This is a genomic window from Winogradskyella ouciana, assembly GCF_965284585.1.
In the GTDB taxonomy this organism is placed as follows: Bacteria; Bacteroidota; Bacteroidia; order Flavobacteriales; family Flavobacteriaceae; genus Winogradskyella; species Winogradskyella ouciana.
In genome coordinates this window covers 2,364,529-2,422,199 of record NZ_OZ260095.1, presented here as the reverse complement: position 1 = coordinate 2,422,199, position 57,671 = coordinate 2,364,529, and the positions used below count along the sequence as shown (strand labels likewise).

Annotated in this window: 53 protein-coding genes, 4 tRNA genes and 3 rRNA genes (2 of these 60 only partly in view); 34 read left to right on the top strand and 26 right to left on the bottom strand. The window is 35.8% G+C overall.

Translation table 11 applies throughout. The annotated features are described in order from the left end of the window. Window positions 1-1,520 carry the 5' portion of an aryl-sulfate sulfotransferase gene (locus ACQ65V_RS10775; RefSeq protein WP_430467888.1) on the bottom strand. 76 nt of this gene lie to the left of the window's left edge, so 1,520 of the gene's 1,596 nt are visible here — the first part of the coding sequence; it begins with the start codon at window positions 1,518-1,520; its stop codon lies off the left edge, out of view. A gap of 179 nt (window positions 1,521-1,699) precedes the next feature. On the opposite strand from ACQ65V_RS10775, the gene ACQ65V_RS10770 reads away from it, so the two are divergent. Beyond that, window positions 1,700-2,308 (top strand): IMPACT family protein, encoded by a 609-nt coding sequence (locus ACQ65V_RS10770; RefSeq protein ID WP_430467887.1) that lies wholly within the window; start codon window positions 1,700-1,702, stop codon window positions 2,306-2,308. Here the strand turns inward: ACQ65V_RS10770 and ACQ65V_RS10765 are convergent. Next, a complete protein-coding gene (locus ACQ65V_RS10765) occupies window positions 2,303-2,710 on the bottom strand; it encodes an acyl-CoA thioesterase (protein WP_430467886.1) in 408 nt (135 codons plus the stop codon). The genes ACQ65V_RS10770 and ACQ65V_RS10765 overlap by 6 nt on opposite strands. A gap of 198 nt (window positions 2,711-2,908) precedes the next feature. On the opposite strand from ACQ65V_RS10765, the gene dnaA reads away from it, so the two are divergent. The 4 genes from dnaA to ACQ65V_RS10745 all read left to right on the top strand — a co-directional run bounded on the left by dnaA (window position 2,909) and on the right by ACQ65V_RS10745 (window position 6,999). Next, window positions 2,909-4,336 carry a chromosomal replication initiator protein DnaA gene (gene dnaA / locus ACQ65V_RS10760; protein ID WP_155087171.1) on the top strand — a complete coding sequence of 476 codons (1,428 nt, stop codon included), beginning with the start codon at window positions 2,909-2,911 and terminating at the stop codon, window positions 4,334-4,336. Between the two features lie 14 nt (window positions 4,337-4,350). Continuing rightward, window positions 4,351-4,806, top strand: a complete 456-nt coding sequence (locus ACQ65V_RS10755) for a low molecular weight protein-tyrosine-phosphatase (RefSeq protein WP_430467885.1) — start codon at window positions 4,351-4,353, stop codon at window positions 4,804-4,806. Between the two features lie 73 nt (window positions 4,807-4,879). Continuing rightward, window positions 4,880-6,283, top strand: a complete 1,404-nt coding sequence (locus ACQ65V_RS10750) for a PQQ-dependent sugar dehydrogenase (protein ID WP_430467884.1) — start codon at window positions 4,880-4,882, stop codon at window positions 6,281-6,283. Then, window positions 6,283-6,999, top strand: a complete 717-nt coding sequence (locus ACQ65V_RS10745) for an SAM-dependent methyltransferase (RefSeq protein ID WP_155087168.1) — start codon at window positions 6,283-6,285, stop codon at window positions 6,997-6,999. The genes ACQ65V_RS10750 and ACQ65V_RS10745 overlap by 1 nt, the downstream gene beginning before the upstream one ends. Here ACQ65V_RS10745 and ACQ65V_RS10740 read toward each other — a convergent pair. From ACQ65V_RS10740 to dapF, 5 genes are all read right to left on the bottom strand, one after another. Further along, complete coding sequence (locus ACQ65V_RS10740) at window positions 6,996-7,652, bottom strand: peptidoglycan-binding protein LysM (protein ID WP_155087167.1); 657 nt, start codon at window positions 7,650-7,652, stop codon at window positions 6,996-6,998. The genes ACQ65V_RS10745 and ACQ65V_RS10740 overlap by 4 nt on opposite strands. 117 nt (window positions 7,653-7,769) lie before the next feature. Further along, a complete protein-coding gene (locus tag ACQ65V_RS10735) occupies window positions 7,770-8,675 on the bottom strand; it encodes a DUF2279 domain-containing protein (RefSeq protein ID WP_430467883.1) in 906 nt (301 codons plus the stop codon). Window positions 8,676-8,677: 2 nt separating this feature from the next. After that, window positions 8,678-9,721 carry an endolytic transglycosylase MltG gene (mltG, locus tag ACQ65V_RS10730; protein WP_430467882.1) on the bottom strand — a complete coding sequence of 348 codons (1,044 nt, stop codon included), beginning with the start codon at window positions 9,719-9,721 and terminating at the stop codon, window positions 8,678-8,680. 3 nt (window positions 9,722-9,724) lie between these two features. Continuing rightward, window positions 9,725-10,249, bottom strand: coding sequence for a GNAT family N-acetyltransferase (locus ACQ65V_RS10725; RefSeq protein ID WP_273292610.1), 525 nt, complete (start codon window positions 10,247-10,249; stop codon window positions 9,725-9,727). Beyond that, complete coding sequence (dapF, locus tag ACQ65V_RS10720; protein WP_430467881.1) at window positions 10,243-11,022, bottom strand: diaminopimelate epimerase; 780 nt, start codon at window positions 11,020-11,022, stop codon at window positions 10,243-10,245. Before dapF ends, ACQ65V_RS10725 begins: the two co-directional genes overlap by 7 nt. Window positions 11,023-11,174: 152 nt before the next feature. On the opposite strand from dapF, the gene ACQ65V_RS10715 reads away from it, so the two are divergent. The 13 genes from ACQ65V_RS10715 to ACQ65V_RS10655 all read left to right on the top strand — a co-directional run bounded on the left by ACQ65V_RS10715 (window position 11,175) and on the right by ACQ65V_RS10655 (window position 27,385). Next, complete coding sequence (locus ACQ65V_RS10715; RefSeq protein WP_430467880.1) at window positions 11,175-12,587, top strand: S1C family serine protease; 1,413 nt, start codon at window positions 11,175-11,177, stop codon at window positions 12,585-12,587. Window positions 12,588-12,726: 139 nt separating this feature from the next. Continuing rightward, window positions 12,727-14,175, top strand: coding sequence for a glyceraldehyde-3-phosphate dehydrogenase (locus ACQ65V_RS10710; RefSeq protein WP_412561177.1), 1,449 nt, complete (start codon window positions 12,727-12,729; stop codon window positions 14,173-14,175). Window positions 14,176-14,327: 152 nt separating this feature from the next. Next, window positions 14,328-14,846: a hypothetical protein gene (locus ACQ65V_RS10705; protein ID WP_430467879.1), complete on the top strand. Its 519-nt coding sequence runs from the start codon at window positions 14,328-14,330 to the stop codon at window positions 14,844-14,846. Window positions 14,847-14,851: 5 nt separating this feature from the next. Beyond that, the gene (locus ACQ65V_RS10700; protein WP_430467878.1) at window positions 14,852-15,595 is read left to right on the top strand and encodes an LVIVD repeat-containing protein; all 744 of its coding nucleotides are present in this window, start codon (window positions 14,852-14,854) and stop codon (window positions 15,593-15,595) included. Window positions 15,596-15,728: 133 nt separating this feature from the next. After that, a complete protein-coding gene (locus ACQ65V_RS10695) occupies window positions 15,729-16,355 on the top strand; it encodes a tRNA (guanine-N1)-methyltransferase (RefSeq protein ID WP_430467877.1) in 627 nt (208 codons plus the stop codon). Between the two features lie 188 nt (window positions 16,356-16,543). Then, window positions 16,544-18,535: a T9SS type A sorting domain-containing protein gene (locus ACQ65V_RS10690; RefSeq protein ID WP_430467876.1), complete on the top strand. Its 1,992-nt coding sequence runs from the start codon at window positions 16,544-16,546 to the stop codon at window positions 18,533-18,535. Between the two features lie 72 nt (window positions 18,536-18,607). Next, window positions 18,608-19,285 (top strand): tRNA (guanosine(37)-N1)-methyltransferase TrmD, encoded by a 678-nt coding sequence (trmD, locus tag ACQ65V_RS10685; RefSeq protein ID WP_430467875.1) that lies wholly within the window; start codon window positions 18,608-18,610, stop codon window positions 19,283-19,285. A 232-nt stretch (window positions 19,286-19,517) separates the two neighbouring features. Next, window positions 19,518-19,868, top strand: a complete 351-nt coding sequence (rplS, locus tag ACQ65V_RS10680; protein WP_155087154.1) for a 50S ribosomal protein L19 — start codon at window positions 19,518-19,520, stop codon at window positions 19,866-19,868. Window positions 19,869-20,741: 873 nt separating this feature from the next. Further along, window positions 20,742-22,961, top strand: coding sequence for an NADP-dependent isocitrate dehydrogenase (locus tag ACQ65V_RS10675; protein WP_430467874.1), 2,220 nt, complete (start codon window positions 20,742-20,744; stop codon window positions 22,959-22,961). Window positions 22,962-23,022: 61 nt separating this feature from the next. After that, window positions 23,023-25,398, top strand: coding sequence for a TonB-dependent receptor (locus ACQ65V_RS10670; protein ID WP_273293071.1), 2,376 nt, complete (start codon window positions 23,023-23,025; stop codon window positions 25,396-25,398). A gap of 3 nt (window positions 25,399-25,401) precedes the next feature. Next, window positions 25,402-26,217: a DUF4249 domain-containing protein gene (locus ACQ65V_RS10665; RefSeq protein WP_430467873.1), complete on the top strand. Its 816-nt coding sequence runs from the start codon at window positions 25,402-25,404 to the stop codon at window positions 26,215-26,217. A gap of 123 nt (window positions 26,218-26,340) precedes the next feature. Beyond that, window positions 26,341-27,150: an N-acetylmuramic acid 6-phosphate etherase gene (murQ, locus tag ACQ65V_RS10660; protein WP_430467872.1), complete on the top strand. Its 810-nt coding sequence runs from the start codon at window positions 26,341-26,343 to the stop codon at window positions 27,148-27,150. Window position 27,151: 1 nt separating this feature from the next. After that, window positions 27,152-27,385 carry a DUF6095 family protein gene (locus ACQ65V_RS10655; protein ID WP_430467871.1) on the top strand — a complete coding sequence of 78 codons (234 nt, stop codon included), beginning with the start codon at window positions 27,152-27,154 and terminating at the stop codon, window positions 27,383-27,385. An 85-nt stretch (window positions 27,386-27,470) separates the two neighbouring features. Here the strand turns inward: ACQ65V_RS10655 and rrf are convergent. The 5 genes from rrf to ACQ65V_RS10630 form a co-directional block, all read right to left on the bottom strand. After that, window positions 27,471-27,579 (bottom strand): 5S ribosomal RNA (gene rrf, locus ACQ65V_RS10650). A 195-nt stretch (window positions 27,580-27,774) separates the two neighbouring features. Then, window positions 27,775-30,596 (bottom strand): 23S ribosomal RNA (locus ACQ65V_RS10645). Window positions 30,597-30,734: 138 nt separating this feature from the next. After that, window positions 30,735-30,811 (bottom strand) — tRNA-Ala (locus tag ACQ65V_RS10640). 76 nt (window positions 30,812-30,887) lie between these two features. Next, window positions 30,888-30,961, bottom strand: a tRNA-Ile gene (locus tag ACQ65V_RS10635). Window positions 30,962-31,055: 94 nt separating this feature from the next. Further along, window positions 31,056-32,581: ribosomal RNA gene (locus tag ACQ65V_RS10630) — 16S ribosomal RNA — on the bottom strand. The 16S, 23S and 5S rRNA genes sit together here with 2 tRNA genes alongside, the layout of an rRNA operon. Before the next feature lie 664 nt (window positions 32,582-33,245). Here ACQ65V_RS10630 and thrS point away from each other — a divergent pair. The 4 genes from thrS (at window position 33,246) to rplT (ending at window position 36,480) form a co-directional block, all read left to right on the top strand. Then, on the top strand, window positions 33,246-35,186 hold the full coding sequence (gene thrS / locus ACQ65V_RS10625; protein ID WP_430467870.1) for a threonine--tRNA ligase: 1,941 nt from the start codon (window positions 33,246-33,248) through the stop codon (window positions 35,184-35,186). A 33-nt stretch (window positions 35,187-35,219) separates the two neighbouring features. Further along, on the top strand, window positions 35,220-35,771 hold the full coding sequence (gene infC / locus ACQ65V_RS10620; RefSeq protein WP_162306979.1) for a translation initiation factor IF-3: 552 nt from the start codon (window positions 35,220-35,222) through the stop codon (window positions 35,769-35,771). Window positions 35,772-35,835: 64 nt separating this feature from the next. After that, on the top strand, window positions 35,836-36,033 hold the full coding sequence (gene rpmI, locus ACQ65V_RS10615) for a 50S ribosomal protein L35 (protein WP_155089831.1): 198 nt from the start codon (window positions 35,836-35,838) through the stop codon (window positions 36,031-36,033). Between the two features lie 102 nt (window positions 36,034-36,135). Next, a complete protein-coding gene (rplT, locus tag ACQ65V_RS10610) occupies window positions 36,136-36,480 on the top strand; it encodes a 50S ribosomal protein L20 (RefSeq protein WP_155089830.1) in 345 nt (114 codons plus the stop codon). Between the two features lie 79 nt (window positions 36,481-36,559). Here the strand turns inward: rplT and ACQ65V_RS10605 are convergent, their stop codons facing one another. The 11 genes from ACQ65V_RS10605 to tgt all read right to left on the bottom strand — a co-directional run bounded on the left by ACQ65V_RS10605 (window position 36,560) and on the right by tgt (window position 47,264). Beyond that, a complete protein-coding gene (locus tag ACQ65V_RS10605; protein ID WP_273291184.1) occupies window positions 36,560-36,982 on the bottom strand; it encodes a secondary thiamine-phosphate synthase enzyme YjbQ in 423 nt (140 codons plus the stop codon). A gap of 7 nt (window positions 36,983-36,989) precedes the next feature. After that, window positions 36,990-37,268: an EF-hand domain-containing protein gene (locus ACQ65V_RS10600; RefSeq protein WP_155089828.1), complete on the bottom strand. Its 279-nt coding sequence runs from the start codon at window positions 37,266-37,268 to the stop codon at window positions 36,990-36,992. A 49-nt stretch (window positions 37,269-37,317) separates the two neighbouring features. Continuing rightward, complete coding sequence (locus ACQ65V_RS10595; RefSeq protein WP_155089846.1) at window positions 37,318-38,502, bottom strand: asparagine synthetase B; 1,185 nt, start codon at window positions 38,500-38,502, stop codon at window positions 37,318-37,320. A 146-nt stretch (window positions 38,503-38,648) separates the two neighbouring features. Further along, window positions 38,649-39,374, bottom strand: coding sequence for a sulfotransferase family protein (locus ACQ65V_RS10590; protein WP_430467869.1), 726 nt, complete (start codon window positions 39,372-39,374; stop codon window positions 38,649-38,651). After that, a complete protein-coding gene (locus tag ACQ65V_RS10585; protein ID WP_430467868.1) occupies window positions 39,367-40,284 on the bottom strand; it encodes an aminotransferase class IV in 918 nt (305 codons plus the stop codon). The genes ACQ65V_RS10590 and ACQ65V_RS10585 overlap by 8 nt, the downstream gene beginning before the upstream one ends. A gap of 64 nt (window positions 40,285-40,348) precedes the next feature. Further along, window positions 40,349-41,383 (bottom strand): AI-2E family transporter, encoded by a 1,035-nt coding sequence (locus ACQ65V_RS10580; RefSeq protein ID WP_273291193.1) that lies wholly within the window; start codon window positions 41,381-41,383, stop codon window positions 40,349-40,351. A 71-nt stretch (window positions 41,384-41,454) separates the two neighbouring features. Continuing rightward, a complete protein-coding gene (dnaB, locus tag ACQ65V_RS10575; RefSeq protein ID WP_155089824.1) occupies window positions 41,455-42,987 on the bottom strand; it encodes a replicative DNA helicase in 1,533 nt (510 codons plus the stop codon). Between the two features lie 169 nt (window positions 42,988-43,156). Further along, entirely contained in the window at window positions 43,157-44,110 is a 954-nt protein-coding gene (locus ACQ65V_RS10570; RefSeq protein ID WP_430467867.1) for an acetyl-CoA carboxylase carboxyltransferase subunit alpha, read from the bottom strand. Between the two features lie 48 nt (window positions 44,111-44,158). Continuing rightward, window positions 44,159-45,067, bottom strand: coding sequence for a DMT family transporter (locus ACQ65V_RS10565; RefSeq protein WP_430467866.1), 909 nt, complete (start codon window positions 45,065-45,067; stop codon window positions 44,159-44,161). Further along, complete coding sequence (locus ACQ65V_RS10560) at window positions 45,054-46,076, bottom strand: LptF/LptG family permease (RefSeq protein WP_430468627.1); 1,023 nt, start codon at window positions 46,074-46,076, stop codon at window positions 45,054-45,056. Before ACQ65V_RS10560 ends, ACQ65V_RS10565 begins: the two co-directional genes overlap by 14 nt. A 57-nt stretch (window positions 46,077-46,133) precedes the next feature. Beyond that, window positions 46,134-47,264: a tRNA guanosine(34) transglycosylase Tgt gene (gene tgt / locus ACQ65V_RS10555; RefSeq protein ID WP_430467865.1), complete on the bottom strand. Its 1,131-nt coding sequence runs from the start codon at window positions 47,262-47,264 to the stop codon at window positions 46,134-46,136. 166 nt (window positions 47,265-47,430) lie between these two features. On the opposite strand from tgt, the gene ACQ65V_RS10550 reads away from it, so the two are divergent. Genes ACQ65V_RS10550 through ACQ65V_RS10535 form a run of 4 tightly spaced genes read left to right on the top strand, consistent with a single transcriptional unit; the run spans window position 47,431 to window position 50,567 of the window. Then, the gene (locus ACQ65V_RS10550) at window positions 47,431-48,276 is read left to right on the top strand and encodes a transketolase (protein WP_430467864.1); all 846 of its coding nucleotides are present in this window, start codon (window positions 47,431-47,433) and stop codon (window positions 48,274-48,276) included. Continuing rightward, complete coding sequence (locus ACQ65V_RS10545) at window positions 48,277-48,960, top strand: hypothetical protein (RefSeq protein WP_430467863.1); 684 nt, start codon at window positions 48,277-48,279, stop codon at window positions 48,958-48,960. Beyond that, window positions 48,960-49,913: a transketolase family protein gene (locus ACQ65V_RS10540; protein ID WP_430467862.1), complete on the top strand. Its 954-nt coding sequence runs from the start codon at window positions 48,960-48,962 to the stop codon at window positions 49,911-49,913. Before ACQ65V_RS10545 ends, ACQ65V_RS10540 begins: the two co-directional genes overlap by 1 nt. 54 nt (window positions 49,914-49,967) lie before the next feature. Then, window positions 49,968-50,567: an outer membrane beta-barrel protein gene (locus ACQ65V_RS10535; RefSeq protein ID WP_273291208.1), complete on the top strand. Its 600-nt coding sequence runs from the start codon at window positions 49,968-49,970 to the stop codon at window positions 50,565-50,567. Window positions 50,568-50,632: 65 nt separating this feature from the next. Here the strand turns inward: ACQ65V_RS10535 and ACQ65V_RS10530 are convergent, their stop codons facing one another. Further along, a complete protein-coding gene (locus tag ACQ65V_RS10530; protein WP_430467861.1) occupies window positions 50,633-51,574 on the bottom strand; it encodes an FKBP-type peptidyl-prolyl cis-trans isomerase in 942 nt (313 codons plus the stop codon). A 134-nt stretch (window positions 51,575-51,708) separates the two neighbouring features. On the opposite strand from ACQ65V_RS10530, the gene ACQ65V_RS10525 reads away from it, so the two are divergent. Together ACQ65V_RS10525 and ACQ65V_RS10520 are read left to right on the top strand one after the other, a co-directional pair. Beyond that, a complete protein-coding gene (locus ACQ65V_RS10525; RefSeq protein ID WP_430467860.1) occupies window positions 51,709-52,077 on the top strand; it encodes an RNA-binding S4 domain-containing protein in 369 nt (122 codons plus the stop codon). A gap of 36 nt (window positions 52,078-52,113) precedes the next feature. Continuing rightward, window positions 52,114-52,617: a phosphoribosyltransferase family protein gene (locus ACQ65V_RS10520; RefSeq protein ID WP_155089814.1), complete on the top strand. Its 504-nt coding sequence runs from the start codon at window positions 52,114-52,116 to the stop codon at window positions 52,615-52,617. Here the strand turns inward: ACQ65V_RS10520 and ACQ65V_RS10515 are convergent. Beyond that, the gene (locus ACQ65V_RS10515) at window positions 52,609-53,130 is read right to left on the bottom strand and encodes a shikimate kinase (RefSeq protein WP_430467859.1); all 522 of its coding nucleotides are present in this window, start codon (window positions 53,128-53,130) and stop codon (window positions 52,609-52,611) included. The two genes, ACQ65V_RS10520 and ACQ65V_RS10515, sit on opposite strands and share 9 nt — an antisense overlap. 130 nt (window positions 53,131-53,260) lie before the next feature. Between ACQ65V_RS10515 and ACQ65V_RS10510 the strand changes: the two genes are divergently transcribed. From ACQ65V_RS10510 to ACQ65V_RS10485, 6 genes are all read left to right on the top strand, one after another. After that, window positions 53,261-53,333: transfer RNA gene (locus tag ACQ65V_RS10510), tRNA-Lys, on the top strand. A gap of 55 nt (window positions 53,334-53,388) precedes the next feature. Continuing rightward, window positions 53,389-53,472: transfer RNA gene (locus tag ACQ65V_RS10505), tRNA-Leu, on the top strand. An 88-nt stretch (window positions 53,473-53,560) separates the two neighbouring features. Beyond that, on the top strand, window positions 53,561-54,460 hold the full coding sequence (locus tag ACQ65V_RS10500) for a MerR family transcriptional regulator (RefSeq protein ID WP_273291215.1): 900 nt from the start codon (window positions 53,561-53,563) through the stop codon (window positions 54,458-54,460). Between the two features lie 7 nt (window positions 54,461-54,467). Then, a complete protein-coding gene (locus tag ACQ65V_RS10495; protein WP_430467858.1) occupies window positions 54,468-55,928 on the top strand; it encodes a phytoene desaturase family protein in 1,461 nt (486 codons plus the stop codon). Window positions 55,929-55,948: 20 nt separating this feature from the next. Next, a complete protein-coding gene (locus ACQ65V_RS10490) occupies window positions 55,949-56,788 on the top strand; it encodes a phytoene/squalene synthase family protein (RefSeq protein ID WP_430467857.1) in 840 nt (279 codons plus the stop codon). A 20-nt stretch (window positions 56,789-56,808) separates the two neighbouring features. Then, window positions 56,809-57,255 (top strand): sterol desaturase family protein, encoded by a 447-nt coding sequence (locus tag ACQ65V_RS10485; RefSeq protein WP_155089810.1) that lies wholly within the window; start codon window positions 56,809-56,811, stop codon window positions 57,253-57,255. A 1-nt stretch (window position 57,256) separates the two neighbouring features. Here ACQ65V_RS10485 and ACQ65V_RS10480 read toward each other — a convergent pair whose 3' ends face one another. Continuing rightward, a protein-coding gene (locus tag ACQ65V_RS10480; protein ID WP_430467856.1) for a TlpA family protein disulfide reductase crosses the window boundary here: on the bottom strand, window positions 57,257-57,671 show its 3' portion. It continues 155 nt past the right edge of the window; only the last 415 of its 570 coding nucleotides appear in the window; its start codon lies beyond the right edge, outside the window; it ends in the stop codon at window positions 57,257-57,259.

The following is a 57,671-nucleotide window of genomic DNA, read 5'->3' as shown; positions in this document are numbered from 1 at the left end:
CTTTCTAAATTAATAAAGTCGGAATTCGTTTTGCCCAATACCATCTTACCGGTAATACTGTAAACTTCTATTTGGTCTAGAGGTTTACTGAAATCAAAATGCAGTATGCCATTTGTTGGATTAGGGTAAACGCTTAAGTCGTTGAAATAGGAGTCTTCAACTGACAGAAGATTGCTGCAATTCTCAGAAATAGAATTCACATTCTCTATGATACCTGTATTATTAAAGCTTAAGCCTGTAAAGCCAACATAATTTTCAGGGTAGCGATGTGCTCTAAACGCACTATTTCCATCTGGGTCCTCAAATTGATTTATATTAGATCCATCTGCAATTGGAATTATATATACCCAGACTACATTACCAGAACCATCAACTTCAGAAATCCTGCCCTTGTCGGTTTCATTGATAAGCGCATTCCCATTAGACATAATTTGCATACCACAACGCGATGAGCCTTGCATTACTTCACCCATTATTGTACCATCATAAGACCAGAAGTAGTCGTTTGGCAAAAACTCTCCTGCCGAAAGACTATATACACCATTAGTGTCATTTTGATCAATGATATGAATAGACGAAGCGGTTAAATCAGTGCCATAGCCATCATTACTAAATGCCGAGATTTTGCCTTCATGTGGTCCATCAGGAATCCATTTAGCATCATGCTGACTGCCTAGTTTACGATCGTTTATAGTACCTTTATCATATACTTCAGGATTTCCCCATCTCCAAAGAAAGTCACCACCCATGCCATATATACCACCAGAATGAGATGCCGCTTCTGCAGTTGTTGTACTATGGTCAATTATATAAATTTCGTGAGTATGTCTTGCAGAAATAATGATTTGATCCAAGTCTTCGTTATAATCTACCGAATTGGTATGTGTATAATCAACAGGATTATTATTATCATAATCCATATGTAACAGTTGTGGGTTATTGGCAACAGAGCCGAAATTAGGTTTGCTACTATCAAACTCTTGCACCATGTGATCGAAAAACTTCCACTCCCACACTATGTTGGCCGAGTTGGTGCCAACGGGTTGTATTTCCACAATTTTATCCAATGCAAAAATAGCTTCCTGAAAAGATGTGTCCTTACCCTGTGCTATCATTTCTGCATTCGTATAAGTATCTCTAACTAATACTAGAAAGTTCCCATTTGGTAAGGGCTCAATATCATGATGGATACTAAAACCTAAATCATTAAAAAAATCAATACTCCACAGAATATTGTTATTCCAATCTCTTATATCTGCATTAAATCTATTAGACTGCAGGATATTCCCATTTTCTAGAATATAAAAATTAGTACTTATTTGGCCTGAGAAATCCCATTGTTTTACAGCTTCACCACAATTATTTATGAGAAACACTCTATCATCAGAAAGTGCATTAAATAATGTATAACCATTTGATTTTTCTAGATTAACGTCATCAAACACTAATCCAACAGTCTCCTGCGTATATGCAAGTTGAACAAGCCCAATCAATAGGGCTACAAAAGTAATCTTTTTCATAGGGCGCTTTTTAAACAAATATAACTAACCTTTATAAGAATTGAAAACTCTGGCCTAATTATAAGATGCATGTTTTCTTAGACGCTGACATCACAATTTCCTAACAAGGATATTATTATATATAATTATAGCTCACATATGTTTTTCTTTTATTCAATTATTATATTCGCAATACTTTTATGCAAAATGACGACGTATATTTTACCATAGCAAAACCTGCTGAGGGAGACATTTATAAAGACAGAAACAGTAAGTTCCTTGGGTTTGCTTTTCCCGTTAGTAGTGAAGACCAGGTAAAATCTCACCTTGAAAACTTAAAAAAAGAGCACTATGCAGCTAGACATTGGTGCTACGCGTATCAAATAGGCACTGAAACGGTAAAATACAGGACAAATGACGATGGTGAACCAAATAACTCAGCTGGTATGCCAATTTACGGTCAAATACAATCATTTAATGTTACCAATATTCTTATAGTAGTAATAAGATATTATGGAGGAGTAAAACTTGGTGTTGGTGGTTTAATAAATGCTTACAGAACAGGGGCGCAATTGGCATTAGACTCTGCAAAAATTATTCAAAAAACTATTAAGACAACTTATCAGTTAAAATTTGAGTATAAAAATCTTAGTAAAGTAATGCGGTTGATAAAAGAAAATCAAGTTGAAATAAACAAGCAGAATTTAGAGCTTAGCTGTTTGTTGGAAATATCTGTCAGAAAAAATGACAGTTTAAAGGTTTTTGAACTTTTTAATCAGTTTTTTGGCGTAGAGATACGTGAATTATAACGAATAATTTTGCAGTTTGTCTAAAAGATATTTTGGACAACGCGTCGGTCGGTTTCGTTTCATATCTATAAACGCCAATATAGTAGATCCAGTTGCCAGTAATTCATCAGATTCACTTCTTAATTCATACTCAAATTCTATTGAGGCCGAAGGCATTTTTTTTAACTTAGTTTTTACTTTAAGCATGTCGTCATAACGTGCTGAATTTTTGTAATTTATAGATAGTGAAATTACAGGCAACATAATACCATCAGCCTCCATGCCACTGTAACTCAGCCCAAATTGCCGTAACCACTCGGTTCTACCCACTTCAAAATAAACAGCGTAATTGGCATGATATACAACACCCATCTGGTCTGTCTCGCCATAGCGCACTCTAATACTTGTTTCGTTAAAATTCAATTATATGCTTGTGTTTAGGAAAAAATTTGTAATTTTCAAATGTTTTAAACATGAGGAAAAATTTCTTAAAATTCAACAGATATTGATTTTTTTTTTAAGAATTTTGTTCACATATTTGTCGTGTTCAAAACTGCAAGAGAATCCTAGTTCTCTTTTTTTTTGCTAATCTAACTAACAACAAATAATTTAACTTAACGAATGGAGATCACAGCGGAATCTGTATGGAGTAATTGTCTCGCCTTTATAAAAGATAATATACAACCACAAGCTTATAAAACGTGGTTTGAACCTATACAAGCTGTAAAACTTTCTGGAAATGCGTTGAGCATTCAAGTCCCTAGTAAATTTTTCTACGAATGGTTAGAAGAACATTACGTTAAAATTTTAAAAGTATCGCTTACTAAAGAACTAGGTGAAGACGCAAAACTGGTTTACGTCATAAAGATGGAAAACACTTATGGCAACAAGCAACCGTTTACAGAAAAGATCCCTAGCTCAAACAGAAGTGCTGTAAAATCTCAAGATGTTGATGTCCCTTTTGATAACAAAAGTCCTGAGTTAAAAAACCCTTTCGTAATTCCTGGAATTAGAAATGTAAAAATTGAATCTCAATTAAATCCTAGTTATACGTTTGAAAATTTCCTAGAAGGAGATTCTAATCGTTTGGCAAGAAATGCAGGAATTGCAGTAGCCAACAAACCAGGAGGCACTTCTTTTAACCCGTTGTTAATTTTTGGTGGTGTCGGTTTAGGAAAAACACATTTAGCGCATGCTATTGGCGTGGACATCAAGGACAAATATCCTGAGAAAACGGTTCTATATATTTCTGCTGAGAAATTCACACAACAATATATAGATTCAGTAAAAAAGAATAATAGAAATGATTTTATCCATTTCTATCAAATTATAGATGTGCTCATAATTGATGACGTACAATTCTTATCTGGTAAAACTGGTACCCAAGATGTGTTCTTCCATATCTTCAATCACTTACACCAAAATGGAAAGCAAGTTGTTTTAACTAGTGATAAAGCACCTGTGGATATGCAGGATATTGAGCAGCGCTTATTATCTCGTTTTAAATGGGGACTTTCTGCCGAATTACAAACACCAGATTTTGAGACTAGAGTTTCTATTCTTAAAAACAAACTTTATCGGGATGGTGTGGAAATGCCAGAAGAAATTGTTGAGTATGTTGCGAAGCACATCAAAACCAACGTAAGAGAGCTTGAAGGCGCTATCATTTCATTGATTGCGCAATCTTCTTTCAACAAAAAGGAAATTACAATAAACCTTGCCAAGGATATCGTAGAGAAGTTTGTAAAAAACACCAAACGCGAAGTGTCCATAGATTATATTCAGAAAGTAGTTTCTGATTACTTCCAAATGGACGTAAGTACTTTGCAATCTAAAACACGTAAACGTCACATCGTACAGGCTCGTCAATTAGCGATGTTCTTTGCTAAGAAATATACTAAAGCCTCATTGGCTAGTATAGGCTCACAAATTGGTCAGCGCGACCACGCTACAGTACTTCATGCCTGCAAAACAGTAGATAACTTATCTTCAACTGACAAACAATTTAGAAAGTATGTTGAAGATTTGGCTAAAAAATTAGCGCTCTAAACCCAAATAGAATAATGACTCGTATACTTGTGGTGTGTCTCGGCAATATATGTCGGTCGCCCTTAGCACATGGTATCGTAGAATCAAAGCTTCCTAAAGACAGTTTTTATGTTGATTCAGCTGGCACGGCAGCATATCACATAGGCAATAGCCCAGATCATCGCTCAATCAAGGTTGCCAAAACACATGGCGTTGACATAAGTGGACAGAGTGCAAGGCAATTTAGGGTTTCAGATTTTGATACCTTCGATTATATTTACGCTATGGACGCTTCTAATTATAACAACATTATCAGTCTCGCCAGAAATAATGATGACATTGGTAAGGTGAAACTGTTCCTAGAGGAGAATAATTCAGTTTCCGATAAAAATGTTCCTGATCCTTATTATGGAGACATAAGCGATTTTGAGTATGTTTTTGATCTTTTAGAAGCCACTTCAAAAATACTTTCAGCTAAATTAAAAGAATAATCAACTGTAACGGAATTCTTACCTCTGCTCTATTTTTTGTATCTTAGTGTCACAACTTTCTTAAAAAAATGATATGAAAAACATTACCATACTTATATGTTGCCTATGCTTCGCCTTAGGCAATGCGCAAGATTTAGAATTGGAATTATTCGCATCTGGACTAGACAGACCTGTTAATCTTAAACATGCTGGAGACGATAGATTGTTTGCTGCTGAGCAAGACGGGATCATTAAAATCATTAATGCTGATGGTTCTGTAAACACTACACCGTTTTTAGATATTGAGGCGCGTGTAGAAAGTGGAGGGAGTGAAGAGGGACTTTTAGGTTTGGCCTTTCATCCTAATTATGCCACAAACGGTTATTTTTTTGTTAATTACACCAGAGACGTAGTTGGACAGACTGATAATGAAACTGTGGTGTCCCGATTTACCCGTAGTAGTACGGATCCATCACAAGCAGATCCTAATTCTGAATTGATAATCCTCACATATACACAACCATTCACAAATCATAATGGTGGTGAATTGCAGTTTGGCCCAGATGGTTACCTGTACATTTCAAGTGGAGATGGAGGTTCTGGAGGCGATCCACAAGATAACGGTCAAGATTTAGGAACTTTACTAGGTAAATTATTACGTATAGACGTTAATAATTCAACTATGTCTAACCCATACGCAATCCCTACAGACAATCCATTTGTTGGTACTGCTGGTGCTAGAGGAGAAATATGGGCCTATGGGTTACGTAACCCATGGAAATTTTCCTTTGACCGTCTGAATGACGATATATGGATTGCTGATGTAGGGCAAAGCGCAAGGGAAGAAATAAACAATGCTCCATCAACTTCAGCAGGCCTCAATTATGGCTGGAGATGTTATGAAGGCAATAACACCTACAACACATCTGGTTGTCCACCTATGAGCTCTTTAACATTTCCTGTAGCCGAATATGCACATTCTGGCGGTAGGTGCTCAATTACCGGAGGATACAGATACAGAGGATCAGAATTTCCTGGTTTTAATGGATTGTATTTCTTCGCAGATGTTTGCACCCAAGAAATAGGTTATATAGAATTTGAAAACGGAACATGGAACTCAACTTTTGAAGGGTTTTCAGGAAGTTTGGTCGCTTTTGGGGAAGACATCAATGGAGAACTTTATATATGCTCTCTTGGAGGGGACATTAGTAAACTGGTGGATAACTCACTTAGCACGGAAGATTTTGATTTGAACAATGTTGCTGTTTATCCCAACCCGGCAGAAAATGAGATCACGATTGATTTTTCATCAGTGAATGCTACCATAAAAAGTGAAATGACAATCTTTGATTTGCAAGGTAAGATTATAAATAGTAAAAATAAAAGTTCTGATGCGGTTCAAAAAATCAACACATCGCAATTGTCGCAAGGTCTATATTTATTGCAAATCCGTGCTGAGAACGGAGAACAAATAACCCATAAACTTGTTATACAGTAATGAGTAAGACAGTTGGTAAGCTATATCTCATTCCAACACGTTTAGGTGACAATCCGCCACTAGAGGTGTTACCTATTTCAATAAAAAAAGTAATCGAAGATATAGATTACTACATCGTAGAAAATGAAAAAACAGCAAGGCGTTTTATAAAACGTATATCACCAGGTAAATCCCAGCCTAAATTAAAACTAAGCATACTCAATAAATACACTACGGAAGCTGAGCGCAACACTTTTTTAAATCCATGTTTAGATGGTGAGTCCATAGGGCTGCTCTCCGAAGCTGGTTGTCCTGCCATTGCAGATCCTGGGTCTGACATTGTAAGTTTGGCACATCAAATGAATATAAGAGTGGTGCCTTTAGTTGGTCCGTCTTCAATTATAATGGCACTTATGGCTTCTGGGATGAATGGTCAAAGTTTTTGTTTTAATGGGTATTTACCAATAGATAAAGGTGAGCGGAAGTCTAAACTAAAATCTTTAGAACGATTATCATCCGAACATAATCAAGCACAGATTTTCATTGAGACACCATACAGAAACATGAAAATGCTTGATGATTTGTCTAGTGTACTTCAACCTCAAACCAGAGTTTGCGTTGCTTGCGATTTAACCCTACCTACTGAATTTATAAAGACAATGTCTGCCAAAGATTGGAAACACAACAAAGAAGATCTACATAAGAGACCAGCTATTTTTATTATACAAAAAGATTAAAGTCTGGCTTTAGCTTTTTTATTTGGCTTAATTATAGAAGTATCGTAACCAGAAAACTTTTTCATATAGTATTTAAGGGTTGAACCATAGGCATCAGCAACATTATTGCCACCATAGCTTCTAAGAAACTTTTTAACACTACCTGGTCCTGCAAGATGAGCAGCAGCCAAAATACCAGATTCGGTCACTTTTACACCAGCAATAAATTTTCCATCAAAACGCTTAATATCTTTTCTTAAAATCCATTTATTACGCGCCGCATTAGCAATAAATGCTTTTTCTTGCAATTCTGGATTGTATAAAAATTGATTTGGGTTGTAGATTCCAATAAGTTTCAACGTTTCGGAACCAAACTGATACTTACCCAAATAACCTAATGTATTTACTGTAAAGTAATTACCTCTAGACTCTTTAAAAGCCAATGCTTCTTTAAAGCCTTCAAAAGATTTACCCAAGTGAGGTGAGAATATATTTGACTTAGATTCCTTTGAAAAATCTGCCATTGCCAATTCTGCAGAAATATTATAATCTAGCTCTAACCCTTCTGTAGAATACAACTCTGTATTAAGAGTAGAATCTGGATATAATCCCATTGCAACTAATAAACAAATTGCAAATGGTAATAAAAATTTTTTAATGCTATTCTTTGTCATAACAGCTAATTTTAAACTAGCAAAACTTTCCCCAAAAGGTCTTACTAAATTCGCGTGCAAATATACGACATTTATTTAAATACTGAAAATCAACCGATTAACAGTTATTAATACTTGTTAAAAGTAGAAATAATACATCTTTAGGCGACCTTCACTATTTAACTCAATTGCTGGAAAAGGAATCTTAATTACGTTAAAAACGTCGAAAATGGTTTTTAAGACGTTGGAATTTGTCTTAATTCGGGTTAGGTCTATATCTAAACTCAGGTAGTATTGACGTGTTCTATTTTGGTTTAAAAACAAAGGATCATTAGGATCACCGGTTAACATTCCATCTGCGCCATAACCAAAAGCTAAATTTAACCAATTTGGAATATAATCTGTTTTAAAAAAGGAATTGAGATTGGCACTCAACCAATAAGTCTGACCATTATAGTCTTTTAAAAATTCTTCAAACAAACCATTACCTAATTTATCTGGTCGTTGTTTGGCAAAATCCGTACGATGGAATGAATATTTTAATAGTATCCTTTGTTCCTTCCAAAGTAATTCTTGTCCAACGTAAAGCCCAGTACCAGTAACATTTGCAGCCATATCCGTCCATGAAAAACCCCATTCTTCAGAAAAGCCATCCATAACCTCTACCGCTGTTAAAAAACCCAAACCTAAAGTTGAACCAAATAACAACTGATCTTTTTTGCTAATACCAGCCCAATTGAGTGTATTAGCCCCTATTCTGCCTAATTGATATGATGAAAACACATGACCAAATTTGTCCATCTGCAACCATTCGCCACTGTCATTAATGGTTTTAAAGCTAGAACGAGGATAATCTGCATACCACAATTGGTCTAAGCCTATGAGAGCTAAAGTCGCCAAAGAACTTTCAGAAATGATAACAGCATTGCGTCTTGGCTTGTTTAAAGTATCACTTGGCTTTAGAAATTGATTGAGTTTAGATTGTGAAAAGAGTGAACCTGAAACGCAACATATAAAAATGATATGGAATTTTGCCCATTTCAAACTTATCTATTGATACCTTGTGACGATAAATACCTTTGGTATTCCCTCGCATTATTGTTATGCTGAGCCAAAGTTTTAGCAAACTTATGGTAACCAATACGCTTGGCATCTGCCGCAAAATAAAGGTAACTATGCTTTTCAGGATTTAAAACTGCCTTTATCGCAGATAAATCTGGCATGGCAATAGGTCCTGGTGGTAAACCTCTATTTTTATAGGTATTATAAGGTGAATCAATTTCTTTATGAATATTCAACACACGTCTAATAATGGTGTTTTTATATTGTGGTAATTGATAAGCTGCAAATTTTAGAGTTGGGTCTGCCTGTAGCGCCATGCCTATTCGTAATCGGTTGAGATACACTCCCGCTACTCTTGGCTGTTCGTCAGCTTGTTTAGATTCCTCATGTACAATAGAGGCCAAGGTTATAACTTCATTGGGTGTAAGGTTTAATTCTTCAGCTTTAGATTTTCTATTGTCGTTCCAAAATCGGTTGTATTCTTTTAGCATCTTATCCCTGAAATTTTTTGCAGAGGTATTCCAAAAGAATTCATAACTATTTGGTAAATACATGCCCAATGCTGTAGCTCGTGTAAATCCATTTTCTCTTAAAAAATCCTCGTCTGTCATAGCATTGATTAACGACAAACTATCGGCTTCAATCTGTGTGCTGATTCTTCCCGCTAAATCTTCTAAACTGTTCTGATTGTTGAATGCTATTTTAAGAGGTAGGTTTTTACTTCTAATTGAATTAATAATTTCGTTATTATTCATTCCTTTTTCAATCGCAAAACGCCCAGCCTTTATATTTGAAGTGTATTTTTTTTGACGCGCCAAAGCATCAAACGTTTCGATATCATCTAACAAAGGTTCTAATTGCTCTCTTACTTCAGAATATCTTGCATTGGTAGGTACATAGATATAGGCAGTTTCATTGTTAAAAGCGGTATTGGGCTGAAACATTGCTCCATAAATATAATAGGCAATGACTGCAAAAATCACCAAACCGATTAAGGCTATTGCCCATAGTATCTTTTTTATATACATGTGTTACTCTTTAATGTTTTGTAATATATACACGTTAGAGAACTGCTTTCCATCAAAGTTCCAGTCCTTTTTTAATCCTATTTTTTTAAAGCCGCTACCTTCAAACAGTTTTAAACTGGCTTCATTGTTTTCTGAAATATTTGCAAACACCTGATGCAAATGAAGCGCTTCAAAACAGTAATTCACCAGTATTTGCAGTGCTTCCTTACCATAGCCTTTGCTCCTATTAGGCTCATCTTTAATTAAAATTCCTATACCTGCACGTTTGTTTTTAACGTTGAAATCAAAAACGTCTATCAGACCAATTGTATTGTCATCATTTGTGCATATAGCTAAACGCAATTGTTTGGCTTCATAAATATCTTGCTTGGCATTTTTGAGATATTGCTTAATCAAAAACCTAGAATAGGGTGTCTGAGTATCGCTTAAATGCCAAAGTGCAGTATCATTTTCAACCTTGTGTACAAATTCCAAATCCTCTGGTTCCAAGGCTCTTAAATAAATATGTTCGCCTTTTAATCTTACCATTCTATCTTCCCCTTAAAAACTTGTGTTGCAGGCCCAATCAACCAAACGTTGTTATACCCTTTTTCATTGTTTTCAAACTTCACCCTTAGTTCGCCTCCTAGTGTTATTAGGGTTACTTCATTACTGGTTGTTTTACCTTTTTTGTGCATAGCTAGTGCTACTGCAGTGACTCCCGTTCCACAAGATAAGGTCTCGTCCTCTACGCCACGCTCGTAAGTTCTTACAGCAAACTTGTTATCAGATATTTGTTCAACAAAATTCACATTACTTCCAGCTTTACCATAAGGCTCTCCATATCTAATAGTAGAACCACAGTTCTTCACATCAAAATTTTCAATATCTGATACCATTTCTACATGATGAGGAGAACCTGTATCTAGAAAAAGGTGTTTTTCATATACTTCAACGGTGGTTACATCTTGCATTTGTAAATGTACAATGTCCTCTTCAATGCTTGCTTTATGCAAACCATCTATAGCGTAAAATTCTGCTTTACCCTCAATGATGCCCAAGAACTTTGCAAAGGATGTCATGCAGCGACCACCATTACCACACATACTGCTCTCATTACCGTCAGAATTATAATATACCATTTTAAAATCAGAATTTTTGTCATTTTCTAGCAGGATGAACCCATCCGCACCAATGCCAAAACGTCTGTCACACAGCTCTGCAATGCGTTTGGTATTATTTTTGTCGATTTCTAGTAAACGATTATCAACTATGATAAAGTCGTTTCCGGTGCCTTGATATTTGTAAAATGTTATTGCCATATTCTGGAAACAAATATAAGAATAATAGCAAGGAAAATAAGGTGTTAAAACGTCGTTAAAGTTGGCGTTAAATAGTCGTTAAAATGGAAAATGAAATTCAATAAATATCTAACTTTAAACGTTAAATAGTTAAACATAAACCCTATGAAATTATGAAGAAGATTTTAACTTTAGTATTCGTTTCGGCATTAGGTGGCCTGCTGACTTTAGGAGGTTACAAACTTTTTGTCGAACAAGAAGATAAGGAACAATTGGCCGTAGAACAGGTTTCTGATTTACCAATATATGTTCCTACAAATACAACTTTAAATAACTCACCTAACATAGCTCCTAATTTTGTCGAAGCTGCAGAAAAGTCAATTGATGCAGTAGTACACGTTAAAAATACGGCAATTGTCTCTGCACCAATGACCATGCAAGATTTATTTTTTGGTCGTAATTCTCAGCGTGCACAAGTAGGTACTGGTAGTGGAGTAATTATTTCACCTACAGGATATATTGTTACCAATAATCATGTTATACAGAATGCCAACGAGATTAGCATTACTTTAAACAACAACAAGTCTTACATGGCGGAACTAATCGGTACGGATGAAGCTACCGACATTGCGCTTATTAAAATTGAAGCAGATGAAGATTTACCATTTATGGCATTTGGTGACTCGGACAATGCAAAAATTGGCGAATGGGTCTTGGCTGTTGGTAATCCTTTTAACTTAAATTCTACCGTAACCGCAGGAATAATCAGTGCAAAATCTAGAGATTTAAGTGGTAGAAATCTTCAGTCTTTTATACAGACTGATGCTGCTGTAAATCCAGGAAACTCTGGTGGTGCTTTGGTTAATACCAATGGAGATTTAATTGGCATTAATACAGCTATTTCCTCTAGGGATGGTTCTTACATTGGCTACTCATTTGCTGTGCCTAGTAACATTGCCCGAAAAATTGTGAACGATATCATGGAGTTTGGAAATGTTCAAAATGGAATTCTTGGCGTGCAAGGATTTTCATTAAATGGAAAATCAGCAGAACAAATAGGAACCGATATTACCGAAGGCTTTTATATTAGTGAAATTACAGAAGATACCGGAGCTGAGAAGGCCGGATTAAAATCTGGGGATATTATAAAAAAGATTGATGGAGTGGAAATTAATAAATTCTCTGACCTCTCTGGTTACTTAAAGACCAAAAGCCCAAACGACATTGTTGATGTTACATTAATCAGGGATGACAATGAAAAAGTGGTGCCTGTAACACTATTAAAGAATTCTATTCTAGAAATTCCTACAATTGGTACAGTTAAGAATATTCCGAAAAAAGAATTAAAAAAATATGACTTAGACTACGGATTAAAACTGACCAAATTATCAGATTATCCAGAACTGGAATCCTATTGGAGAAAAAATGGAGTTGAAGAAGGCAGTATTGTCACCCAAATTAACGGTAAAAAATTATATTCGGTGGATGATGCTCAAAACGCACTTAGAACTCGAAAGTTTAATGACCCACTTCAAATTGAGGTCATTAATAAAGAAGGCGAAAAAGTAGTTTACAATTTCAGATAAATCAATCAAAAATTAAATCTGAAAAACCCTTTAAGGAAATATTCTTTAAAGGGTTTTTTATTTTCGGTAAAAAGCGTTACGAAAACGTTTGAAATATGTATTTTTGCGCAAAATTTAAAAACCACTAAACCAAAACAAAATGGGTTTTAACGACACTTACGAAAAAGAGTTAGCGTTTCAAGCAGACCGTCGCAGAGCAACGGTTGAGTTTATAAAAACTATAAGCGACCTTTGGTATGACAATTCCATTGAGCTTGTATTATTCAGAAATCAATTAATTGATAGAAAGGTGAGCGAAATTTTAAACTTGCACGAGTATGCAGGTGAATTTGTTCAGAAGCCAATTTCTATTTTTGATTCTGTTGAGATTGCTCAAGCCATCAAAAAATTAAACTTACCACCAGCAAAGTTAGATATTGGTAAGTTAACATATGAATATCACTTAGAAGACCAAAAGTACGACAATGCCACAGCATTTGTTTCTGCCAAATTGGGAGAGGCAAAGAAAAGAAAAGCCATTGAGCCAAAAGATGTTATACTTTATGGTTTTGGTAGAATTGGTCGCTTGGTAGCACGTGAGTTAATGACACGTACTGGCAAAGGCAATCAATTACGATTAAGAGCTATTGTAACACGTGGCGAAATCAATCAAACGGTTTTAGAGAAACGTGCTTCACTTTTAAAAAACGATTCTGTACACGGAGATTTCTCTGGTACCGTAAGTGTTGATGTAAAAAATAGCGCACTTATAATTAACGGAACTACGGTTAATATTATTTCAGCAAATGCGCCTGAAGATATAGATTACACCAAATATGGCATTGATAAAGCTTTAGTGATTGATAATACTGGAGCATTTAGGGACGAAGCAGCTTTAGGTAGACATCTAAAGGCTAAAGGTGTTAGTAAGGTTTTATTAACAGCACCAGGAAAAGGAGTACCAAATATTGTACATGGTGTAAACCACCTAGAGCACAATCCTGATAAAGTAGATATCTTTTCTGCCGCATCTTGTACAACAAACGCTATTACTCCAATCTTAAAAGCAGTCGAAGATTCATTTGGAGTAAAATCTGGTCACTTAGAGACGATTCATGCTTATACCAACGATCAAAACTTAGTGGATAACTTCCATAAAAAATACAGACGTGGTAGAGCCGCAGGTTTAAACATGGTTATTACCGAAACCGGAGCTGGAAGTGCTGTAAGCAAAGCTTTACCAACTTTAGAAGGTAAACTAACCTCTAACGCCATTAGAGTTCCTGTACCAAATGGATCATTGGCAATTCTAAATTTAGAATTAGAAAATGAAACTTCTGTTGAGAGCATGAATACCATCATGAAAAAATATGCTCTTGAAGGAGACTTGGTAGAACAAATTAAATACGAAATGAGCGACGAGCTTGTGTCTAGTGACATTGTCGGAAGTTCTGCACCATCTATCTACGATAGTAAAGCCACAATTGTAAGAGGTGATGGTAAAAACGTTATCTTATATATATGGTACGATAACGAATATGGTTACAGTCATCAGGTTATTAGACTTGCGAAATATATTTCTAAAGTAAGACGCTATGCTTACTATTAGATCTTTGTGAAAAAGAAAAAAGAAGAAAATCTTGTCTAACGGCAAGATTTTTTTTGTTTTATACGGGATGAATTTTGAAATTTACCTGGTATTCAACGCAACCATTTAGGACAATTCGCATCTATTAAGAAACTAAACCTCTCAATTTAATTATGAAAAAATTCTTTTTGTTGCTCACGGTGACATCCTCTTTACTTTTTCAGGCCTGTATTGGCTGGGGAAGTGATGATGCTGACGATATTGACCCCTTCCCTACTGGTTCTTATGAACCAGTGATTATGCAGCGCTCTGACTTTGAAGCTTCAACTATTCTAGAAAACACTCCAAGAACTATCGAAAACTCAGGCAAAATCTATATTAAGGACAACTTCATTTTTGTTAATGAAGTTAATCAAGGTTTTCATTTAATAAATAATACCGATCCTACAAATCCTGTAAATATTGGTTTCATTAAAGTTTTAGGCTCTTCAGATTTAAGTATTAAAGAAGATGTGTTTTACGCCAATAATGCAACAGATTTAATAGCTTTTAAAATTGACGAAGCTACAGAAACGTTAACCATAACAAAGCGTTTAGAGAATGTATTTCCTCAGATATGGTCGCCAGAAGGTGTTATATATTATCCGATAGAGGACAATGAAGTTATTGTAGATTGGGAACTTATAAACTAACAGCCATGAGAAAAATATATACAACTATAATTATAGTATTGGTCTTATTAGGCTGTAGCTCAGATAGCACATCGTCTAACGACACTAATACATTTTCGGAAACAGGACAAGGAGGCTCATTGGCTCGATTTGCACTTTATGTGGACTATTTATACGTCGTGGATGACTCTAACCTCAATGTATTCAGTATTACGGACAGGGAAAACCCAGTACAGGTTAATACGGTACCAATTGGGTTTAATATAGAAACACTTTTTAATTACAAGAACTATCTTTATATGGGTTCTAGAAACGGTATGTACATTTATAATATTGACAATCCGGAAACACCAACTTACATGTCAGATGTACAGCATTTTACAGCTTGCGATCCCGTTGTTGCTAATGAAACCCATGCCTTTGTTACTTTACACACTAATATTGGCTGTGGTGTAAATATTAATGTCTTAGAAATTTATGATGTTACGGAAATCACCAATCCAGTATTAGTGTCCTCTAGAAACTTAACACGACCTATTGGTATTGGGCTCTATGGAGATTATTTATTTGTATGTGATGATGAAGTTAAAGTGTTTGATGTTTCAAACCCAGAAGAATCTGAACTAGTGACATCTATTGACGTTAACAGTTTTGATGTCATCATTAACAATGGTATTTTAGTCTTAATAGGAGAAAACGGATTGTACCAATACAGTTTAGACAGTAGTGATATTACAAATATCAATCATTTAAGTACTATAGACATCTAAAAAGATATTCCTTTCGTATATAATTAGCCTCTCGGAAATGAGAGGCTATTTGTTAGGTAATTATTTATGATATGCACATAAATTCATTATCTTGGCACCTTAATTAATCTTATACAACCAAAATTATTTTAAGATGAAATTCTTAACCAAAGTCGCTGTAATTCTTATAGTTACATTTAGCCTACAATCTGTAAATGGACAAACGAACAATAATGATGCTGAAGAACAGCTATCATTAAACAGCGGTAATATAGATAGCCAGTTTGAGTATGTTTTTAGAAAGTCTGGAAATTTTAAAGGCACAAACGGCCAACCTTACGAAGCCGTTAAACAGGCTTGGCTTTTAAAACTAAAAGCTAACGTATTGGATTCCCTAAAGACAACCTATAAAGAATTAGAGAATTCTGAAAACACCGTTGCTAATCAGGCCAAAGAAATTGAAGACCTACAAGCAAAGCTTGGTAATACGCAAACGACTTTAGACCAAACCAACGAAGAAAAAAACAATATGGCATTATTGGGAATGCAGACCAGCAAAACCAATTACAATATTATTATGTGGACGATAATTGCAGCACTTACAGCATTCTTACTATTCTTTATTTATAAGTTTAAAGGCAGTAACTCTGCAACGCGAGAAGCTAAACATAAACTCGAGGAAGTAGAGACTGAGTTTGAAGAGCACAGACGAAATGCCCTAGAGCGCGAGCAAAAAGTAAGGCGTCAGCTCCAAGATGAGATTAATAAGAATAAGGCATAATATATTGTCACATTGAGCGCAGTCTAAATGCAAATGAAATTAAATCACTAATAAAACTATATTTTAAATCCGTAATTTTAATTGCGGATTTTTTTATTGTTAATGGTTATATAAAGTATTAAGTTTACCTAAGAATTACTATACTCTAGAAAAACAAAATCAATCAATTATTAATAAGCTATACCAAAATGAAAAAAACTACATTAATTAGTCTACTATTTTTACCATTATTTGCAATCTCTCAAATTACATTGAATCAAACTGATGATTTTGAGAATTTTACAACCGAGAATTGGACAAAAGGTAATGCTTCTACTTTACCAAATCAAAACATTATTACAGGTGGTCCAAGCGGAACCGATGATAATTTTCTAAGAGTACAGTCTACTGGTGGTAATGGTGCCGATTCTAAATTGGTGACATTTAATAATGCACAATGGCAAGGCGATTATTTAAATGCTGGAGTTACTTTTATCTCAATGGATGTAAGGAATTCAGGGTCAAATATAATTTATCTAAGGTTATCTTTTGAGGGATCTAATAATTCTAGCATGAGATGGAGTTCTACAAATCCAATTGCGGTAATTCCTGGTGAAGGTTGGCAAACTATTGTATTCCCAATTGATGAAAATTCGTTAACAAATGTTACACCGTCTGGTTTAACATACAATGCGGCTTTTGATAGTATTACAGAAATACGTATACTCCATAATGATGAACCAAGTTGGGAAGCTGACCCTATTGATGCAATATTTGATGTTGATAATATACAAGCTATAGACAATGATATGGGACTTGCTGACACTGGCGAACCTAAAATATCCTTAAATCTAATTGACGATTTTGAAGGAGTTACTACAGAAAATTGGACAAAAGGTAATGCGTCTTCAGTCTCAAATGAAAACATTATCACAGGTGGCCCAAGCGGAACCGATGATCATTTTTTAAGAACCCAGGCCAATGGTGGTAATGGTGCTGATTCTAAATTGGCAACATTTAATAATGCACAATGGCAAGGCGATTATTTAGGTGAAGGAGTTACTTATATTTCAATGGATGTGAGAAATTCAGGTTCTAACTTAATTTATTTAAGGTTAGCTTTTGAAGGATCTTATAACTCTAGCATGAGATGGAGTTCTACAAATCCTATTGCCGTTGTACCTGGTGAAGATTGGCAAACCATAGTATTCCCTATAGATGAAAATTCGTTAACAAATATTACACCATCTGGCTTAACATACGCGGCTGCTTTTGATAGTATTACAGAAATGCGGATAATTCATAACGATGCACCAAGCTGGGAAGCTGATGCCATTAATGCCGTATTGGATATTGATAATATTCAAGCAAGAAACAATGATATGGGACTTGCTGACACTGGCGAACCTAAAATATCCTTAAATCTAATTGACGATTTTGAAGGAGTTACTACAGAAAATTGGACAAAAGGTAATGCGTCTTCAGTCTCAAATGAAAACATTATCACAGGTGGCCCAAGCGGAACCGATGATCATTTTTTAAGAACCCAGGCCAATGGTGGTAATGGTGCTGATTCTAAATTGGCAACATTTAATAATGCACAATGGCAAGGAGATTATTTAAATGCAGGCGTTACTTATATTTCAATGGCCGTTAGAAACTCTGGTTCAAATATAATCTTGTTGAGATTGGCTTTTGAAGGTTCTTATAATTCTAGTATGAGATGGAGTTCTACTAACCCAATTGCAGTTGTTCCTGGCCAAGGTTGGCAAACTATTATTTTCCCAATTGATGAAAATTCATTAACAAATGTTACACCTTCTGGACTAACATATAATGCGGCTTTTGATAGTATTACCGAATTACGTATTATTCATAATGACGTACCAAGTTGGGAAGCAGATCCAATTGATGCTGTATTAGATGTGGATAACATTCAGGCAAGGGATGAGGAATTGAATATTGTTGATTTAGCAGATCTTAATCAAGATATTAAAGTTTATCCAAATCCTGCAACAGATTACATTCAAATTGAAGGGATTTCGCAACAATCTGATTTTAGTATAGTAGACGTAAGCGGAAAAATTATTATGAACGGTACTATTGGGAATAGAAAAAGTATTAATATTCAAAACTTAGCAAAAGGAACATATTTCATAAATATTGAATCTATTAAATCAATAAAATTTATTAAACTTTAACTAGATTAAAGTAGTTCTAAACTGATTTTATAGCAAAGTTACTTTTAATAGTAAGTGATAAGAAACTAAACAATGCGCATAGATATCATCACTGTTTTACCAGAACTTTTAAAAAGTCCGTTTGAGGCATCCATTCTTAAACGTGCTATTGATGGTGGTTTGGTAAAAGTTCACTTTCATAACCTCAGGGATTATACAACCGACAACTATAAATCAGTTGATGATTACCAATTTGGTGGCGGTGCTGGTATGGTAATGATGATAGAACCCATCGATAAATGTATTTCTGGTTTACAAAAAGAACGCAACTATGATGAGATTATCTATATGACACCAGATGGTGAATGTCTAAACCAAAGTATTGCCAACCAAGTATCATTAAAAGAGAATATCATTATTCTTTGTGGTCATTATAAAGGTGTGGATGAGCGTGTACGTGATAAATTTATTACCAGGGAAATTTCAATTGGCGATTATGTTTTGTCTGGAGGTGAGTTGGGAGCTGCCGTTTTATGTGATGCAGTTATAAGGTTAATCCCTGGTGTATTGGGCAATGAGACCTCTGCCTTGACCGATTCGTTTCAGGATAATTTATTAGCACCACCAATCTATACCAGACCCAGAGAATATAAAGGTATGAAGGTTCCGGAAGTGTTATTCAGTGGTAATTTTGGAGAAATAGAAAAATGGCGCGAAGAGCAAGCCTATAAAAGAACCCAAGAACGACGACCAGACCTTTTGGATGATTAATTACGAATGACTATTGATGAATAATAAGTGATAAATAATGATTAATGAGCAAAACCTATCACCGAATAAACAAATAAACGACTCCACAAATAAACACCTATACAGCAATAAAAAACTTTTCACTTTGTACTTTTTACTTTGTACTTTTTAACTATATTTGCACCCACTTTAGATTAACCTCTGGCGAAAATCGTGAATGTTGGTATAAAGCAACCATTATAAAAGAGAAAACATGGATTCTTTAGTAAAATTTGTACAAGACGAATTTGTAACCAGAAAAGATATTCCAAACTTTAGCGCAGGTGATACAATTACCGTGTATTACGAGATTAAAGAAGGAAGTAAAACACGTACTCAGTTCTTTAAAGGTGTAGTATTACAACGTAAAGGAACAGGAACTTCAGAAACTTTTACCATCCGTAAAATGTCAGGAACAATTGGTGTAGAGCGTATCTTCCCAATTAACTTGCCAGCTTTACAGAAAATCGAAGTCAACAAAAGAGGTAAAGTACGTAGAGCACGTATATTCTACTTTAGAGGTCTTACTGGTAAAAAAGCAAGAATTAAAGAAGTTAGAAAATAATCTAACACACATATTACAGAGAAAGCCTTCAAAATTGAAGGCTTTTTTCGTTATTAACTTTTGTTAATAAGTTCGGTTTATAAGTTGTGCATATCTAACTGCTAAAATAATTTGCACATTCGCAATATAAATATAATTTAGCTAAACAATTAACAACAAACTCAGTTTGGTTTTAAAAGAAATTTTGAATTTATGTTAAATTGTAATAAAGTAACGTTCTTTATATATTGAGATTGTTTTTTGAGGTTAGTGAGCTGCTTGTGTAGGCAAGTGCTGTGTAACTAGCCAAGAAGCTTAGGTATTATAATATATTTTGTAGATTATAAACTTTAAGTGGAAAGCTTTGAAGAAGTAACGGAATCGAAAGTGAACGCGAAAAGGATGAGCAATGTTTTTAGACGTAACAAACACGCAAGTGAATGGTAAAAAAGAAAACATCAAGAAAAACAAGTCTTAAGAAGCAAAGTAGTATCAAGTCAATACATTTTGAAAGATATGAAACGTTTCACCGAAACAGCAACGCTTGAACTGAAAAGGATGATGGCGAAAGCCATACAGCTGAGTTAGTGTAATACTAAATAAGTCGTAGTAGTACTGTTTCAAAGAGAAGCCATGTCAGCGCAGTTTTCTGTAGTGATATGGCTTTTTGTTTTATAGTGCATTCTTTGTTATTGGTCCAATCAATCACTAGCGCTATAACCCCTTAAATATTTGGGTTAAGTGTGGATTTTCATTTTTCATTACAATTTTTATTAAATCCTCAATAAATTCAGATAGCTCTTATCAATCTCATACCAACAAAACGCTACTGTTTTTGTATATTTGCACAGCTTAAAATTAAGCACAGCACAATCATTTTATTTTTAACGACCTATGACCAAAACAGCAAAGATTGTTTATACAAAAACAGACGAAGCACCAGCTTTAGCAACTCGTTCTTTTTTACCAATTGTTCAATCCTTTACAAAATCTTCAGGAATAACTCTAGAAACCAAAGACATCTCTTTGGCAGCTAGAATTTTAGCTGTTTTTCCAGATTATTTAACCGATGAACAAAAAGTTCCAAATGCTTTAGAAGAGTTAGGTGAATTGGCTAAAAAGCCAGAAGCGAATATTATTAAATTACCCAATATTAGTGCTTCTATTCCTCAGTTGACTGATGCCATTGAAGAATTACAATCTAAGGGCTATAAACTTCCAGATTATCCTGAAGATCCAAAAAGTGATACTGAGAAAGAGATTAAATCTCGCTATGATAAAGTTAAAGGTAGTGCAGTAAATCCGGTTTTAAGAGAAGGTAACTCAGACAGACGTGCACCAAAAGCTGTTAAAAATTATGCCAAGAATAACCCACACAGTATGGGAGCTTGGTCTTCTGACTCTAAAACGCACGTAGCTACAATGAGTGAAGGTGATTTTGCTCATAACGAAAAGTCTGTAACTATTGATAATGCTACTACTGTAAAAATCGTTCACACAGATAGTGGCGGCAACCAAACTGTATTAAAAGACAATTTGGCTTTACAGGCTAAAGAGATTGTAGATGCTACAGTAATGAACAAAAAAGCATTATTAAGTTTCTTAGAAAGAGAAATCAAAGATGCTAAGTCTCAAGATGTTTTAATGTCATTACACATGAAAGCAACAATGATGAAGGTTTCTGACCCTATCATCTTTGGTCATGCCGTGAGAACATATTTTAAACCTGTTTTTGAAAAACATGCTGCAACGTTTGAAGATATAGGTGTTGATGTTAATAATGGTTTCGGAAACTTATTGGATAATCTAGAGGAACTGCCACAAGCTAAACGTGAAGAAATCGAGGCAGATATTGATGCTGCTTTTGATAATGGACCAGATTTAGCTATGGTAAATTCAGATAAAGGGATCACCAACCTTCATGTACCAAGTGACATTATCATAGATGCATCAATGCCAGCGATGATTCGTACTTCTGGTCAGATGTGGAACAAAGAAGGTAAACAACAAGACACTAAAGCTATTATCCCAGATAGTAGTTATGCAGGTGTTTACATTGCTACTATAGATTTTTGCAAAAAGCATGGTGCTTTTGATCCGACTACAATGGGTACAGTACCAAATGTTGGTCTTATGGCTCAAAAAGCTGAAGAATATGGGTCGCACGATAAAACTTTTGAAATTGCTTCTAACGGAAATGTTGAAATGATTGATGCAGATGGAAATGTTTTAACAAGTCATGCTGTTGAAACTGGAGATATCTGGAGAATGTGCCAAGTAAAGGATGCACCTGTACAAGACTGGGTAAAATTAGCTGTTACACGTGCTAGAGCTTCTAAAACACCTGCTGTTTTCTGGTTGGATAAAAACAGAGCTCATGATGCTGAATTGATTAAAAAAGTAAATCAGTATTTACCTAACCACGATATTAGTAATCTAGATATTAGAATTTTATCTCCTATCGAGGCTACTGAATTTACCTTAGAACGTGTAAAAGCCGGAAAAGACACAATTTCAGTAACAGGAAACGTATTGAGAGACTACCTTACGGATTTATTTCCAATTTTAGAATTGGGTACCAGTGCCAAAATGCTTTCCATTGTACCATTAATGAATGGTGGTGGACTATTTGAAACTGGTGCTGGTGGATCTGCACCTAAGCACGTTCAGCAGTTTGTAGAAGAAAACCATTTGCGTTGGGACTCATTAGGCGAGTTTTTAGCTTTGGCAGTTTCACTAGACCATTATGCTGAAGTTAACAATAACGAAAAAGCAAGAATTCTTGGTGAAGCCCTAGATGATGCTACCGAAAAACTACTTCAAAATAAAAAAGGTCCATCTCGAAAAGTAAACGAACTAGATAATAGAGGTAGTCATTTTTATCTGGCAATGTACTGGGCGGAAGCGTTAGCAAACCAAGATAAAGATTTAGACCTAAAACATGAGTTCACTAAGGTATTTAGGGATTTACAAGCACACGAAGCCAAAATTTTAGATGAATTAATCACTATACAAGGCGTGTCCGTAGATATTGATGGCTACTACTACCCTAATGAGGTATTAGTAAGTAATGCCATGCGACCAAGCAATACATTAAATTCTATTATAAACTAAAGTTAAAAAAGCTTCATTCAAAATGAAGCTTTTTTATTTTTATGGTGTCCAAATATTTATCATGAACGGTAGAATTGCCAAAACTTTTTTCGTTTTAATCTTCTTTTCTCTTTTACTTTCAGCACAAGAAAGATTTACTCTTAGTGGAACCATCACGGACTCCGATAGTAACGAAACCCTTATAGGTGTTAATATCATCGTGCCAAAAATTCAATCAGGTACCATGACCAATGAATATGGCTTCTACTCTATTACATTACCAGAGGGCAGTTATGAAATTCAGATTAGCTATCTCGGTTATAAGACGATTTCAGAAACTATTATACTCAATAAAGACATCACCAAAAACTTTAAACTTTTAGAATCTGCCGAAAGTCTCGATGAGGTTGTAATTAAAGAAGATGTTGAAAAACTGAATATTAAAAAGCCTCAAATGAGTGTTAACGCACTCTCTATAAACACCATAAAACAAATGCCTGTCGTGCTTGGAGAGGTTGACGTTATAAAATCCATAACCCTATTGCCTGGTGTTACCAATGCTGGTGAAGGCTCTTCTGGATTCAATGTTAGAGGAGGCGCTGCAGACCAAAACCTTATTCTTTTAGATGAAGCTACAATTTTTAATTCTTCGCACTTGTTTGGGTTCTTCTCAGTTTTTAATCCAGATGCTATAAAGGACATAAAATTGTATAAAGGTGGAATTCCCGCAAAATATGGAGGACGCGTGTCTTCAGTCTTGGATATTTATCAAAAGGAAGGTAACAGTAGTGAATTTCACATGAATGGTGGAGTTGGACTAATATCAAGTCGGTTGTTGGCAGAAGGTCCCATAAAAAAAGACAAAGGTTCCTTTTTAATTGGTGGTCGAAGTAGTTATGCTCATTTATTCTTACCACTATTCGATTTAGACAACATTGCCTACTTCTACGATCTCAATACAAAATTGAGCTACAAATTCAATCAAAATAACAGCATTTACCTTTCCGGTTATTTTGGACGTGATGTCTTTGAATTAGCGAATAGTTTCGCAAACACCTATGGAAATACGGTTTTAAATTTTAGGTGGAATCATTTGTTTTCAGATAAAATATTTTCAAACTTATCACTCATCTATTCAGATTACTATTATGGATTAGAACTTACGTTTGTGGAATTTGACTGGGAGTCTGGTATCAGAAATTTTAACCTTAAATACGATTTTAAACACTACATCAATAACAACTTTAAGCTTGAATATGGTTTAAATAGTATTTATTATAAATTCAACCCAGGAGAGATAAATCCTACTACTGAAACTTCTGGTATTAATCCTTTTAAACTCATAGACAAATATGCTTTTGAGAATGCGCTGTATCTTGATGCTGAGCATAAACTAAACAATAAATTATCGGTGAGTTATGGTGCACGTTTTAGTACATTTCATCGTTTGGGCCAAGATGAATTAAATGTATATGAAAATGACAATCCTGTAATTTACAATGAAGATATTGGGATTTACGAAAAAGCTGAACCTATTGGCACAGAAACATTTAAGAGAAGCGACGTCATTGAATCCTTTTCGAATATAGAACCTAGGGTTTCAATCGCATACCAACTTACTGACAATTCATCTGTAAAAGCGAGCTATAACCGTATGAATCAGTATTTACATTTGTTGTCTAACACTAGCTCACCTACTCCATTAGATGTTTGGACACCCAGTGGCAAATATGTAAAACCTCAGATGTTAGATCAGGTGGCGCTGGGATACTTCAAATCATTTGAAGATAATTTGTTTTCGTTAGAAGTTGAAACATTCTACAAGAAAATAAAAAACAGAATTGATTATATAGACGGTGCAGACCTTATTGCTAACAATGCCATAGAACAAGTTATTTTAAACGGAGAAGCAAGAGCCTACGGACTCGAAATTCTATTAAGAAAAAATGAGGGTAAATTAAAAGGATGGCTAGCCTATACACTATCTAAATCCGAACAAAAAACGCCAGGCAGAACGGCAGTTGAGTCTGGAATAAATAATGGTGATTGGTATAATACCGCCTTTGATAAAACTCATGATGTATCATTAACAGCAAATTATGAACTCAATAAAAAATGGACATTTAGCTCTAATTTTTTATTTCAAACAGGCCAACCAGCAACATTCCCTAATGGTCAGTATGCATATAATGGTATTGTTATACCTAGTTATGAATCTAGAAACTCTAGTAGATTACCATCATATCATCGACTAGATATTGCTGTAAACTATAACCCAAAACCAGAAAGTGAGAAGGAATTTAAAGGGGAATGGGTATTTGGGATTTATAATATTTATAACCGCAGGAATGCGGCGAGTATTTCATTTCGTGAAAATAGAATAACCGGAACTAACGAAGCTGTTAGGCTTGCCATTTTTGGTATTGTTCCTTCTGTTTCTTATAATTTTAAATTTTAGCCCATGAAAAGGATATTTTACATAGTAACGATATTAACCTTTTGCCTTGGATGCGAAGACGTTATTGATATAGACCTCAATGAAGCTGAGCCAAGATTAATTATAGAAGCTTCAATTAACTGGTTTAAAAATACAGCAGGCAATGAGCAAAGCATAAAATTAAGTTTATCTGCTCCGTTCTTTGATGAAAATGTTGTGCCAGCCAATGGTGCAACGGTCGTTATTACGGACGAGAACAACAATGTTTTTAGTTTTACAGAAGATAACGATACAGGTATTTACCTAAATAATAATTTTATTCCTACAATAGATGGAATTTACACACTTACAGTCAATTATAATAATGAAATTTATACAGCAACCGAAACCTTAAAATCTGTAACACCAATTGATTATATTGAACAAAACAATGACGGAGGCTTTACAGGAGAGGATATTGAACTTAAAGCGTATTATACGGATCCAGAAAATGAAGATAATTATTATTTTTTCGAATTTGTAAGTGACATTTCGGTTGTTCCAACTCTAGAAGTTTATGATGATGAATTTACAAACGGAAATCAAATTTTTGGATATTACACGGAAGAAGATCTTGAAGCAGGAGATGTAGTTACCATTCGTAATTATGGGGTTTCAGAACGATTTTATGAATTTATGTTCATATTATTACAACAAAGTAGCGATGAAGGAGGTGGCCCTTTTGAAACACAACCTGCAACCGTGAGAGGTAATTGTATTAATGAAACCGATCCAGATAATTACCCATTTGGATATTTTAGACTATCAGAAGTAGATGAAATTATTTATACAGTAGAGTAAAATAGTTATGGCGTTACCCAAGGGTCGCGTCATCCGCTATATCTCTAACGGTGAACCGTTAGAGGATGCCGCTTTTACCGCTAACGCACACCTACACATAAAACTTTTTCCTACCTTTATACTATGGATTTTATAAAGACAACAGAGCAAGATTCCAACTATGATGATCTCGAAAAAATGACAATTAATGAGATTATATCCAATATAAATAAAGAGGATAAAACGGTTCCTTCGGCAGTAGAAAAAGCATTACCGCAAATTGAGGCTTTAATAGACCAAGTGGTAACAAAACTTAAGCAAGGTGGACGACTATTTTATATTGGCGCTGGAACAAGTGGCCGATTAGGAATACTGGACGCATCAGAGTGTCCTCCAACCTTTGGAGTTTCCCATGATTTGGTCATTGGTTTGATTGCTGGTGGAGATTCAGCAATAAGAAAAGCTGTTGAATTCGCCGAAGACTCTACAACACAAGGCTGGGAAGATCTTAAGGACTATCATATCTGTAAAAAAGATGTTGTCGTGGGTATTGCAGCTTCTGGGACAACTCCCTATGTTATTCATGCTTTAAAAAATTGCAATGACAATAATATTATAACGGGCTGTATTACCTGTAATACAAACAGTCCATTATCCAAAGAAGCTCAGTTTCCTATTGAAGTGGTTGTTGGACCAGAATTCGTGACAGGAAGCTCAAGAATGAAAGCAGGTACAGCTCAAAAACTGGTACTTAATATGATAACTACAACCACTATGGTTCAATTAGGAAAAGTTGAAGGCAACAAAATGGTGGACATGCAATTGAGTAATGACAAACTCGTCGGTCGAGGTACAAAAATGATTGTTGATGCATTAAACATTTCTCCGAAACAAGCCTCAGAATTGTTACTTAAACATGGAAGTGTAAGACAAGCTATTGAAAATTATAAGTAAAATGGAAACTAATAGAACCGATAAAGAAATATTAATCAAGGGCATTAGACTTATGGCCATATGTTTGTTGCTAATGTTTGCAGGGCCTTTTATGTTGCATGTAGCCTTTTCTAATCAAGATAAACCACTTTACATACCTATTCTTATCGCAGCTATTATTTTATGCACACTAGCAGTTTACTTTCTCTTTAAAGGCATCAATACTATTTTGGATAGTATATTTAAGAAGAAGTAGCACTTCTATTTTCTACTAATTTTAAAAATCGACAACTCTATAAACGAAAAAAACCCCGATTCTTATTGTAAGAATCGGGATTCAAAAAAGGCGGCGACCTACTCTTCCACAGATAGTAGTACCATCGGCGCAAACGGGCTTAACTTCTCTGTTCGGAATGGTAAGAGGTGAGCCCCGTCGCTATAACCACCTTAAAAGGTGAGTAATCAGTCTTTAGTAAATAGTAGTTAGTAATACCAACTACTTACTTTACACTTATCACTAATTACTGTTCCGCATTAGCGGAACTAATATTGTTGACATATTGAAAAAAACGATGAATCGTCATTGGATATATAATAATTAAATAGTAGAAATTAATAGAATATGTACCTATAAAAAGAACGGCGTACAATAAGCCTATGGGTTATTAGTACTACTCGGCTATGACGTTACCGCCTTTACACCTGTAGCCTATCGACGTGGTCATCTTCCACGACCCTTTAAAGAAATCTCATCTTGTGGTGGGTTTCGCGCTTATATGCTTTCAGCGCTTATCCCTTCCCAACGTAGCTACCCAGCAATGCTCCTGGCGGAACAACTGGTACACCAGAGGTTGGTCCAACTCGGTCCTCTCGTACTAGAGTCAGATCCACTCAAATTTCTAACGCCCACAGTAGATAGAGACCGAACTGTCTCACGACGTTCTGAACCCAGCTCGCGTGCCACTTTAATGGGCGAACAGCCCAACCCTTGGGACCTTCTCCAGCCCCAGGATGTGACGAGCCGACATCGAGGTGCCAAACCCCCCCGTCGATGTGAGCTCTTGGGGGAGATCAGCCTGTTATCCCCGGAGTACCTTTTATCCTTTGAGCGATGGCCCTTCCATGCGGAACCACCGGATCACTATGCTCTACTTTCGTACCTGATCGACCTGTATGTCTCTCAGTCAAGCTCCCTTATGCCATTGCACTCTGCGCACGGTTACCAAGCGTGCTGAGGGAACCTTTAGAAGCCTCCGTTACTCTTTTGGAGGCGACCACCCCAGTCAAACTACCCACCAAGCACTGTCCCTGATCAGAGGTTAGACTCTAGATAAGCAAAGGGTGGTATTTCAACAATGACTCACCCACGCCTGGCGACGCAGGGTCGAAGTCTCCCACCTATCCTACACATTACTTATCCAAAGCCAATACTAAGCTATAGTAAAGGTTCACGGGGTCTTTTCGTCCCACTGCGGGTAATCGGCATCTTCACCGATACTACAATTTCACCGAGCTCATGGCTGAGACAGTATCCAAATCGTTACACCATTCGTGCAGGTCGGAACTTACCCGACAAGGAATTTCGCTACCTTAGGACCGTTATAGTTACGGCCGCCGTTTACTGGGGCTTCATTTGAGATCTTCGAGGTAAACCTCTAAACCCTCCACTTAACCTTCCAGCACCGGGCAGGTGTCAGGCCCTATACGTCATCTTTCGATTTAGCAGAGCCCTGTGTTTTTGATAAACAGTCGCTTGGATCTTTTCACTGCGGCCTGTATTGCTACAGGCGACGCTTCTCCCGAAGTTACGCGTCTATTTTGCCTAGTTCCTTAGCCATGAATCTCTCGAGCTCCTTAGAATTCTCATCCCAACTACCTGTGTCGGTTTAGGGTACGGGCTGCTTCACTCGCTTTTCTTGGAAGTCGATTCGCTAGATTATCACCTTGGCCGTAGCCTCAGTGTACTATCGCCGTGTTACCACTGGCTTCAACGCACTATTCCGTCAGTGCGCACTAACTATTCGCCTCCGTCACTTTTAGCGTGAGCAGGTACAGGAATATTAACCTGTTGTCCATCCACTACCCCTTTCGGGTTCGCGTTAGGTCCCGACTAACCCTCAGCTGATTAGCATAGCTGAGGAAACCTTAGTCTTTCGGAGTGCGGGTTTCTCGCCCGCATTATCGTTACTTATGCCTACATTTTCTTTTGTAGCTTCTCCAGCATACCTCGCAGTACACCTTCGACGACACTACAATGCTCCCCTACCACTTTTACAAGTCCATAGCTTCGGTAGTATGTTTATGCCCGATTATTATCCATGCCGGATCGCTCGACTAGTGAGCTGTTACGCACTCTTTAAATGAATGGCTGCTTCCAAGCCAACATCCTAGCTGTCTGTGCAATCCAACCTCGTTTATTCAACTTAACATACATTTGGGGACCTTAGCTGATGGTCTGGGTTCTTTCCCTCTCGGACATGGACCTTAGCACCCATGCCCTCACTGCTGATCATCATTTTATAGCATTCGGAGTTTGTCAGGAATTGGTAGGCGGTGAAGCCCCCGCATCCAATCAGTAGCTCTACCTCTATAAAACTAAATCAACGCTGCACCTAAATGCATTTCGGGGAGTACGAGCTATTTCCGAGTTTGATTGGCCTTTCACCCCTACCCACAGGTCATCCGAAGACTTTTCAACGTCAACCGGTTCGGGCCTCCACTGTGTGTTACCACAGCTTCACCCTGCCCATGGGTAGATCACACGGTTTCGCGTCTACCACTACTAACTGAAGCGCCCTGTTCAGACTCGCTTTCGCTACGGATCCGGACCTGAAGTCCTTAACCTTGCTAGCAACGGTAACTCGTAGGCTCATTATGCAAAAGGCACGCCGTCACGGATAAATCCGCTCCGACCGCTTGTAAGCGTATGGTTTCAGGTTCTATTTCACTCCCTTATTCAGGGTTCTTTTCACCTTTCCCTCACGGTACTAGTTCACTATCGGTCTCTCAGGAGTATTTAGCCTTATGGGATGGTCCCCACAGATTCATACAGGGTTTCACGTGCCCCGCACTACTCAGGATACTGCTATCTTGTCAATCTTTACCTATACAGGGCTATCACCTTCTATGGCCCGTCTTTCCAAACGGTTCTAATTCATCATGACTCAAATGTCGCAGTCCTACAACCCCAGCATTGCCGTAACAATACTGGTTTGGGCTAATCCGATTTCGCTCGCCGCTACTATCGGAATCACTTTTGTTTTCTTCTCCTCCGGGTACTTAGATGTTTCAGTTCTCCGGGTTCGCCTCCTTGCGGATAACATGTCTTCAACATGCCGGGTTGCCCCATTCGGATATCTACGGATCAATTTGTATGTGCCAATCCCCGTAGCTTTTCGCAGCTTATCACGTCCTTCATCGCCTCTGAGAGCCTAGGCATTCCCCATACGCTCTTATTTAGCTTATTGTACTTTTGTCTTTTTAATGAGTTACAATTATTGCTCGTTACAATAATTATTTAATTTTATTAAATATTTCTATCTAATTATCATGTATCTTTTTCAATATGTCAATGAACGTTCAGATTCCCGTTTCCACGGGAACTTTGGTGGAGAATACCGGAGTCGAACCGGTGACCTCCTGCGTGCAAGGCAGGCGCTCTAGCCAGCTGAGCTAATTCCCCTTTCCTTAAATTCCAAATCATGGAATTCAGAATTATGAATTTAGAATCCTCAACGTCTAGAATTTCCTTTAATCAGTAGTCTCAGGCAGACTCGAACTGCCGACCTCTACATTATCAGTGTAGCGCTCTAACCAGCTGAGCTATGAGACTCTACTTAATTATCTTAAAAATTAAATCAACAGCAAGAGAACAGAACCAAATGTTTCCTTTTTTTGAACTTTCCTTATCAGTCGTCTTTCTCTAGAAAGGAGGTGTTCCAGCCGCACCTTCCGGTACGGCTACCTTGTTACGACTTAGCCCTAGTTACCGATTTTACCCTAGGCCGCTCCTTGCGGTGACGGACTTCAGGCACTCCCAGCTTCCATGGCTTGACGGGCGGTGTGTACAAGGCCCGGGAACGTATTCACCGCATCATGGCTGATATGCGATTACTAGCGATTCCAGCTTCACGGAGTCGAGTTGCAGACTCCGATCCGAACTGTGATGGGGTTTATAGATTCGCTCCTTCTCGCGAAGTGGCTGCTCTCTGTCCCCACCATTGTAGCACGTGTGTAGCCCAGGACGTAAGGGCCGTGATGATTTGACGTCATCCCCACCTTCCTCGCGGTTTGCACCGGCAGTCTTGCTAGAGTTCCCATCTTTACATGCTGGCAACTAACAACAGGGGTTGCGCTCGTTATAGGACTTAACCTGACACCTCACGGCACGAGCTGACGACAACCATGCAGCACCTTGTAAGTAGTCCGAAGAAAGGGGTATCTCTACCCCATGCAACTTACATTTAAGCCCTGGTAAGGTTCCTCGCGTATCATCGAATTAAACCACATGCTCCACCGCTTGTGCGGGCCCCCGTCAATTCCTTTGAGTTTCATTCTTGCGAACGTACTCCCCAGGTGGGTCACTTATCACTTTCGCTTAGCCACTCAGACCGAAGTCCGAACAGCTAGTGACCATCGTTTACGGCGTGGACTACCGGGGTATCTAATCCCGTTCGCTCCCCACGCTTTCGTCCATCAGTGTCAATATATTGTTAGTGATCTGCCTTCGCAATTGGTATTCTATGTAATATCTATGCATTTCACCGCTACACTACATATTCTAACCACTTCACAATAATTCAAGACGACCAGTATCAAAGGCAATTCTACAGTTGAGCTGCAGGATTTCACCTCTGACTTAATCGTCCACCTACGGACCCTTTAAACCCAATGATTCCGGATAACGCTCGGATCCTCCGTATTACCGCGGCTGCTGGCACGGAGTTAGCCGATCCTTATTCTTACGGTACCGTCAGCCGCCCACACGTGGACGGGTTTCTTCCCGTATAAAAGCAGTTTACAACCCATAGGGCAGTCTTCCTGCACGCGGCATGGCTGGATCAGGCTCTCGCCCATTGTCCAATATTCCTCACTGCTGCCTCCCGTAGGAGTCTGGTCCGTGTCTCAGTACCAGTGTGGGGGATCCCCCTCTCAGGGCCCCTACCTATCGTTGCCATGGTGTGCCGTTACCACACCATCTAGCTAATAGGACGCATACCCATCTTTTACCGACGAATCTTTAAAGTGTCTTCCATGCGAAAATCACTTGCTATGGGGTATTATTCTTCGTTTCCAAAGGCTATCCCCCTGTAAAAGGTAGGTTGTATACGCGTTACGCACCCGTGCGCCACTCGTCAGCGGAAAAGCAAGCTTCTCCCTGTTACCGTTCGACTTGCATGTGTTAGGCCTGCCGCTAGCGTTCATCCTGAGCCAGGATCAAACTCTTCATCGTTAAATTTTAAGCCTTGCGGCTATCTCTTAACTTCTGATAGGAATTCTTAAAATCTGTACTCTAAATGATCTATTCTCTTGTTCTGTTTCGGCCGTTTCCAACCAAAACTTTACGCTGTCAATTCAATATGTCTATGAACTTTTTAATCGCTTTCCTAAGCACTTTATCGCTTAAGCGGGTGCAAATATAAAACCCTTTTTCCTTTCCCGCAACATCTATCCGAAAAATATTTTTATTTTTTTTTCAATGCCGCACTTTTTATGGAAATGAACTGCCGCCCACAACACAAACGCGTCGCTAACGGGGCGCAAATATAGAACACCTTTTTATTATAGCAAGGGCTTTTTTAATTTTATTTTTATTTGTTTTTTATAACCCTTTTAATGATCTTGTTTATAGTAGATTACAATAGTAAATATTTACAAACTAATAGCAACCTAACTATACTTCACTTATTATAGTTGTTTATCATAAGGCTATTAGTTTGGTGTATTAGGGATAGTAGCGGCATCCTTTTGTATAAAACAAAAGATATAGCGGATAGCCCGTCGCTTTTGCTCCTTAAAAGTAAAAGCGGAATACCATAAATATTTATTAGAAACTTCACTTTGTCCTTTATATATATAGGTATATCTTTGTGGGCTAAAATTTACACTAAAATATAATGATAAAAATTACTCTGCCTGACGGTTCTGTTAGATCTTTTGATAAAGATGTAACTCCTTATGAAGTGGCTGTAGATATTAGCGAAGGATTCGCAAGAAATGTTATCTCAGCAAAATTCAATGACGAAGTTGTTGAAACCTCCACTCCATTGACCACAGATGGCAGTCTTACATTATATACATGGAGAGATGATGAAGGTAAAAAAGCTTTTTGGCATTCATCTGCCCATGTCTTAGCTCAGGCATTGGAAGAACTATACCCTAATGTAAAGCTTTGGGTTGGTCCTGCTATTGAAAATGGGTTTTACTATGATGTAGACCTTGGAGAGGATGTTATTTCTGAGAAGGACTTTAAGGCCATTGAAAATAAAATGATAGAGATTGCTCGCGGGAAACACAATTTTGAAATGCGAGAAGTTTCTAAAGCTGATGCCTTATCTTATTATAAAGGTAAGAATGAATATAAAGTTGACCTAATTGAAAACCTTGATGATGGTACTATTAGCTTTTGCGATCATTCATCATTTACCGATTTATGTCGTGGTGGCCACATTCCTAATACAGGTATTATCAAAGCTGTAAAAATACTGAGTGTTGCTGGGGCTTATTATAAAGGTGATGAAAACGAAAAACAACTTACTAGAGTTTATGGAATATCGTTTCCGAAACAAAAAGAGTTGACAGAATATTTAGAGTTACTGGAAGAAGCCAAAAAACGTGATCACAGAAAACTTGGAAAAGAGTTAGAACTTTTCACCTTTTCACAAAAGGTTGGACAGGGTTTACCATTATGGTTACCGAAAGGTGCTGCTTTAAGAGAACGCTTAGAAAACTTTCTTAAAGCCGCTCAAAAGAAAGCAGGTTATGAAATGGTGGTCAGCCCACATATAGGGCAAAAGGAGCTGTATGTTACTTCTGGGCATTATGCTAAATATGGAGAGGATAGTTTTCAACCTATAAAAACACCTAAAGAAGATGAGGAGTTTCTTTTAAAGCCAATGAATTGCCCACATCACTGTGAAATATACAACAACAGACCTTATTCCTATAAAGAACTTCCTAAGCGTTTTGCCGAATTCGGTACGGTATATAGATATGAACAGAGCGGTGAATTACACGGCCTAACACGTGTGAGAGGTTTCACGCAAGATGATGCCCATATTTTCTGTACGCCTGATCAATTAGACAGCGAGTTTAAGGAAGTCATTGATTTAGTATTATATGTCTTTGGTTCACTAGGGTTTGAAAATTTTACAGCACAGGTATCGCTTAGAGATCCCGACAATCCTGAAAAGTATATAGGTAGTGATGAAAACTGGAAAAAAGCTGAAGATGCTATTTTGAATGCTGCAATTGACAAAGGCTTAAATTATATTGTTGAGACGGGTGAGGCGGCTTTTTATGGACCGAAATTGGATTTTATGGTTAAGGATGCCCTTGGAAGACAATGGCAATTAGGTACAATTCAAGTAGATTATACTTTACCAGAACGTTTTGATCTTACCTACAAAGGCAGTGACAATGAGATGCACAGACCAATTATGATTCACCGTGCGCCTTTTGGAAGTATGGAAAGATTTATTGCTATTTTACTAGAACACACTGGCGGAAATTTCCCTCTTTGGCTAATGCCAGAACAAGCTATTGTACTCTCTGTAAGTGAGAAATATGAAAAATACGCCGAAAAAGTTTTAAATTTGCTAGAAAATGACGAAATTCGCGCCCTCGCAGATAACAGAAATGAGACTGTAGGTAAGAAAATTCGTGAAGCTGAAATGCAAAAGTTTCCGTTTATGATTATCGTAGGCGAACAAGAAGAAAAGGATAATACAATTACTGTGCGTGAACATGGTGGTGAAGACCTTGGCACAATAAGTGTAGAAGACTTTTCGAGAATTATAAAAGAAAGAGTAAATAAAAGTTTAAAAACTTTTAAATAATTAACGTTTAATTTAAATATATAAGTCATAGCAATACGTAGAAACAGAAGAAGTTATAACAGACGTGAATCCCAAGAGGATAAACACCGTATAAATTCTAAAATTAGATCCGAAGAAGTAAGAGTTGTTGGAGACAACGTAGAGGTAGGAGTATATCCTATTAAGAAAGCGCTTTCCATGGCTGACGAGCAAGGTTTGGATCTGGTTGAGATTTCGCCAAATGCGAAGCCACCTGTTTGTAAGGTCATGGATTATAAAAAGTTTCTTTACGAACAAAAGAAACGAGAAAAAGCGTTAAAATCTAAAGCAACAAAAGTTGTTGTTAAAGAAATTCGTTTTGGTCCTAATACAGATGACCACGATTACGAATTTAAAAAGAAACATGCTATTAAGTTTTTAAAAGATGGTGCCAAATTGAAGGCATTTGTATTCTTTAAAGGACGATCTATAGTATTTAAAGAGCAAGGACAAATCTTATTATTAAGATTGGCACAAGATCTTGAAGAGTATGGTAAAGTAGAACAAATGCCAAAGCTTGAAGGTAAGCGAATGATTATGTTCATTGCTCCTAAAAAGAATAAGTAAAACCACCTACGCCTAGGCTTCGGTGGATGAAAATAAGCGAAACGTAAATTAAAACTAGGACAAAATGCCTAAAATGAAAACAAAATCGAGTGCTAAGAAACGTTTCAAACTAACTGGCACTGGTAAGATTAAAAGAAAGCACGCTTTTAAGAGTCATATATTGACAAAAAAATCTAAAAAGCGTAAGCTAAGATTGACTCATGATACTTTGGTGCACAAAGCAGATGAGGACAATATTAAAACAATGTTACGTTTAAAGTAACCCTGTTTTAATCGGTTAAAACAATTTATAAACCCTGGAGTTAGGCAAAATTATTTAGCAAGTACCAATTTTGGTCGCCTACTACAAAAAACAATTAAAGAAATGCCAAGATCAGTAAATTCAGTGGCGAAGAGAGCTAGAAGAAAAAAAGTTCTTAAGCAAGCAAAAGGATACTGGGGAAGACGTAAAAATGTCTGGACAGTAGCAAAAAATGCGGTTGACAAAGCGATGCAATACTCGTATAGAGACCGTAGAAACAAGAAAAGAACATTCCGTTCGTTATGGATAATGCGTATTAACGCTGGTGCAAGACAACATGGAATGAGCTATTCAAAATTTATGGGAGGATTAAAAGCTAACAATATCGATTTAAACCGTAAGGTTTTAGCCGATTTAGCAATGAACCACCCAGAAGCTTTTGAAGCTATAGTTAAAAAAGTTAAATAAGGCTTTTAGCCAAATTAATAACAACATTTCGCTTAATAAAAATCCGATTCTCACGAATCGGATTTTTTGTTTTTAATCTTTACTTCCCAAAGGCCGTAATCACTAAATGTCTTCTAGAAGCATTATTTCTATGCTCACATAGATAAACTCCTTGCCATATACCTAGGTTAAGCTTCCCATCTGTTATCGGAATTTGAACTGATGAGCCCATTAAAGATGCTTTTATGTGAGCAGGCATATCATCAGAGCCCTCAAGGGTGTGCTTGTAGTAGGGTTGATTTTCGGGCACTATTTTATTTATGTGACTTTCGAAATCTTGCCTAACTGTTGGATCAGCATTTTCATTTATAGTTAAACTTGCCGAAGTGTGCTTTATAAAGACTTGTAATTGACCAATAGAAATCTCCTTAATTTCAGGAATAGCGTTTAAGATTTCAGAGGTTATCAAATGAAATCCTCTGGGATGAGCTCTTAATATAATCTCTTTTTGAAAATATTTCATCTAAAATCTATTTAGATTCATCTGAAATTTCATCAATGGCAAGCTTGAATTCTTCCCAATCAACAAGTTCATCACCATCAGTATCATAGCCTTCTATAAGTTTTGAACTTACAATACCACGAATAAAACCACTTATTTCGGCTTGTTTCAATAGTCTTTTAATTTCGTCTTTTGATAGTTTTCCATCTCCATCCTTGTCAAAAAAAGCAAATGCTTCTTCTGGAGTGTCAAAATGATTAGTGATTAAAATTTGGATTTTATTTAGTATATCTTCTTTTCTTCCCATTTTAACTTAGATTAATTACCAGTTTAAAATACAAAAAACTTATATGATATCATGTTTTCTGCTTCTTCTTTTTAGCAGCTGGAAACAAAACATTGTTGAGTATTAATCGATAACCCGGCGAAGTTGGGTGTAGATCTAGTTCTGTTTTTGGATCTCCTACTCTATGGGTGTAATCTTCTGGGTCGTGACCTCCATAAAACGTAAAGAAACCTTTTCCTTTTATACCATGAATATATTTGGCTTCACCATTGGTTCTATTTTCACCCATAACCAAAACATTGGATTTTATTTGATCTCTTGTAAATGATGTTGTCTGTCCCATAAAACCCTTTACCAAAGATGTATGGTTTTGTGTCAACATGGTTGGAATAGGATCCCATTTAGCAGAATACTCCATCAAAGAAAAATAGTCTGTTTTGAATGGAATTTGACGCTTCTGTGTCATATCGATAGATGAAAACTCATAAACATTTGGGCTTCTTTCTAAAATATAATCCTTAAAAGCAAATGTTTTTGAATAGTCAATTTTATTTTGATAACCAGGATCGCTGCCATCTCCATCAAACATAGGTTCACAGATATCAACTCCTTCTGCAGATAGTGCAATATCAAAACTATCTGTTGCAGAGCACATGGCAAACATAAATCCACCACCAACAACATAATCCCTTATCTTCAATGCTACATCTAATTTGGCATCAGATACTTTATCGTATCCTAATTTTGTTGCCAAGGCTTCCGCAGCTTTCTTTTCTTCTATATACCAAGCGGCAGAACGATAGGTTCTGTAAAACTTTCCATATTGGCCGGTAAAATCTTCGTGATGTAAGTGTAACCAATCATAGAGCAATAATTCATCCTTTAGAACTTCTTCATCATAAATGGTTTCATAAGGGATCTCTGCATACGTCAAAACCATAGTTACGGCATCATCCCAAGGTTGTTTACCATAAGGAGTATAAACAGCAATCTTTGGTGCCTTCTCTAAAACTACAGCTTCTTGGTTTACGGCTGGGCTACTGATTTTATCTAAAATTTCAGCAGCTTTAGAATCTGAAATAACCTCAAATGAGACTCCTCTTATTTGGCATTCGCGTTGAATGATATCTGCATCTGGCAATAAAAACGATCCTCCTCTGTAATTGAGTAACCATTTCACCTTAAGCTCTCGCTCAAGCGTCCAATACGTAACACCATAAGCCTTTAAATGATTCTCTTGCGATTCGGCATCCATAGGAATAAGAATATAAGAAGCATATGCATTAAAGCTGAAGAAAAGGATAAATATTATTAAGGCTATTTTTTTCAAGTTCATAGATTTAGAACGAAATATAGTCAAATTTTAGTCTATCGCTATGTGATTTATAATTCTTTTAAGACCTATAAAGCATATCTCAGTAACTTATTATAGTGTGGCTGACTCTGGTTTAGAAGTTCATTAAGATGCTCTGGGAATGGTTTCTCTTTTGGTTTATACTTTTGAAATCCACTTGATTTGTGCACATTATGATACCAGAATTTAGCCCATAATCCATCTTCTTCTCGTTGTTGTGGCTGCCAAGACAACATGTTTTTATCAAAAGGTATTTTAGCAAAATCACATAACCTTTGAAGTGTTTTTCTAGGGTTTTCTAATACTTTTCTCGAATCTAACACCGTGAAAGGAATATCATGTTTTTTGAAATAGTCTAGTAATTCTATATGCAACTCATAACCTACATCATGAAGTGATGGATTATTAATAACCTTATCAAAAGAGGGCAACATGTCTTTTGGGTCTCTAGTTAAAATCACATTAACGGTTTCTTTCATAAAATCCCTATCCAAATCCAATAAATGATGCGTCATATGCTTAAAGAACAGCACTGGCTTTTCAGTATTGGTCAACATCATATTCACAACTTTATCTCCATCACTCTCCATGGTTTCTAGAATATCTTCTGCACCTGGATGATAACTATGTGCTTCAGGATGATGTCTTAAATAAAAAGCATAAAGTGGTTCATCAAATACTTTAGTATCTGATCGTTGCGCGAAAGAATACATTAAAGCTGTTGAAATATTGCGCGGCCCAGACCACAAACATATACGTTTTGTTTTAGCCATTCTTTACTGTATTTTCAATTAACGACTCGTAGAGTCCGCTAAGTCTTCTTGTCATTTCCCCATAACTCCCCTCACCTATTGGCCTACCATCAATTTTTGTCACTGGAGTTAAACCTCCAAAAGTTCCGGTTACAAACGCCTCATCAGCTCCGTACACATCAAATAATGAAAAGTCTTTTTCTTTACAAGGAATATTATTTGAGCTACAGACCTCAATAACTTTGGCTCTGGTAATACCATTCATACAATATTTACCGGTTGACGTCCAAACCTCACCATCTTTCACAATAAAAAAATTTGTGGCATTACAAGTAGAAACGAAACCATTAACATCTAACATCAATGCTTCGTCTGCACCAGCTTCTATGGCCTGAATCAACGCTTGCACTTCATGCAGTTTACTATGGCAATTTAATCTTGGGTCTAAATAATCTGGCGAACCTCTTCTGATTGTACTTGTAAATAAGCTAATTCCTTTTTCTTTTGAATCTTTGGATGCTTTTTTATACTCAGGAATTATGACCACATTAGGTCCTAAGATTGTTAACCTTGGATCTTGTGATGGTGTTTTTTTTATGCCTCTTGTAATCATTATTCTAACATGAACACCATCCGTCATGTTATTGGCATTTAAGGTTTTCCAAACTCTATTTGTCAGCTCTTCTTTTGTGAACGGTAACGACATCCCAACAGTCTTTGCTGATTGCCACAAACGTTTAAAATGATCTTCCAAGAAAACCAAAACACCATTATGTAATCGCAAGGCTTCCCAAACACCATCACCTACTAAATAACCACTATCAAACACAGATATCTTAGCTTCATTACGTTTAAAAAGTTCATCATTAATAGATATAAGAATAGAATCGTTTCTAGAATCTTCTTGAGCATTGTGAGTGCCGTGTACCATACCAGTAATTTTTAAAGTAGAAAGATACTTAAAATTACATTTTTACAGCAAAAAAACTATGATCCTATTCTAATGTAGTTTGCTTACCAGAAAGCAAACTAGCAATAATTTTAGTACTTGGAAATTGGTCTAGAATAATTTTGATGAATACAGTTATTGGTATCGCCATTATTAGTCCAGGAATTCCCCACAGAAAACCCCAAAACATAAGCATAACTAAAACAGCAATAACATTAATTGAAAACGATTTACCCATAAATATAGGTTCTAAAATGGCTCCAAAAGTTACTTGTACTAAAGTTATTGCCAGTACAAAAAAGAACAACGTACTTGTTGGGTCTAACTCTACAAAGGCAAAGATTGAAAGGAAAATCACAGATATAAATGAACCAACCATCTGCACAAAGTTTATGGCAAATGCAAATAGACCCCAAAAAATAGGGAAACTCACATCAAAAAATACACACATTAAACCCGTAAATAAGCCAGTTAGGGCACTTACTAATACTTTTACCTTAATAAATTTTATAAGATCTTTTTCAATCTTCATAAATGTTTTTACAGAAGTATATTTTTGCCTCAGCAATGTGTTGTTTAGAAGTTTATGAACATTTATTGATTCAGCCAACCATAGCACCACAAAAAACACGGTCATTAAAAGCATCGTTAAAAATGAATTTAAAAACCCAATTGTAGAGCCTAAATTTTCTTTTTGAAAAAATTGAGCCAGAGGGTTTTTATTGTCTTCAAATTCAATCCCAAAATTTTCAAAAGCATAAACTTTTAAATCACTTAATTTCTCCTCTGCCTTAGGAATGAACTCAGATTTTGTTGCTAATATTTCCTTACTAGATAATCTCACCAATTCAACTCCCAATTTTAAACCACCTGCAACCAAAAGCAAAACAATAATTATGCTAATAAATTTAGGTACGTTACGTCTGCCTAACCACCGCATTAATGGTAAAAACAATAACGCAATAAACATTGAGAATATTAATGGAATAAATATAAAGGAGAGTATTTTAAGTAGATAAAATACTAGTGGAATTACTATAATCAACAACAGAATATTTGTTGTGCGTCTCTGTTCTAACATGAGGCAATTTTCTTAAAATAGCGAAATGTAAAGATACGTCAAAAAAGAATTGTGAAACTTATAAAATGCTGTTAAAAAGGTACTCCGTCATCTTCAGGCCCATCAAAAGCGTCAGATGGGTTTGGTAAATTATCTGGTCTAAAAGTATCATCATTGGCTGCGGCATTCATTTTTGAATGGAATTCACCAAACGGTGTATCAAAATCATCGAGATTATCAAACTTACCTAAATGGCCAACAAACTTCAATCTTATATTGTCCAATCCACCATTTCTGTGCTTTGCCACAATAAATTCTCCTTGTCCTTCGGTTGGTGAGCGTTCTTCATCATCCCACTCATCAATTTTATAATATTCTGGTCTATAAATGAAGGACACAATATCCGCATCTTGCTCAATCGCACCAGATTCACGTAAATCCGATAACAACGGTCGTTTACTACCACCACGTGTTTCTACTGCACGAGATAACTGTGACAACGCAATAACCGGGACACTTAATTCCTTAGCCAAAGCCTTAAGGTTACGTGAGATAGTTGAAATCTCCTGCTCACGATTTCCCCCTTTTTGACTTCCACCAGCAGTCATTAATTGCAAGTAGTCAACCATAATGACTTTAATATCGTATTGTGATTTTAGCCTTCTCGCTTTAGCACGTAAGTCGAAAATAGATAATGATGGTGTATCATCAATAAACAGTGGTGCCTTTTCTAGGGTCTTAACTTTTACGTTAAGCTGTTCCCATTCATGCTTTTCTAATTTTCCTGTTCTTAGTTTTTCAGAAGATAAGCCTGTTTCACTAGAAATTAGCCTAGTAATTAATTGAACAGATGACATCTCTAAAGAGAAAAATGCTACAGCTTGATTAAAATCTACAGCAATATTCCTCGCCATAGTTAATGTTAAAGCGGTTTTACCCATACCAGGACGAGCAGCGATAATTATTAAATCTGAAGGTTGCCAGCCAGAGGTTAACTTATCAACTTTATCAAAACCTGTTGGAATTCCACTAAGACCTTCTTTATTAGAAATATCTTCAATCTTTTTCTTTGCCTGGATAACCAAACTCTGAGCTGTCTCTGTTGATTTTTTAACGTTACCTTGAGTAACTTCGTAAAGCTTGGCTTCTGCATTGTCCAACAAATCAAAAACATCTTTGGTTTCGTCGTAAGCCTCTTCAATAATTTCGTTGGAAATCTTAATTAAGCTTCTTTGAATATACTTTTGAAGGATAATACGTGCATGAAACTCAATATGAGCTGAAGATGACACACGTTGAGTCAAAGAAATGAGGTAAAAATCACCTCCAATTAAATCTAGTTTTTCATCTTTCTTTAATTGGCTCGAAACGGTTAATAAGTCGACAGGTTCACTATTTTCAAATAATTTGAAAATTGCTTCAAAGATGTGTTTATGGGCATCTTTGTAGAAAGACTCAGGACTTAAAATGTCAATTACTTCGTCAACACCTTTTTTGTCAATCATCATTGCCCCAAGCACAACTTCTTCTAAATCAATGGCTTGAGGTGGTATTTTACCCTTCTCTAAGCTGATGATAGTGCTTTTATCGACTTTATAGCCAGGTATTGGTTTTGGTTGTTTCATAAGGAACAAAAGTAGTTAAATAGTATCGACGAACTGCATACTAATCAATTTTCAATCTCAACAGGTCTTCAACAATCTAACTGTTAATAACTTAAATATATTGTTAATAGCGATAAAAAAAACCGAAGCTTAAACCTCAGTTTTTTTTAGTTGCCTATGTTTAGTGGATTTAGTCTTTATAGACTCCCATTTCATCATATTTTTCCATGCGTTGTTTCACCAATACTTTTGGTGATAAGTTTTTGAGCTCTTCATAAGATTTAACTATGGCATCTTTAACAGCTGAAAATGTTTTTTCTCTATTAGTATGAGCTCCACCAAGTGGTTCTTTAATAATTTGGTCCACAAGCTTCATGCGCTTCATATCCTTAGCAGTTAGTTTTAATGCATCAGCAGCTTGTTCTTTATATTCCCAACTTCTCCATAAAATAGAAGAACAAGACTCTGGTGAGATAACCGAGTACCATGTATTCTCTAACATCATTACCTTATCTCCTACTCCAATACCCAATGCACCACCTGAAGCTCCTTCTCCAATGATGACAGTAATGATTGGCACTTTAAGACGTGACATTTCTAGAATATTTCTTGCTATTGCTTCTCCTTGCCCTCGCTCTTCAGCTTCTAAACCAGGATAAGCACCAGGAGTATCTATTAAAGTCACAACAGGAATTCCAAATTTTTCGGCAGATTTCATTAAGCGCAAGGCTTTACGATAACCCTCTGGATTCGACATTCCGAAATTACGGTACTGTCTTGTTTTTGTGTTATAACCTTTTTGTTGTCCAATGAACATGTACGATTGATCTCCAATTTTTCCAAGACCACCAATCATGGCTTTGTCGTCCTTAACATTTCTATCTCCATGAAGTTCTAAAAATGTCTCTCCGCAGAGCGCTTTAATATGGTCTAATGTATAAGGTCTGTCTGGATGACGAGACAACTGAACACGTTGCCAAGCTGTGAGATTCTTATAAATTTCTTTTTTGGTCTCAGCTAGTTTTTTCTCAATCTGCTTACAGGTTTCGGTGACATCTACATCACTTTCCTCACCAATGATTTGACATTTAGATAGCTGTTCTTCTAGTTCTTTTATGGGTAATTCAAACTCTAAGTATTCCATACAATTTGAAATTGTTTTTTGTTTTAGTTAGTATGCAAATATAATAAGTTAATTGATAATTGTATTGGTTTTGGTTTTTCGCTTTTTGTAGTTTTTCAATACCGCATCCATAAGTACAGTTGCAATCACCAGAGTAGCACCTATATAAAACTGTGGTGACATTTTCTCAGTTTCGGGAAATAATATCAATGCCATAGCTATACCATAAACTGGTTCTAAATTATAGCTTAAAATTACAGTGTACGGACTAATATATCGCATTACTTCAACCGCTCCTATAAAAGCATATGCAGTACAGACTGATGCTAAAATGAAAATATAAATCCAATCCATTTGCGAAAGCGTAAAAAATTCAACGTTGAATTCCATACCTGACAAAAGGATAAATACCGTTAAAAAAAGTACACCACTTATAAACTCGTAAAACGAAATCACCGTAGCATTATAACGTTCAATAAACCGTCCATTAATGACCGCAAACAAGGTTGAAAACAATGCTGAAAGCAGACCTAAAACAATACCATTGATGTAGCCCATTTCACTACTAGTTATTAGAAATACACCTAAAATCACTATTAACCCGAATAAAATTTCATAACCCAAAATTCGTCTTTTGAAAAATATAGGCTCTATAAACGAAGCAAAAAATGCGCCCGAAGAAAACATAGCCAATGCAATGGATACATTAGCTTGATTAATGGCTTCAAAAAAAGTGATCCAATGTAGCGCTATAATGATACCCGCAGCAGAAAATTGCAAAAAGGTACGTTTAGTGATTTTAATGTTTAATCTGATGATTTTAATGTATAAGAACATCAAGATTCCGGCAATAGCCATTCTATACCAGACCAAAGCTAAAGCGCCAATAGTGATCAATTCACCTAAAATAGCTGTAAAACCAGCAATGAAAACCAGCAAGTGTAAATGAAGGTAATGCTTTAGTTTAGCGTTTGGCATTTTGCAGAAGGTATACTGCTAAAATACCAAATAATACATTAGGAAACCATACCGCGACAATTGCAGGGAAATTAGACTGTTCTGCCATAACACCAAAAATCTTATCAAAAAACACATAGATCATTGCTATGGCAATACCAAATGCCAAATTGACTCCCATGCCTCCACGACGTTTAACGGATGAAACCGCCACAGCTATAATGGTAAGAATAAATATGGAAACCGGTAAGCTCCATTTTTTGAGCAGAACAACCTCATAACGACCTATATTGGGTGAACCTCGTCTTTTCTCTGCTTCAATAAATTTTAACAGCTCTCCATAGGATTTGGTTTCAGCTGCATATTCAACAGGTGTTAAGTCTTCAAGTTCAAAAGGCAATTTTATATCTTTTCTTCTTTCCTTTTCTACAGTTTCTATTCCGTTTTCAAAGGATCTCTTCAGAAAAGATGTCAGTCTATATGCACTGTCTTTTTCTATATATCTAATATTATCAGCAAATATTTTATACTTCAACTCATTGCCCTCAAAATGTTCGTAAGTAAAATTCATACCCACTTTACGTTCAGGAATAAAATTACTTACATAGATATAATCATTATCATTGATTTGCTGATAAACATCTCTTGTCTTTTGTACTTGCTTATTTTTTTTTAAGTATTTGAATTTAAACTCATTAAAACCTTGACTTGCAATTGGTGCTAAATACATGCCCAAAACCAAAGCAAATCCTGCAACGATGGTGGCACCTATTAAGTATGGTCTTAAAAATCTAGAAAATGACACTCCAGAACTCAAAAAAGCAACAATCTCTGTATTATTGGCCAACTTAGACGTAAACCAAATCACGGATAAGAATAAGAACAGTGGAAATAACAGGTTAGCGAAGTAAACCGTAAAGTCTATATAGTAAGCGGTTACTTCACCAAAAGGGGCTTTGTTCTCTAAAATCTTACCTACTTTTTCAGCGAGATCTACCGTAATTCCTATAGGAATAAACAGCAGCAACATCATAAGAAATGTAAACAAGTAACGTTTTAATATGTACCAATCTAAGATTTTCAAGCCTTATAATCTTTTATCCATTTGTTTTACCATCTTGTCTTTCCAGACTCCAAAATCACCTTCTATAATATGTTTTCTCGCTTCTCTTACCAACCACAGATAAAAACCAAGATTATGAATAGTAGCTATTTGCATACCTAGCAACTCTTTAACCGTAAATAAATGCTTTAAATAGGCTTTACTATACTCGGTATCTACAAAAGTGATTCCCATTTCATCTATTGGCGAGAAATCATCTGCCCACTTTTTGTTTTTAATGTTAATGGTTCCATGAGCTGTAAACAACATACCGTTTCTGGCATTTCTTGTTGGCATCACACAATCAAACATATCTACACCTAACGCTATATTCTCTAATATATTGATTGGTGTACCGACTCCCATAAGATATCTTGGTTTATCTTCTGGTAAGATATCGCATACAACTTCGGTCATGGCATACATTTCTTCGGCTGGTTCGCCAACGGATAAGCCTCCTATGGCATTTCCTTCAGCTCCTGCATTAGCAATATATTCTGCAGACTGTTGTCTTAAATCTTTATAAGTACTTCCTTGAACTATTGGAAAAAACGTTTGTTCATAATCGTATTTGAACGGTGTCTTTTTTAAATGCGCTAAACAACGTTCTAGCCAACGATGCGTCATGTGCATAGAACGCTTGGCATAATTATAATCACAAGGATATGGTGTACACTCATCAAAAGCCATGATTATATCTGCTCCGATACTGCGTTGTACTTCCATTACATTTTCTGGAGTGAAAAAATGATAACTCCCATCGATGTGAGACCTAAACTTTACACCCTCTTCCTTAATTTTTCGGTTTGCAGATAATGAATACACTTGATAACCACCAGAATCCGTTAATATATTTCGATCCCAGTTCATGAACTTGTGTAGTCCACCAGCTTGTTCTAAAATTGGTGTTTGTGGTCTTAGATATAAATGATAAGTATTACCAAGAATAATATCTGGATTGATATCGTTCTTTAACTCGCGTTGATGTACTCCTTTAACAGAAGCTACCGTACCAACTGGCATAAAAATCGGAGTTTCAATTGTACCATGGTCTGTAGTTATAACTCCAGCTCTGGCCTTTGTGTCTTTATCTTTTGCTAAGCGTTTAAAATTCATTAAAATTATGTCTGCTGGCAAATATAAATAACTCAAATGCATTCATGTCTTAATAAAATTTAAAATTGTTAGCAAATCCTCAAAATCGTTAATAAGTGAAAGCAATCCGTTTTTGTAAGAGGTTTATAAAAAACTATTTTTGCACCATCAATTTAAGCAACTCAATATGCCAAACATTCAGCAATTAGAAGATTTAACTACTCAAGTTCGTAGAGATATTTTACGTATGGTACATAAAGTAAATTCTGGGCATCCAGGAGGTTCACTTGGTTGTGCCGAATTTTTTGTTTCGCTTTATAACGAAATTATGGAAACCAAGGACGGTTTTGATATGGACGGTATTGGAGAAGATCTATTCTTTCTGTCCAACGGTCATATCTCACCAGTTTTTTATAGCGTTTTAGCAAGAGCTGGATATTTTCCAGTAGAAGAACTCAATACGTTTAGGTTAATAGATTCTCGTTTACAGGGTCACCCAACCACTCACGAAGGCTTACCAGGTGTCCGTGTAGCCTCTGGTTCTTTAGGACAAGGAATGTCTGTGGCTATTGGTGCTGCTGAAACTAAAAAATTAAATAACGATAAACATTTAGTTTACAGTTTGCATGGTGATGGTGAGTTACAGGAAGGACAGAATTGGGAAGCTATAATGTATGCTGCCGGAAACAAAATAGATAATTTGATTTCTACTATAGATGTCAATGGTCAACAAATTGACGGAGCCACTCATAACGTTTTGCCTTTAGGAAATTTAAGAGCAAAATTTGAAGCGTTTGGATGGACTGTTTTAGAAATAAAAAATGGTAACGATATTGAAGCCATTCTAAAAGGCATGGCTGAAGCTAAAGCACTGACCGGAAAAGGAAAACCTGTTTGTGTTCTGTTACAAACCGTAATGGGTAATGGTGTGGATTTTATGATGCATACACATGCTTGGCATGGTAAAGCACCAAATGACGAACAACTAGAAATAGGCTTAGCGCAAAATCCTGAAACTTTAGGAGATTACTAAATGAAGAAGATAATAATAGTTTTTGCCCTTTTCGCAATAGGCCTTTCGTTTTCACAAGAAGCCAATAAAAGCTATTATTTTGATATTGTAACAACATCTTATATAAAAGATTATTCCAATAACGTTGAGGGAAAAAGAATTCGTTTTCAAAATAAAGAAGACGATTCTTACAGCATGTATATCATGATAACAGACTCATCGAAGGATGCAACTTTATCAGACACCAAGAATAGAACTTTAATTAAGTTCGACATGGATTTTGAATATCAATCCGTTGAAGATTTAAATAAATTAGATAATTCAAAATTATATTCTAGCATAAAATATTCTAAAAGCAGAAGATATAAAAATTATGTTGAAGATTTTGATTTTGAAAGAGATTCTATTAGCGAAAAAACTATCGTTCACATTATAAAATATAAGAACAAGAAAAGAAAGAAAATCATTTCAGAACATTATTACATCTTCGGTAAAAACGACGGATATAATAAAAACAATCCAACATTGATGAAGGATTACATTTTTGAAAAATATAACTTAAAGATTGCTGAAAACAAACATCTAGAAAAAATCATACACCTTGACAAAGGAAAGATTTCACTTGAGACGAGCAATTTTGTTTCTGAAACAATTGATTTCAACTTTGAATTTACACCACTGAAAATATCTAATCAAAAATATTAATGAAAACATATACAAACACAGGAAATAAAGATACACGCTCTGGCTTTGGAGCTGGTTTAACAGAATTGGGCAAAACCAATGAAAATGTTGTCGCACTCTGTGCAGATTTAACGGGTTCGTTAAAAATGGATGAGTTTAAAGCTAATCATCCAGAACGTTTTTTTCAGGTTGGTATTGCAGAAGCTAATATGATAGGTATTGCAGCCGGAATGACCATTGGAGGTAAAATTCCGTTTACTGGAACTTTTGCTAACTTCTCAACAGGTAGAGTTTATGACCAGATAAGACAAAGTGTTGCTTACTCAGATAAAAATGTAAAAATATGTGCGTCTCATGCTGGTGTAACTCTTGGTGAGGATGGAGCAACCCACCAAATTCTTGAAGATATTGGCTTAATGAAGATGCTTCCTGGGATGACAGTAATCAACACCTGTGATTATAACCAAACAAAAGCGGCAACTTTAGCCATAGCAAAACATCATGGTCCTGTTTACTTAAGATTTGGAAGACCTAAAGTGGCTAACTTCACTCCAGAGAATGGTGATTTTGAAATAGGAAAGGCTGTAAAACTTACCGACGGAAACGATGTTACCATAGTGGCAACAGGTCATTTAGTTTGGGAAGCTCTAGAAGCAGCAAAAGCATTACACGAAGAAGGTATTGGTGCTGAAGTTATCAATATCCACACTATTAAGCCTTTAGACGACAAAGCCATTTTAGATTCTGTTTCTAAAACAGGCTGCGTAGTAACTGCGGAGGAACACAACTATCTAGGTGGTCTAGGAGAGAGTGTTGCCAGGGTTTTGGCATTGCACCAACCAACACCTCAAGAGTTTGTTGCTACAAACGATACATTTGGTGAATCTGGTACTCCAGCTCAACTCATGGATAAATATGGTTTGAATAGTTCTGCCATAGAGAAAGCGGTAAAAAAAGTTTTAAAAAGAAAATAACTTCATCTTGGCAACGTTTTTGATATTAGATACCTAATCTTAAAAACGAACAATATGAAAAATTTAAAAAAGTCAGCTTTCTTAGCTGCAATTTTAGCATTATTTAGTTTTAGTATAAGTGCTCAGGAAGGAAGTGCTTTTGGGTTTAAAGGCGGATTAAACTACAGTGCCAACGGAGATTACTTTGAATCCATCGGTGAAAATGCAAAAAACCCTGATCGTAATATCGGTTACCATGTGGGTATCTTCGGGAAAATTGGAGACAGACTCTATTTTAGACCAGAATTAATCTACACAGCAACAAAGAGTGATTACGAGAATAATGATTTTAATGTAAAGAAACTTGATGCACCACTTTTGGTAGGTCTAAAAGTTCTAGGGCCAATAAGTGTTTTTGGAGGTCCTTCACTACAATATATCCTTGATACAGAATTTGATGGGATTGAAATAGATAATGTAGAAGACGATTTTACAGTAGGTCTAAATTTCGGAATCGGATTAAGCTTTAATAAAGTGGGAATCGATCTGAGATATGAAAGAGGCTTTAATGATAACGAAGCTACTTTTATAAACAACAATTTAGGTTCTGGTACAGCAAGTAGAATTGATACAAGACCAGATCAATTAATCTTAAGTTTATCTATTGCTTTATAAAAAGCATCAATAAATATCAAAAAAAAGCCGCTCATAAGCGGCTTTTTATTTTTATAACATAGAATCTATGAATCTTCCTGATTAGATTGGGTAGAATCTGCATCTAAGTAATTAGGAATTCCATCATTATCTGAATCGTCATTGGTTGGATCACCATCTTCATTTAAATCTTCATGAATGGTTAATACACCGTCTCCATCATCATCCAAATCTATATAATCTGGCGCTCCATCTTCATCAGTATCATCATCTAATACATCAAGGTTACCATTAAGATCTTCTAGGTGTGAAGGCACACCATCACTATCATGATCATCTTCTTGATATTGTAACAATTCAAACTTAAAAACTAAACTAGAATATGCAGGAATATCTGGTTGACTTCCAGAAAAATAAGCCAATCCTGATGGGATAAACATTACTCCCAAACCATAATCGTCATATTCTACAATACCATTATTAGTCATAAAACTACTCGCGGTATTAAATTCTGGTAAAATAAGTTGCCAGCCTCTAATTACTCCACCAGCAAATCCTATACCTTGCATAGGCAGATCAATTGGTGTAGCTACTCCATCAAATATATCTTCAGTATCAACTAAGAACCCTTCATATCTTACACGTACTTCATCCGTAAATTTAGGAGCTTCCCCTCCACCTTGGTTAAGTCGTAAAATATAATATTCGTAATCAGTTTCTAGATAGGTTGTAGAATGTGTTTCTACAACATTAATAAGCAGAGTATTACCGTCTGGTACAGTTTCGCCCTCTAACAATTCAGTAATAAGGATATCATCTATTCTGTGATTGGTACCACTTTCAAACAAGCTAGAATTGTAGTAATGTGTATTTAAATAATCCATGATAGAATCCTTATCTGCCATTTGCTGTTCGGTTCTATCTCTTTCTTCAAATGTTACGGTAGGTCCATCATCTTCTTTACAAGAATTAAAGACGACTACAAGTGCCATTAAACAAAGTGTTAATTTTAGAGATTTTAGTTTCATATTTTTAGTATTTCATGTAATAGGTTACCACAAATCCATCACAAGGTTCATTATTGCTTAATTATTGGCCGCAAGATACATTAAAATAATATTTTTGTACAATAAGATTAACGTAGATTTTAGTTAAAAAATATATGCGTATTGATAAATATTTATGGTGTGTGCGTTATTACAAAACTCGCAGTGTTGCAACAAAAGCTTGTAAAAAAGGGCACATTAAAGTTAATGGTGCAGTAGCTAAACCATCGCGAGAGGTGTATCCAACGGATAAAATTGAGTTAAGAAAGGATCAAGTCATTTACCAATTAACGGTTAATGACATACCTCCAAATCGTGTCGGTGCCAAGCTTGTAGATATTTATAGAACGGATACAACTCCTAAAGATGCATTTGCTGCTAAAGAACTCTTAAAGTATAGCAAAGATTATTACAGGAAAAAAGGAACTGGGCGACCTACAAAAAAAGACAGACGAGATATTGATGACTTCTATGAGGAAGAATAATAAATAACCATTCTTTATCTTTGTAAAAAATAGCAAATGACACTAACAAAAAATACAATTTTAAGTCACAAGGAAATTGAGCATAAGATAAAACGTATAGCTTATCAGATTTATGAATGTAATGTTGATGAAACTGAAATTGTAATAGCTGGTATTGAAAGTAACGGTTACATTTTAGCTCGAAAAATAAAACAACAGCTAGATAAGATTTCTGATATTGAGTCTAATCTATGTAAGGTTACTATAGACAAAAAAGAACCGACTAGCCCTATAAAAACATCAATTGATAAAGAAGATTACACCAATAAATCTATTGTACTCATTGATGATGTCTTAAATTCTGGCAGCACACTTATATATGGTATAAAACACTTTTTAGATGTGCCTTTAAAACAATTTAAAACGGCTGTTTTGGTAAATCGTAATCATAAAAAATTCCCTGTTAAGGCAGATTTTAAAGGTATCTCTTTATCTACCTCGCTTTTTGAGCATGTGCATGTGAATTTGTCTAAACAACCTTATGAAGCTTATTTAGATTAACTCTAACAGAATAGCTTCTAAAATGTCTTTCTTTGTTTGATGATCTGTTGTGATTATATGCTGTGCTTGGTTGTAATATTGCGTACGTTCAAAAATATGTTTCCCGATAAATTCCAATAATTCTTCTTCTGAACTTAAATGACTGATCAATGGTCGATTATCACGTTCTGAATAAAGTCTTTTAGCTAAAAGCGGTATCGATAACTTTAAATAAATAGTCACAACCTTTTTATCATCATTTAGAATCTTTAAATTATTTCCATAACATGGAGTACCTCCACCAAGAGCCAACACAATATCATTATAAGAGTCGATGATTTCTTTTAGATATTCAGTTTCTTTCTTTCTAAAATAGATTTCTCCTTTATCCTTAAATATATCTGAAATCGTTGCGTTTTCTTTTTCAGAAATATAGTCGTCAAGGTCTAAGAAATTGTATTTCAAAAGAGTAGCCAATTCCTTACCTATAGTAGATTTTCCTGATCCCATATATCCCATTAAAACTACTATCATTGGCGCTATATTTTGATTATTAATTGACTAGAGAAGCACACCACAAAAAAACAAAAATTTAAGCAAAAAAAGTATTGTTTTATTAATTAAACATTTTATATTTGCACCCTCGTTAAAGAGAACAATTATTGACCGGGTAGCTCAGTTGGTAGAGCATCTCCCTTTTAAGGAGAGGGTCCTGGGTTCGAGCCCCAGCCCGGTCACAAAAAGTTAAGCAAAAAAAGCTTAACTTTTTTTTTATCTTTACTTCATTACTTTGCGCACGTGGCGGAATTGGTAGACGCGCCAGCTTGAGGGGTTGGTGGACATTAGTCCGTGGAAGTTCGAGTCTTCTCGTGCGCACTTTCTCATTTATTTTCCTTATTTTTTGTTAATTAAACTAATCTTACGAATATTAATCTTATTTTTGTTTAACTATTCGTAAAAAAAAGTGAACAATATTAAGAATCAATTTAGTATTAAAGATTTAGAAAATCTTACAGGTATTAAAGCCCATACCATAAGAATATGGGAAAAGCGATATAATTTGCTTCAACCTAAGCGTACTGACACCAATATTAGATATTACGATCTCGCCAATTTTCAGAAATTATTAAACGTTAGTTATCTTAATAATAACGGGTATAAAATTTCTAAAATAGCAACTATTGAAGAGCACAAAATCCCCCTTCTAGTTAGAGAAATAGCATCAGAAAACAATTTTGAAAGTCATGCAATAAATGCCTTTAAGCTGTCAATGCTAAATTTTGATCAAACTCTTTTTTACAATACTTACAATGGCCTATTAAAAGAAAAAGCCTTCGATGCAATTTTCTACGATATATTTATTCCGCTTTTAACGGAAATAGGTCTTTTATGGCAAACTGATACTATTACTCCTGCCCATGAGCATTTTTTATCATCACTAATACGACAAAAAATATTAATCAATACTGAAAAAATTCAATCTAAACAGGTTAACAAGTCTAAAAAAACATTTGTACTCTACCTTCCTGAAAATGAAATACATGAATTGGGACTGATGTTTATTAATCATCAATTGGTCAGTAAAGGATATCAATCTATTTTTCTTGGATTTAGTGTGCCTTTAGAAAGCTTGGTAGATCTCAAAAATTACTATGATGAAATCATTTATATATCCTACTTTACCGTTAAACCAGAGAAGGATAACATTGAAAAGTACATAAATGATTTTAATAATTTACTTGTAGGTAAAACCAATACCAAACTTTGGATTTTAGGACAAATGCTAAACTCATTAGATTTAGATAATCTTCCAGAAGGTATTGAGGCATACAAAAGTATACAAGCATTATTAGATAATGTCTAATATATAAATGAGTAGAACAATTTCTATAATAGGTTCGGGTTTTTCAGCATTGTCTGCATCCTGTTATTTAGCTAAAGCTGGATACAACGTATCAATTTATGAAAAAAATGATACCGTTGGAGGAAGAGCTAGGCAGCTCATTAAAGATGGGTTCACTTTTGATATTGGTCCAAGCTGGTATTGGATGCCAGATATTTTTGAGAAGTTTTTCAATGATTTTGGGAAAAGCACAAGTGATTATTATCAATTAGACAAATTGAGCCCTGCCTACAAAATTTTCTTTTCTGATGAAGTTATTACTATTGGCGACCACATGGACCAAATTTGTGAAGAATTTGAACGCATAGAAAAAGGCAGCTCAAAACCTCTACGCAAATTTATCTCTCAAGCTCAAGACCACTATGATATTGCCATAAACAAAATAGTTCTAAAACCTGGCGTCTCCCCTTTTGAACTGGTTACTAAGGAAACAATTACAAAAGTAGATCGGTTTTTTAAGACGATCAGTTCTGAAATTAGAAAGAAATTTAAAAATCCAAAATTAATTTCAACCTTAGAATTTCCCGTGTTATTTCTAGGTGCAAAACCAAGTCAAACACCGTCATTTTATAGTTTTATGAATTACGCAGATTTTGGATTGGGAACATGGCATCCAAAAGGAGGAATGTACGAAATTGTCAAAGCCATGAGGAAAGTTGCTGAGGACCTAGGAGTAACGATTAATACCAACAGCAATGTTGAAAAAATTGTTACAGAAAACAATAGAGCTATAGGTATAATAATCAACGGGAAGACTGTTAGATCGGATATCGTTTTAAGTGGTGCAGATTATCACCACACGGAAACTTTATTAGATAAAAAAAATAGACAATACTCAGAAACTTATTGGGAGAAAAGAACATTTGCTCCTTCATCATTACTCTTTTATGTTGGTTTTAGTAAAAAACTTAAACGGATAGAGCACCATAATCTGTTTTTTGATACTAACTTTGAAAATCATGCTGAGGAAATATATGATGATCCGAAATGGCCTGAAAATCCATTATTTTATGTTAACTTTCCGTCTGTTACGGACATTAGCGTGGCTCCAGAGGGTTGCGAAACGGGATTCTTCCTCATCCCAATCGCACCAGGATTAGAAGACACTCCAGAGCTTAGACAACAATATTTTGATATTATAATTAATCGTTTTGAAAAACGAACAAATCAAAATATTAAAGAACATATTCTTTTTAGAGAATCATTTTGTGTTAATGATTTTATAAGTGAATATAACTCTTACAAAGGCAACGCCTATGGTATGGCAAATACCTTAAGACAAACCGCCTTTTTAAGACCAAAATTAAAAAGTAAAAAAGTAGATGGACTTTACTTTACTGGGCAGCTTACAGTCCCAGGACCCGGAGTACCACCATCGTTAATATCAGGAAAGCTTGTAGCTGAATTGATTGAAAAGAATGAACATTAAAAGTTAATTACATTAAGCCTATGAAATCAATTTTTGACAACGTATCTAAAGAGTGTAGCAAAGCAGTAACAAATGCTTATAGCACATCGTTCTCAATGGCTACAAAAATGTTATCCGATAGCATAAGGCAGGATATCTACAATATTTATGGGTTTGTGAGATTTGCTGATGAGATCGTAGATACCTTTCACGATTACGATAAGGAAAAGCTATTCAAAAATTTTGAAAAGGATTTGGAAAATGCCTTAACGGATAAAATTAGTTTAAACCCCATTTTAAATTCATTTCAAGAAACCTATCATAACTACGGCATAGACAAACATCTTGTCGATGCATTTATGGACAGTATGAGATTAGACCTTAGTAAAAAGGATTATTTGACTGAGGAAGAATATAAAAGCTATATTTATGGTTCTGCGGATGTTGTTGGGCTTATGTGTTTAAAGGTTTTTGTTAAAGGAGATAATGAAAAATATGAAGACTTAAAAGACTCTGCAATGAGTTTGGGCTCGGCTTTTCAAAAAGTAAATTTTCTACGCGATTTAAAAGCAGATTTTGAAGGTTTAAATAGAACATATTTCCCTAATACGGATTTAAACAATTTAGATGAAATTTCTAAACAGAATATCATTTCAGACATTGAAGCAGACTTTGCAAAGGGCTTAAATGGTATAAAACGATTACCTTTAGACGCTAAATTTGGTGTGTTTATGGCTTACCGTTATTACAATAAATTATTACAAAAACTCAAAAAGACACCTGCTTTAGAAATTAAATCTGCGAGAATACGCGTACCCAACTATAAAAAAGTAGAGTTACTTACTCGGAGTTATGTAAAATATCAATTGAACTTACTCTAAATTTTTAAAAGACGACTATTATGCAAACTGTTTTTTGGATATTGATTTTCTTAGGAACATTTTTTATTATGGAATTTAATGCATGGTTTACACACAAATACATAATGCATGGGTTTTTATGGAGTCTCCATAAAGACCACCACCACAAAGACCACGATAGCTGGTTTGAACGAAATGACGCCTTCTTCATCTTCTATGCTGCAGTAAGCATAATATGCTTCTATCTCTGGAATTATGAAGGCTTATGGTACACATTGCCTATAGGCTTGGGGATTTTAATGTATGGTATTGCCTATTTTATTGTTCACGATATATTTATACATCAGCGTTTTAAGTGGTTGCGTAATATCGATAATAAGTATGCTCGCGGTGTTAGACGTGCGCATAAGATTCATCATAAACATCTAGGGAAAGAAAAAGGTGAAAATTTTGGGATGCTAATCGTACCGTTTAAGTATTTTAAATAGGTTACTCTGCCAGCAATTGGTCTAACTGGTTTCTCACAGTTTCACTATACCAATCCACAGCACCAGATTCATCAATGACTATCTCTCCTTTTTTATTGATGATAAAAGTTCGAGGAATTGATCTTGTAATTAATTCTTTTGGAACGTCAGACCTTCTGATGTAAACAGGAAATGTATAATTCTTTTTGTTTTTGAAAGCCTGTATGGTCTTAGCAGACTCGTTAGTTACAAATAAAAACTCAACCTCATCACCATATTTTTCATATAGCTTTTGCAAACTTGGCATTTCCGCTATACACGGTGCACACCAAGTAGCCCAGAAATTAATCAACACCACTTTATTTTTTGTGTCATTGAAATTTAAAACTGCACCATTGTCTGATTTTAAACTCCAATTGGGATATGATACCGTTACC

What these genes read in the sequence shown, in the direction of transcription:
- ACQ65V_RS10770 (WP_430467887.1), top strand. Translation starts at nt 1,700, where the DNA reads ATGCAAAATGACGACGTATATTTTACCATAGCAAAACCTGCTGAGGGA.
- dnaA (WP_155087171.1), top strand. Translation starts at nt 2,909, where the DNA reads ATGGAGATCACAGCGGAATCTGTATGGAGTAATTGTCTCGCCTTTATA.
- ACQ65V_RS10755 (WP_430467885.1), top strand. Translation starts at nt 4,351, where the DNA reads ATGACTCGTATACTTGTGGTGTGTCTCGGCAATATATGTCGGTCGCCC.
- ACQ65V_RS10750 (WP_430467884.1), top strand. Translation starts at nt 4,880, where the DNA reads ATGAAAAACATTACCATACTTATATGTTGCCTATGCTTCGCCTTAGGC.
- ACQ65V_RS10745 (WP_155087168.1), top strand. Translation starts at nt 6,283, where the DNA reads ATGAGTAAGACAGTTGGTAAGCTATATCTCATTCCAACACGTTTAGGT.
- ACQ65V_RS10740 (WP_155087167.1), bottom strand. Translation starts at nt 7,652, where the DNA reads ATGACAAAGAATAGCATTAAAAAATTTTTATTACCATTTGCAATTTGT.
- mltG (WP_430467882.1), bottom strand. Translation starts at nt 9,721, where the DNA reads ATGTATATAAAAAAGATACTATGGGCAATAGCCTTAATCGGTTTGGTG.
- ACQ65V_RS10725 (WP_273292610.1), bottom strand. Translation starts at nt 10,249, where the DNA reads ATGGTAAGATTAAAAGGCGAACATATTTATTTAAGAGCCTTGGAACCA.
- dapF (WP_430467881.1), bottom strand. Translation starts at nt 11,022, where the DNA reads ATGGCAATAACATTTTACAAATATCAAGGCACCGGAAACGACTTTATC.
- ACQ65V_RS10715 (WP_430467880.1), top strand. Translation starts at nt 11,175, where the DNA reads ATGAAGAAGATTTTAACTTTAGTATTCGTTTCGGCATTAGGTGGCCTG.
- ACQ65V_RS10710 (WP_412561177.1), top strand. Translation starts at nt 12,727, where the DNA reads ATGGGTTTTAACGACACTTACGAAAAAGAGTTAGCGTTTCAAGCAGAC.
- ACQ65V_RS10705 (WP_430467879.1), top strand. Translation starts at nt 14,328, where the DNA reads ATGAAAAAATTCTTTTTGTTGCTCACGGTGACATCCTCTTTACTTTTT.
- ACQ65V_RS10700 (WP_430467878.1), top strand. Translation starts at nt 14,852, where the DNA reads ATGAGAAAAATATATACAACTATAATTATAGTATTGGTCTTATTAGGC.
- ACQ65V_RS10695 (WP_430467877.1), top strand. Translation starts at nt 15,729, where the DNA reads ATGAAATTCTTAACCAAAGTCGCTGTAATTCTTATAGTTACATTTAGC.
- ACQ65V_RS10690 (WP_430467876.1), top strand. Translation starts at nt 16,544, where the DNA reads ATGAAAAAAACTACATTAATTAGTCTACTATTTTTACCATTATTTGCA.
- trmD (WP_430467875.1), top strand. Translation starts at nt 18,608, where the DNA reads ATGCGCATAGATATCATCACTGTTTTACCAGAACTTTTAAAAAGTCCG.
- rplS (WP_155087154.1), top strand. Translation starts at nt 19,518, where the DNA reads ATGGATTCTTTAGTAAAATTTGTACAAGACGAATTTGTAACCAGAAAA.
- ACQ65V_RS10675 (WP_430467874.1), top strand. Translation starts at nt 20,742, where the DNA reads ATGACCAAAACAGCAAAGATTGTTTATACAAAAACAGACGAAGCACCA.
- ACQ65V_RS10670 (WP_273293071.1), top strand. Translation starts at nt 23,023, where the DNA reads ATGAACGGTAGAATTGCCAAAACTTTTTTCGTTTTAATCTTCTTTTCT.
- ACQ65V_RS10665 (WP_430467873.1), top strand. Translation starts at nt 25,402, where the DNA reads ATGAAAAGGATATTTTACATAGTAACGATATTAACCTTTTGCCTTGGA.
- murQ (WP_430467872.1), top strand. Translation starts at nt 26,341, where the DNA reads ATGGATTTTATAAAGACAACAGAGCAAGATTCCAACTATGATGATCTC.
- ACQ65V_RS10655 (WP_430467871.1), top strand. Translation starts at nt 27,152, where the DNA reads ATGGAAACTAATAGAACCGATAAAGAAATATTAATCAAGGGCATTAGA.
- thrS (WP_430467870.1), top strand. Translation starts at nt 33,246, where the DNA reads ATGATAAAAATTACTCTGCCTGACGGTTCTGTTAGATCTTTTGATAAA.
- rpmI (WP_155089831.1), top strand. Translation starts at nt 35,836, where the DNA reads ATGCCTAAAATGAAAACAAAATCGAGTGCTAAGAAACGTTTCAAACTA.
- rplT (WP_155089830.1), top strand. Translation starts at nt 36,136, where the DNA reads ATGCCAAGATCAGTAAATTCAGTGGCGAAGAGAGCTAGAAGAAAAAAA.
- ACQ65V_RS10605 (WP_273291184.1), bottom strand. Translation starts at nt 36,982, where the DNA reads ATGAAATATTTTCAAAAAGAGATTATATTAAGAGCTCATCCCAGAGGA.
- ACQ65V_RS10600 (WP_155089828.1), bottom strand. Translation starts at nt 37,268, where the DNA reads ATGGGAAGAAAAGAAGATATACTAAATAAAATCCAAATTTTAATCACT.
- ACQ65V_RS10595 (WP_155089846.1), bottom strand. Translation starts at nt 38,502, where the DNA reads ATGGATGCCGAATCGCAAGAGAATCATTTAAAGGCTTATGGTGTTACG.
- ACQ65V_RS10590 (WP_430467869.1), bottom strand. Translation starts at nt 39,374, where the DNA reads ATGGCTAAAACAAAACGTATATGTTTGTGGTCTGGGCCGCGCAATATT.
- ACQ65V_RS10585 (WP_430467868.1), bottom strand. Translation starts at nt 40,284, where the DNA reads ATGGTACACGGCACTCACAATGCTCAAGAAGATTCTAGAAACGATTCT.
- ACQ65V_RS10580 (WP_273291193.1), bottom strand. Translation starts at nt 41,383, where the DNA reads ATGTTAGAACAGAGACGCACAACAAATATTCTGTTGTTGATTATAGTA.
- dnaB (WP_155089824.1), bottom strand. Translation starts at nt 42,987, where the DNA reads ATGAAACAACCAAAACCAATACCTGGCTATAAAGTCGATAAAAGCACT.
- ACQ65V_RS10570 (WP_430467867.1), bottom strand. Translation starts at nt 44,110, where the DNA reads ATGGAATACTTAGAGTTTGAATTACCCATAAAAGAACTAGAAGAACAG.
- ACQ65V_RS10565 (WP_430467866.1), bottom strand. Translation starts at nt 45,067, where the DNA reads ATGCCAAACGCTAAACTAAAGCATTACCTTCATTTACACTTGCTGGTT.
- ACQ65V_RS10560 (WP_430468627.1), bottom strand. Translation starts at nt 46,076, where the DNA reads ATGTTGCTGCTGTTTATTCCTATAGGAATTACGGTAGATCTCGCTGAA.
- tgt (WP_430467865.1), bottom strand. Translation starts at nt 47,264, where the DNA reads ATGAATTTTAAACGCTTAGCAAAAGATAAAGACACAAAGGCCAGAGCT.
- ACQ65V_RS10550 (WP_430467864.1), top strand. Translation starts at nt 47,431, where the DNA reads ATGCCAAACATTCAGCAATTAGAAGATTTAACTACTCAAGTTCGTAGA.
- ACQ65V_RS10545 (WP_430467863.1), top strand. Translation starts at nt 48,277, where the DNA reads ATGAAGAAGATAATAATAGTTTTTGCCCTTTTCGCAATAGGCCTTTCG.
- ACQ65V_RS10540 (WP_430467862.1), top strand. Translation starts at nt 48,960, where the DNA reads ATGAAAACATATACAAACACAGGAAATAAAGATACACGCTCTGGCTTT.
- ACQ65V_RS10535 (WP_273291208.1), top strand. Translation starts at nt 49,968, where the DNA reads ATGAAAAATTTAAAAAAGTCAGCTTTCTTAGCTGCAATTTTAGCATTA.
- ACQ65V_RS10530 (WP_430467861.1), bottom strand. Translation starts at nt 51,574, where the DNA reads ATGAAACTAAAATCTCTAAAATTAACACTTTGTTTAATGGCACTTGTA.
- ACQ65V_RS10525 (WP_430467860.1), top strand. Translation starts at nt 51,709, where the DNA reads ATGCGTATTGATAAATATTTATGGTGTGTGCGTTATTACAAAACTCGC.
- ACQ65V_RS10520 (WP_155089814.1), top strand. Translation starts at nt 52,114, where the DNA reads ATGACACTAACAAAAAATACAATTTTAAGTCACAAGGAAATTGAGCAT.
- ACQ65V_RS10515 (WP_430467859.1), bottom strand. Translation starts at nt 53,130, where the DNA reads ATGATAGTAGTTTTAATGGGATATATGGGATCAGGAAAATCTACTATA.
- ACQ65V_RS10495 (WP_430467858.1), top strand. Translation starts at nt 54,468, where the DNA reads ATGAGTAGAACAATTTCTATAATAGGTTCGGGTTTTTCAGCATTGTCT.
- ACQ65V_RS10490 (WP_430467857.1), top strand. Translation starts at nt 55,949, where the DNA reads ATGAAATCAATTTTTGACAACGTATCTAAAGAGTGTAGCAAAGCAGTA.
- ACQ65V_RS10485 (WP_155089810.1), top strand. Translation starts at nt 56,809, where the DNA reads ATGCAAACTGTTTTTTGGATATTGATTTTCTTAGGAACATTTTTTATT.